49 protein-coding genes and 1 tRNA gene (1 of these 50 running past the window's edge) are annotated in these 56,768 nt (G+C 64.2%); 26 read left to right on the forward strand and 24 right to left on the reverse strand.

Annotated elements, in window-relative coordinates; genetic code table 11:
* Positions 1 to 27: 27 nt before the first annotated feature.
* Positions 28 to 1,461: a glutamine synthetase family protein gene (locus FJ425_RS04890; protein WP_140634970.1), complete on the reverse strand. Its 1,434-nt coding sequence runs from the start codon at positions 1,459 to 1,461 to the stop codon at positions 28 to 30.
* A 149-nt stretch (positions 1,462 to 1,610) separates the two neighbouring features.
* Between FJ425_RS04890 and FJ425_RS04895 the strand changes: the two genes are divergently transcribed.
* Positions 1,611 to 2,324: an HAD family hydrolase gene (locus tag FJ425_RS04895; RefSeq protein ID WP_140722138.1), complete on the forward strand. Its 714-nt coding sequence runs from the start codon at positions 1,611 to 1,613 to the stop codon at positions 2,322 to 2,324.
* A gap of 116 nt (positions 2,325 to 2,440) precedes the next feature.
* Here FJ425_RS04895 and FJ425_RS04900 read toward each other — a convergent pair whose 3' ends face one another.
* From FJ425_RS04900 to aceA, 3 genes are all read right to left on the reverse strand, one after another.
* Positions 2,441 to 2,824, reverse strand: coding sequence for a response regulator (locus FJ425_RS04900; RefSeq protein ID WP_140543484.1), 384 nt, complete (start codon positions 2,822 to 2,824; stop codon positions 2,441 to 2,443).
* A 291-nt stretch (positions 2,825 to 3,115) separates the two neighbouring features.
* Positions 3,116 to 3,358 (reverse strand): hypothetical protein, encoded by a 243-nt coding sequence (locus FJ425_RS04905; protein ID WP_027168360.1) that lies wholly within the window; start codon positions 3,356 to 3,358, stop codon positions 3,116 to 3,118.
* A 54-nt stretch (positions 3,359 to 3,412) separates the two neighbouring features.
* Positions 3,413 to 4,702, reverse strand: coding sequence for an isocitrate lyase (gene aceA, locus FJ425_RS04910; protein ID WP_140543476.1), 1,290 nt, complete (start codon positions 4,700 to 4,702; stop codon positions 3,413 to 3,415).
* Between the two features lie 251 nt (positions 4,703 to 4,953).
* On the opposite strand from aceA, the gene FJ425_RS04915 reads away from it, so the two are divergent.
* The 6 genes from FJ425_RS04915 to FJ425_RS04940 all read left to right on the forward strand — a co-directional run bounded on the left by FJ425_RS04915 (position 4,954) and on the right by FJ425_RS04940 (position 12,059).
* On the forward strand, positions 4,954 to 6,396 hold the full coding sequence (locus FJ425_RS04915) for an XRE family transcriptional regulator (RefSeq protein WP_140634974.1): 1,443 nt from the start codon (positions 4,954 to 4,956) through the stop codon (positions 6,394 to 6,396).
* A gap of 166 nt (positions 6,397 to 6,562) precedes the next feature.
* Positions 6,563 to 7,513, forward strand: a complete 951-nt coding sequence (locus FJ425_RS04920) for a DMT family transporter (RefSeq protein ID WP_140635139.1) — start codon at positions 6,563 to 6,565, stop codon at positions 7,511 to 7,513.
* Positions 7,514 to 7,954: 441 nt separating this feature from the next.
* Entirely contained in the window at positions 7,955 to 9,052 is a 1,098-nt protein-coding gene (locus tag FJ425_RS04925) for a polyamine ABC transporter substrate-binding protein (RefSeq protein WP_140634976.1), read from the forward strand.
* An 80-nt stretch (positions 9,053 to 9,132) separates the two neighbouring features.
* On the forward strand, positions 9,133 to 10,272 hold the full coding sequence (locus FJ425_RS04930) for an ABC transporter ATP-binding protein (protein ID WP_140634978.1): 1,140 nt from the start codon (positions 9,133 to 9,135) through the stop codon (positions 10,270 to 10,272).
* Positions 10,273 to 10,281: 9 nt separating this feature from the next.
* A complete protein-coding gene (locus tag FJ425_RS04935) occupies positions 10,282 to 11,244 on the forward strand; it encodes an ABC transporter permease subunit (protein ID WP_140634980.1) in 963 nt (320 codons plus the stop codon).
* Positions 11,241 to 12,059, forward strand: a complete 819-nt coding sequence (locus tag FJ425_RS04940; RefSeq protein ID WP_140634982.1) for an ABC transporter permease subunit — start codon at positions 11,241 to 11,243, stop codon at positions 12,057 to 12,059. The genes FJ425_RS04935 and FJ425_RS04940 overlap by 4 nt, the downstream gene beginning before the upstream one ends.
* A gap of 38 nt (positions 12,060 to 12,097) precedes the next feature.
* Here FJ425_RS04940 and FJ425_RS04945 read toward each other — a convergent pair whose 3' ends face one another.
* Positions 12,098 to 13,978, reverse strand: coding sequence for an AsmA family protein (locus tag FJ425_RS04945; protein WP_140634984.1), 1,881 nt, complete (start codon positions 13,976 to 13,978; stop codon positions 12,098 to 12,100).
* Positions 13,979 to 14,242: 264 nt separating this feature from the next.
* Between FJ425_RS04945 and FJ425_RS04950 the strand changes: the two genes are divergently transcribed.
* Positions 14,243 to 16,201: an acetoacetate--CoA ligase gene (locus tag FJ425_RS04950; RefSeq protein WP_140634986.1), complete on the forward strand. Its 1,959-nt coding sequence runs from the start codon at positions 14,243 to 14,245 to the stop codon at positions 16,199 to 16,201.
* A gap of 249 nt (positions 16,202 to 16,450) precedes the next feature.
* On the opposite strand, the gene FJ425_RS04955 is transcribed toward FJ425_RS04950, so the two are convergent.
* The gene (locus FJ425_RS04955) at positions 16,451 to 20,479 is read right to left on the reverse strand and encodes a PAS domain S-box protein (protein WP_140634988.1); all 4,029 of its coding nucleotides are present in this window, start codon (positions 20,477 to 20,479) and stop codon (positions 16,451 to 16,453) included.
* A 263-nt stretch (positions 20,480 to 20,742) separates the two neighbouring features.
* Here FJ425_RS04955 and FJ425_RS04960 point away from each other — a divergent pair, with 263 nt between their 5' ends.
* The 3 genes from FJ425_RS04960 to FJ425_RS04970 all read left to right on the forward strand — a co-directional run bounded on the left by FJ425_RS04960 (position 20,743) and on the right by FJ425_RS04970 (position 22,094).
* Positions 20,743 to 21,207, forward strand: a complete 465-nt coding sequence (locus tag FJ425_RS04960; RefSeq protein ID WP_140634990.1) for a phasin — start codon at positions 20,743 to 20,745, stop codon at positions 21,205 to 21,207.
* 341 nt (positions 21,208 to 21,548) lie between these two features.
* Positions 21,549 to 21,625: transfer RNA gene (locus tag FJ425_RS04965), tRNA-His, on the forward strand.
* 217 nt (positions 21,626 to 21,842) lie between these two features.
* Entirely contained in the window at positions 21,843 to 22,094 is a 252-nt protein-coding gene (locus FJ425_RS04970; protein ID WP_140543456.1) for a DUF768 domain-containing protein, read from the forward strand.
* Positions 22,095 to 22,128: 34 nt separating this feature from the next.
* Here FJ425_RS04970 and FJ425_RS04975 read toward each other — a convergent pair whose 3' ends face one another.
* Positions 22,129 to 23,247: a P1 family peptidase gene (locus FJ425_RS04975; protein ID WP_140722141.1), complete on the reverse strand. Its 1,119-nt coding sequence runs from the start codon at positions 23,245 to 23,247 to the stop codon at positions 22,129 to 22,131.
* 7 nt (positions 23,248 to 23,254) lie between these two features.
* Positions 23,255 to 24,820 carry an exodeoxyribonuclease VII large subunit gene (gene xseA, locus FJ425_RS04980; RefSeq protein ID WP_140722144.1) on the reverse strand — a complete coding sequence of 522 codons (1,566 nt, stop codon included), beginning with the start codon at positions 24,818 to 24,820 and terminating at the stop codon, positions 23,255 to 23,257.
* A 118-nt stretch (positions 24,821 to 24,938) separates the two neighbouring features.
* Between xseA and FJ425_RS04985 the strand changes: the two genes are divergently transcribed.
* Entirely contained in the window at positions 24,939 to 27,149 is a 2,211-nt protein-coding gene (locus FJ425_RS04985) for an EAL domain-containing protein (RefSeq protein WP_140722147.1), read from the forward strand.
* Positions 27,150 to 27,151: 2 nt separating this feature from the next.
* Here the strand turns inward: FJ425_RS04985 and FJ425_RS04990 are convergent, their stop codons facing one another.
* A complete protein-coding gene (locus FJ425_RS04990; protein ID WP_140543448.1) occupies positions 27,152 to 28,108 on the reverse strand; it encodes a LysR substrate-binding domain-containing protein in 957 nt (318 codons plus the stop codon).
* A gap of 236 nt (positions 28,109 to 28,344) precedes the next feature.
* Between FJ425_RS04990 and FJ425_RS04995 the strand changes: the two genes are divergently transcribed.
* Positions 28,345 to 28,635, forward strand: a complete 291-nt coding sequence (locus FJ425_RS04995; RefSeq protein ID WP_140543446.1) for a DUF1127 domain-containing protein — start codon at positions 28,345 to 28,347, stop codon at positions 28,633 to 28,635.
* A 183-nt stretch (positions 28,636 to 28,818) separates the two neighbouring features.
* Here FJ425_RS04995 and FJ425_RS05000 read toward each other — a convergent pair whose 3' ends face one another.
* From FJ425_RS05000 to FJ425_RS05025, 6 genes are all read right to left on the reverse strand, one after another.
* Positions 28,819 to 29,043, reverse strand: a complete 225-nt coding sequence (locus FJ425_RS05000) for a type II toxin-antitoxin system HicB family antitoxin (RefSeq protein ID WP_095819825.1) — start codon at positions 29,041 to 29,043, stop codon at positions 28,819 to 28,821.
* Complete coding sequence (locus FJ425_RS05005) at positions 29,027 to 29,278, reverse strand: hypothetical protein (RefSeq protein ID WP_095769959.1); 252 nt, start codon at positions 29,276 to 29,278, stop codon at positions 29,027 to 29,029. The genes FJ425_RS05000 and FJ425_RS05005 overlap by 17 nt, the downstream gene beginning before the upstream one ends.
* Positions 29,279 to 29,304: 26 nt before the next feature.
* Entirely contained in the window at positions 29,305 to 30,327 is a 1,023-nt protein-coding gene (locus tag FJ425_RS05010) for a DUF937 domain-containing protein (RefSeq protein WP_140722150.1), read from the reverse strand.
* Between the two features lie 102 nt (positions 30,328 to 30,429).
* Positions 30,430 to 31,803, reverse strand: a complete 1,374-nt coding sequence (locus FJ425_RS05015; RefSeq protein WP_140722153.1) for a glutamate--cysteine ligase — start codon at positions 31,801 to 31,803, stop codon at positions 30,430 to 30,432.
* Positions 31,804 to 32,044: 241 nt separating this feature from the next.
* The gene (locus FJ425_RS05020) at positions 32,045 to 32,779 is read right to left on the reverse strand and encodes a 16S rRNA (uracil(1498)-N(3))-methyltransferase (RefSeq protein WP_140635004.1); all 735 of its coding nucleotides are present in this window, start codon (positions 32,777 to 32,779) and stop codon (positions 32,045 to 32,047) included.
* Between the two features lie 132 nt (positions 32,780 to 32,911).
* Positions 32,912 to 33,559 (reverse strand): hypothetical protein, encoded by a 648-nt coding sequence (locus tag FJ425_RS05025; RefSeq protein WP_140722155.1) that lies wholly within the window; start codon positions 33,557 to 33,559, stop codon positions 32,912 to 32,914.
* Between the two features lie 85 nt (positions 33,560 to 33,644).
* Here FJ425_RS05025 and FJ425_RS05030 point away from each other — a divergent pair, with 85 nt between their 5' ends.
* Positions 33,645 to 34,343 (forward strand): type 1 glutamine amidotransferase, encoded by a 699-nt coding sequence (locus tag FJ425_RS05030; RefSeq protein WP_140722158.1) that lies wholly within the window; start codon positions 33,645 to 33,647, stop codon positions 34,341 to 34,343.
* A 162-nt stretch (positions 34,344 to 34,505) separates the two neighbouring features.
* Here the strand turns inward: FJ425_RS05030 and FJ425_RS31475 are convergent, their stop codons facing one another.
* Positions 34,506 to 34,784, reverse strand: coding sequence for a hypothetical protein (locus FJ425_RS31475; protein ID WP_181175803.1), 279 nt, complete (start codon positions 34,782 to 34,784; stop codon positions 34,506 to 34,508).
* A gap of 336 nt (positions 34,785 to 35,120) precedes the next feature.
* Between FJ425_RS31475 and FJ425_RS05040 the strand changes: the two genes are divergently transcribed.
* Both FJ425_RS05040 and FJ425_RS32305 read left to right on the forward strand, forming a co-directional pair.
* A complete protein-coding gene (locus FJ425_RS05040; protein ID WP_140722161.1) occupies positions 35,121 to 36,377 on the forward strand; it encodes an isoprenylcysteine carboxylmethyltransferase family protein in 1,257 nt (418 codons plus the stop codon).
* A gap of 277 nt (positions 36,378 to 36,654) precedes the next feature.
* Positions 36,655 to 36,786, forward strand: coding sequence for a hypothetical protein (locus tag FJ425_RS32305; protein ID WP_263481599.1), 132 nt, complete (start codon positions 36,655 to 36,657; stop codon positions 36,784 to 36,786).
* A gap of 146 nt (positions 36,787 to 36,932) precedes the next feature.
* Here the strand turns inward: FJ425_RS32305 and FJ425_RS05050 are convergent, their stop codons facing one another.
* From FJ425_RS05050 to FJ425_RS05065, 4 genes are all read right to left on the reverse strand, one after another.
* Positions 36,933 to 38,012 (reverse strand): helix-turn-helix transcriptional regulator, encoded by a 1,080-nt coding sequence (locus FJ425_RS05050; protein ID WP_140722164.1) that lies wholly within the window; start codon positions 38,010 to 38,012, stop codon positions 36,933 to 36,935.
* Positions 38,013 to 38,207: 195 nt separating this feature from the next.
* Positions 38,208 to 38,975 carry a metallophosphoesterase gene (locus FJ425_RS05055; RefSeq protein ID WP_140722167.1) on the reverse strand — a complete coding sequence of 256 codons (768 nt, stop codon included), beginning with the start codon at positions 38,973 to 38,975 and terminating at the stop codon, positions 38,208 to 38,210.
* 60 nt (positions 38,976 to 39,035) lie between these two features.
* The gene (locus FJ425_RS05060; protein WP_140722170.1) at positions 39,036 to 40,172 is read right to left on the reverse strand and encodes an alpha-hydroxy acid oxidase; all 1,137 of its coding nucleotides are present in this window, start codon (positions 40,170 to 40,172) and stop codon (positions 39,036 to 39,038) included.
* Between the two features lie 15 nt (positions 40,173 to 40,187).
* Complete coding sequence (locus FJ425_RS05065; RefSeq protein ID WP_140722173.1) at positions 40,188 to 40,991, reverse strand: FCD domain-containing protein; 804 nt, start codon at positions 40,989 to 40,991, stop codon at positions 40,188 to 40,190.
* A gap of 209 nt (positions 40,992 to 41,200) precedes the next feature.
* On the opposite strand from FJ425_RS05065, the gene FJ425_RS05070 reads away from it, so the two are divergent.
* From FJ425_RS05070 to glcF, 4 genes are all read left to right on the forward strand, one after another.
* Entirely contained in the window at positions 41,201 to 42,523 is a 1,323-nt protein-coding gene (locus FJ425_RS05070) for a DUF3422 family protein (protein WP_140722176.1), read from the forward strand.
* Between the two features lie 161 nt (positions 42,524 to 42,684).
* Positions 42,685 to 44,181, forward strand: coding sequence for an FAD-linked oxidase C-terminal domain-containing protein (locus tag FJ425_RS05075; RefSeq protein WP_140722179.1), 1,497 nt, complete (start codon positions 42,685 to 42,687; stop codon positions 44,179 to 44,181).
* 270 nt (positions 44,182 to 44,451) lie between these two features.
* Positions 44,452 to 45,669, forward strand: coding sequence for an FAD-binding protein (locus FJ425_RS05085; protein ID WP_140722182.1), 1,218 nt, complete (start codon positions 44,452 to 44,454; stop codon positions 45,667 to 45,669).
* Between the two features lie 64 nt (positions 45,670 to 45,733).
* A complete protein-coding gene (glcF, locus tag FJ425_RS05090; protein WP_140635026.1) occupies positions 45,734 to 47,059 on the forward strand; it encodes a glycolate oxidase subunit GlcF in 1,326 nt (441 codons plus the stop codon).
* A gap of 151 nt (positions 47,060 to 47,210) precedes the next feature.
* Here glcF and FJ425_RS05095 read toward each other — a convergent pair whose 3' ends face one another.
* The gene (locus FJ425_RS05095; RefSeq protein ID WP_140635028.1) at positions 47,211 to 48,131 is read right to left on the reverse strand and encodes a bifunctional 5,10-methylenetetrahydrofolate dehydrogenase/5,10-methenyltetrahydrofolate cyclohydrolase; all 921 of its coding nucleotides are present in this window, start codon (positions 48,129 to 48,131) and stop codon (positions 47,211 to 47,213) included.
* A 359-nt stretch (positions 48,132 to 48,490) separates the two neighbouring features.
* Positions 48,491 to 49,231, reverse strand: coding sequence for a L,D-transpeptidase (locus FJ425_RS05100; protein ID WP_140635030.1), 741 nt, complete (start codon positions 49,229 to 49,231; stop codon positions 48,491 to 48,493).
* 211 nt (positions 49,232 to 49,442) lie between these two features.
* On the opposite strand from FJ425_RS05100, the gene FJ425_RS05105 reads away from it, so the two are divergent.
* Positions 49,443 to 50,081, forward strand: coding sequence for a DNA-3-methyladenine glycosylase I (locus FJ425_RS05105; protein ID WP_140635032.1), 639 nt, complete (start codon positions 49,443 to 49,445; stop codon positions 50,079 to 50,081).
* Between the two features lie 202 nt (positions 50,082 to 50,283).
* Here FJ425_RS05105 and FJ425_RS05110 read toward each other — a convergent pair whose 3' ends face one another.
* Entirely contained in the window at positions 50,284 to 50,667 is a 384-nt protein-coding gene (locus FJ425_RS05110; RefSeq protein ID WP_140635034.1) for a hypothetical protein, read from the reverse strand.
* Positions 50,668 to 50,695: 28 nt separating this feature from the next.
* Positions 50,696 to 50,932 carry a hypothetical protein gene (locus tag FJ425_RS05115; protein WP_140635036.1) on the reverse strand — a complete coding sequence of 79 codons (237 nt, stop codon included), beginning with the start codon at positions 50,930 to 50,932 and terminating at the stop codon, positions 50,696 to 50,698.
* A gap of 324 nt (positions 50,933 to 51,256) precedes the next feature.
* On the opposite strand from FJ425_RS05115, the gene hisS reads away from it, so the two are divergent.
* From hisS to FJ425_RS05140, 5 genes are all read left to right on the forward strand, one after another.
* Complete coding sequence (hisS, locus tag FJ425_RS05120) at positions 51,257 to 52,786, forward strand: histidine--tRNA ligase (RefSeq protein WP_140635141.1); 1,530 nt, start codon at positions 51,257 to 51,259, stop codon at positions 52,784 to 52,786.
* Positions 52,787 to 52,957: 171 nt separating this feature from the next.
* On the forward strand, positions 52,958 to 54,076 hold the full coding sequence (locus tag FJ425_RS05125) for an ATP phosphoribosyltransferase regulatory subunit (RefSeq protein WP_140722185.1): 1,119 nt from the start codon (positions 52,958 to 52,960) through the stop codon (positions 54,074 to 54,076).
* A complete protein-coding gene (gene hisG / locus FJ425_RS05130; RefSeq protein ID WP_140722188.1) occupies positions 54,073 to 54,771 on the forward strand; it encodes an ATP phosphoribosyltransferase in 699 nt (232 codons plus the stop codon). The genes FJ425_RS05125 and hisG overlap by 4 nt, the downstream gene beginning before the upstream one ends.
* A 199-nt stretch (positions 54,772 to 54,970) precedes the next feature.
* Positions 54,971 to 56,731, forward strand: coding sequence for an AMP-binding protein (locus FJ425_RS05135; protein WP_140722191.1), 1,761 nt, complete (start codon positions 54,971 to 54,973; stop codon positions 56,729 to 56,731).
* Positions 56,732 to 56,741: 10 nt separating this feature from the next.
* Positions 56,742 to 56,768 carry the start of a poly-gamma-glutamate hydrolase family protein gene (locus FJ425_RS05140; protein WP_140635044.1) on the forward strand. 597 nt of this gene lie beyond the right edge of the window, so 27 of the gene's 624 nt are visible here — the first part of the coding sequence; its start codon is at positions 56,742 to 56,744; its stop codon lies off the right edge, out of view.

The raw sequence follows: 56,768 nt of genomic DNA on the forward strand, positions 1-56,768 counted from the left end.
CCCCTACTCCCCTACTCCCCTACTCCCCTAAACGTTCAGCAACAAATACTCCCGCTCCCACGGGCTGATCACTTCCATGAAGGTTTCGAACTCGGCCCGCTTGATCGCTGCGTAAGTGGCGGCGAAGGATGTGCCGAGGATAATGCCGAGCTCCTTGTCGGCCTCGAACAAATCGACCGCTTCCAGCAAGCTGCGCGGCAGGTCGATCTCGTCGGCATTGGCCGTGGTCAGAACCGGCGGTTCAGCTTTGATCTTTCTGGTCATGCCGATCAGCCCGCAGGCAAGCGACGCGGCAAGCGCCAGATAAGGGTTGGCGTCGGAAGACGGGATCCGGTTTTCGACGCGCCGCGCTGCTGGATCGGAGCGCGGCACGCGGAAGGCGGTGGTCCGGTTGTCGTAGCCCCATTTGTTGTTGACCGGAGCCGAGGCCTGCTGCGTCAGCCGGCGGTAGGAATTGACGTAGGGCGCGAACATCACCAGCGCGTTCGGCACGTGCTTCTGCATGCCGCCGATGAAATGGAAGAAGGCGTCCGTCTCGGAGCCGTCCTCGGCCGAGAAGATGTTCTTGCCGGTCTTCTTGTCGATGACCGACTGGTGGATATGCATGGCCGAGCCCGGCTGGCCCTGGATCGGCTTGGCCATGAAGGTGGCGTAGATCTCATGCTTCAGCGCCGCCTCGCGAATGGTGCGCTTGAACATGAAGACCTGGTCGGCAAGCTCGATCGGGTTGCCGTGTCGCAGATTGATCTCGAGCTGGCCGGCGCCTTCCTCATGGATCAGCGTGTCGATCTCCAGGCCCTGCCGTTCCGAGAAATGGTAGATGTCGTCGATCAGTTCGTCGAACTCGTTGACGCCGGCGATCGAATAGCCGGCGCCGCCGCCGATCGGCCGGCCCGAGCGCCCGACCGGCGGCGTCAGCGGATAGTCCGGGTCGGGGTTCTTGCGCACCAGATAGAATTCGATCTCGGGCGCCACCACCGGCTTCAGGCCGCGCTCGTCATAGGCGGCAAGCACGCGCTTCAGCACGTTGCGCGGCGTGAACTCGACCGAGCGGCCGTCCTGGTGGACGAGGTCGCAAATCACTGCTGCCGTCGGATCTTCTTCCCAGGGCACCGCCGTCAGCGTTGAAAGATCGGGCAAAAGCTTCAGGTCGCCATCGTCCTCGGGATAATGGAAGCCGTTGCCGTCCTCGGGATAGCCGCCCGAGATCGTCGTCATAAACACGGCCGAAGGCAGCGCCAACGAGGTGTTGGAGGTGAATTTCTTCGACGGCATCATCTTGCCGCGGGCGACGCCAGCCTGGTCGGGCGTGATGCACTCGATGTCCTCGATGCCGCGCCATTCGAGCCAGGCGCTGGCTTCCTTCCAGTTCTTCACGCCGCGTTCGTTTTTCAGGAATGCAGGCGTGCGGGCGCGTCCCCCCCGGCTTGACGGACGGACTTCCTTTTTTTCAGGCGGCATCATTCACCAGATTGTGTTGCGGATTTCGAACTATAGCCGGGCGCAACGGGGAAAGGGAAGGGGAGGCGCCGGGCGCACGTCCGTCTTCAGGCTGGCGGCAGGCCATAACAACGGCTAAACCGGCCGTTCATGAAGAACGGTGCCCGCATATGCCCGCCTCTCATCTTACCACGATAGGTTTCGATGCCGACGACACGCTGTGGCAGAACGAGCAGCTCTTCCGCATGACCGAACAGCGCTTCATCGCCATGCTTGCCGAGCACGGCGACGCAAGCCGGATTTCCGCGAACCTGCTTGAAGCCGCAAAGCGCAATCTCGGCGTCTATGGCTTCGGCATAAAGAGCTTCATGCTGTCGATGATCGAGACGGCGATCGAGGTTACCGAAAGCCGCGTTCCCGCCTCGACGATCGCGGAAATCCTGGCTGCCGGCCGCGACATGCTCAGCCACCCGATCGAGCCACTGCCGCACGCGCGTGAGACGATCGAGAAGCTGGCAGGCAGTTATCGCCTGGTGCTGATCACCAAGGGTGACCTCATGGATCAGGAGCGCAAGCTGGCGCAATCGGGACTGGGCGAGCTTTTCGACGCCGTCGAGATCGTCAGCGACAAGAGCGCCGCCACCTATGCCCGCATCTTCAGCCGCCATGGCGACGGACCGCAACGGAGCATGATGGTAGGCAACTCGTTGAAGTCGGACGTCATCCCGGCCATCGACGCCGGCGGCTGGGGCATCTATGTCCCGCACGATTTGACCTGGGCGGCCGAGCATGCCGAAACGCCGGTCGCGGCGCCGCGTTTCCGGCAGATCGCCGACCTGAGCGAACTGCCGGCAATGATCGAAAGCATCGCCACGGCGGGCTGACGAAGCGTTGGGATGCACCAGGGCAGTTCAGCGCCGGCAGAAACCGCTGGCCCGCTCCAACGCGTTGTTTCACGCAATCGCGGGCGGAAAGCCGCTGCGCACTTTTCTTGGAATGCTCAGCCGCGCCCGACCAGGCGATCGACCACCGGTTGCAGTCGCTCGGGCGTGATCGGCTTGGCAACCACCGCGTCGACCACGCTTGACAGGCCGAGGCTTTCCGGTGTGCCGTTCTTGGTTGAAAGCAGGATCACCGCGGGCAGCGGCTTGCCGGAGGCGCGCCGCAGCGCGTCGATGGCCGATATCAGCCGATCGCAATCCATGTTGTCCGGTCCGCCGTCCAAAATGACGGCGCCGGGCAGTTGGCCGGTCAGTGTCTTCTCGGCGATCTCGGGCGGCTCCGAGATCGGCTTCAGTCCCGATTTCTCGACGATTTTCGACACCACAACCCGGTTGATTGACGATTTTCCGACGACGAGCACCTTTGAAAAGTCAGCCGTGATCGCGCCGGTCCGGTCTGCCGGTTTCGAATGTTTTTTGGGGTGGTCGGCTGGGTCGGCGGGACACATCGGCGGGAAGGCACTCTGGTTCAATGCAGGGTTGAAACCTGAGGCACAATTGAGTGAGATCACGGCCGCTGTCAAGCTGAAACGATCGACGTCGAAAATATAGCAAGAAATTCTGGAATTCAGCGCAAGTCGTACCTCTCGGCGACGAATGCAAATCAAAAAAATGCGATAGTCTTCCGAGCGTATAGCGCGCGGGAGACTATCGCCGAGACTGTTGACGTTACGTCAAGTGTGACTCTGCTGGGTAACGATCACCGGGATCAAAAGGTCTCCCCAGTTGCCGTCGCCGCCATGGTGTCTGGCCGAACGCACCAGCTCCACCGAGACGCCGGCCTCGACTGCCTTCATGACCGATTGGTTGAGCCTGTGCAGATCGTTGGCGAGCATGCGGATCGTTGCCTGCTGGTCGACGCTCATCGCGCTCGATTGCTCTTCTGCCCTCTCCTTGACGCGGCTTATCGATGCCATTGGTCTTCTCCTCGGTGTAGATGCCCTGCGGGCGTTGCCTCTGGTTGTTGTCCGTTACTCGGCCGCCGGCCTGAATTGGGCGTGCTCGGTCGATTCATGCATGGCGGTGGTCGAAGACTGGCCGCCGGTGATCGCCATCGACACGGCGTCGAAATAGCCGGTGCCGACCTCTCGCTGGTGCTTGGTCGCGGTATAGCCGCGGGCCTCGGCCGCGAACTCGGCCTCCTGCAGTTCCGAATAGGCGGCCATCTGACGGTCCTTGTAGCCGCGCGCCAGCTCGAACATGCCGAAGTTCAACTGGTGGAAGCCGGCGAGCGTGATGAACTGGAACTTGTAGCCCATCGCGCCGAGCTCCTTCTGGAACTTCGCGATCGTCGCGTCGTCGAGGTTCTTCTTCCAGTTGAAGGACGGCGAACAATTGTAGGCGAGCAGCTTGCCCGGATGGTGCCTGCGCACGCCCTCGGCGAATTTCCTGGCCTGCGCCAGATCCGGCTTCGAGGTCTCGCACCAGATCAGGTCGGCGTGCGGCGCATAGGCCACGGCGCGCGCGATGCAAGGCTCGATGCCGTTCCTGACATTGTAGAAGCCCTCGACCGTGCGGCCGGCGTCGTAGTCGACGAAAGGTCTGTCGCGCTCGTCGATATCGGAGGTCAAAAGCTTCGCCGCCTCTGCGTCGGTGCGCGCCACGACCAGCGTCGGCGTGCCCATCACGTCGGCTGCAAGGCGCGCCGCGTTGAGGTTGCGGATATGCGCCGCGGTCGGGATCAGAACCTTGCCGCCGAGATGGCCGCACTTCTTTTCCGACGCCAGCTGGTCCTCATAGTGGACGCCCGCGGCGCCGGCCTCGATGAAGGCCTTCATGATCTCGAAGGCGTTGAGCGGGCCGCCGAAGCCGGCTTCCGCGTCGGCCACGATCGGCGCGAACCAGGTCTCGACCGACAGCCCGTTGCTTTCGGATGTCTCGATCTGGTCGGCGCGCTGCAAGGTGCGATTGATGCGCTTGACCAGTTCCGGCGCCGCATTGGCCGGGTAAAGCGACTGGTCCGGATACATCGCCGAGGCGGTGTTGGCATCGGCCGCCACCTGCCAGCCCGAGAGATAGATCGCCTTCAGCCCGGCACGAACCTGCTGCATGGCCTGGTTGCCCGACATCGCGCCCAGCGCATTGACGAAATCCTCCTCGTGGATGAGCTTCCACAACCGGTTCGCACCCATCTCGGCCAGCGTCTGGCGAATCTGCACGGAGCCGCGCAACCGCTTCACATCCTCCGGCGAGTAGGGCCGCTCGATGCCGTCGAAACGGCCTTCCGGCGCGGAGGGGACGAGGTTGTAAAAATCGGTCATTGGTCACTCCGGATCATTTGGGAACTGCGTCAGCGCTGCATCGCAAAGGCATATTCTGCGACGTCTTGCGTATGACATCGTTTACATTGCAGCGCGAAAGGCACCTAGAAAAACCGCAAGATATCTCAGAAAATAAAGGAAAAGCTGTGTTGCCATTGACAAGTCAGCTCTGTAAATTTGTCACGATTGTAAAAGCGGCGAACGAGCGCCGGGCTTGATAGTCATGTAAATTCTTGTCAAGGATGGCAGAAATGGCCGACCAGAAGATCTTCGCCGGGCCGCGGCTGCGCCGGCTGCGCAACGCCAGGAGCCTGACCCAGACGGCGATGGCCGAGGGGCTGGGCATCTCGCCATCCTACCTCAACCTGATCGAGCGCAACCAGCGACCGCTGACGGTGCAGCTCATTCTGAAGCTGGCCTCCGTCTACAAGGTCGATCCGCATGAATTGCAGGGCGAGACAAAAGGCTCGATCGCGGCCTTGCGGGAGGCCTTCAGCGATCCGCTTCTTGCCGGCGAGCTGCCCGGCGATCAGGAACTGATCGACCTCGCCGAGACGGCACCGAATGCTTCGGCGGCGATGGTGAAACTCTTTCGCGCCTATCGCGAGCAGGCCGAGCGCCTGTCCGACCTCAACCAGCTTCTGGCGAAGGAGGGCAGGGCAACCGCGCTGTCCGGCGCCCGCCTGCCTGCCGACGAAGTCCACGAAGTGTTCGAGCGCCGGCCGAACCACTTCGCTTCGCTGGAGGAGGAGGCGGAGGCTTTCACATCGGTCCTCGACCCTGGTGACGATCTGTTCGGCGCGCTCAAAGCCTGGCTGAGGCGCGAGCACGGCATCGTCGTCAAGGTGCTGCCGGTCGCCACCATGCCCAACTGGCGCCGCCGCTACGATCGCCATTCGCAGCGTCTCTTCCTGTCCGAGCGGCTGTCGCCTTTCGACCAATTGCGCGAAGTCGCGATGGAGGCGAGCCTCATACGCATGTCGGTAGCCGTCGCGGCTGAGATCCAGGCGCTGAAGCTCGGTACCGACGAGGCTCGCCGGCTCGCTCGCTTCGAGCTCGGCCGCTATGCTGCGCATGCGCTGATGATGCCCTATCAGGCTTTCCATGCCGCCGCCGTTCGCGGTCGTTACGACATCGACGTCCTGCGTTCTCGCTTCGGCGTCTCTTTCGAGCACGCGGCCAATCGACTGACGATGCTGCAGCGGCCGGGCGCAGCGGGCGTGCCGTTCTTCATGCTGGAAGTCGACAACGCCGGCAACCGCTTCCGCAAGGCCGGCAGCCAGGGCTATCCGCAGAGCCGCTTCGGCGGCGGCTGCCCCAAGCTTCCCGTCCATGCGGCGTTCTCGCAGCCCGGCCAGATCCTCGTCGATGCGGTCGAGATGCCGGACGGCGCCGAATTCCTCTGCATTGCCCGCACGCTGGAAGGTCCGCAGGGCGCGTTCTCCGAACGGCCGCGCCGCACCGCGCTCCTGCTAGGCTGCGATATCGGCTTTCGCGACGATATCGTCTATGGCGCGGCGCTGCCGGCCGCAGCCGCAGGCAAGCCCGGTCAAGGCTTCGCCACGCCGGTAGGCCCCGCCTGCAGGCTTTGCGAGCGCGTCGGCTGCCTGGCGCGCGCCGAGCCGCCGGTGACGCGCCCGCTCGGCCTCGACGAGATGGTGACGGGCCTCAGCGCCTTCGATTTTCAAGGATGACATCGGCGGATGTGTCCCAAGTCTCGCCGGGTGCTGGATCACGCCGGGCCGGCGTCTTTGCGCTACGCGATTGAGGCATAATTCTTTCTGGGGCACAGTTCTGTCGTCTAAGACACAAGTCTTGTTGTCCTTGCTGCATCGAACGCAACCGCCGACAGTCATGTCCATGACCGATACCGCCTCGCCCCGCGCCGCCTTGCCTGCCGTGTCGCCTCGCGAGGAGCGGATCGGCATGCTCCTGGTCTTCCTTTCGGCGCTTATGTGGAGCTTCGGTGGCGCCATCGCCCGTTTCATCCATGTCGGCGACAGCTGGATCGTGGTGTTTTGGCGTTCGTTGTGGGCCGTGGCCTTTCTGCTCGCCTTCATGCTGTGGCGCGACGGCTGGCGCGGCACCCTGAAGCTCTTTCGGCACATGGGACTGCCCGGCCTTGGCGTCGCCTTCTGCTTCGCCACCGCCTCGACCAGCTTCGTGGTGGCGCTTGCCTACACCACGGTCGCCAACATCCTCCTGATGCAGGCCGGCGTGCCGCTGCTTGCGGCGCTCCTTGCCTGGCTGCTGTTTCGCGAACGGGTCGCCCCGGCCACCTGGATCGCGATCGCCGCCGTCATCGCCGGCGTCGCCATCATGGTTTCCGAATCCCTGGGCGGCGCCGTCTCGCCGATCGGCGACGGCCTGGCGCTGCTGATCGCGGTGATGTTTTCGCTCGCGACCGTGATCACCCGGCGCTTTGCTCATGTGCGCATGGTGCCGGCCACCTGTCTCGGCGCGCTGCTCGCCGGTGCGTTCGCCGCTTCCCAGGCCTCGGCATTCGCGGTATCGGGGCGCGACATGGGCTTCCTCTTCGCCTTCGGCGTCATCAACCTCGGCGTCGGCCTCGCCTTTTTCGCCATGGGCGCGCGGCTGGTGCCGGCGGCGATCGCGGCGCTGCTCGGCACCTTCGAGCCGATCCTTGGGCCGATCTGGGTCTGGCTTGTCCATTCCGAAGTGCCGTCGGTGCGCACCATCATCGGCGGCGCGGTCGTCGTCACGGCACTGCTCGTCCATATCGGTCTGGAGTTTAAGCGACAGGCGCGGCCTGCACGTCCCGGCGTAACCGGCCTGCCGTCGCCAAATTGACGTTAATGCATGTCGCCCAAGAGTGCGCAGCGGTTTTGGGAGAACGACATGCATCAAAACAAAGACTTAAAGCGCTTCGCCTGAATCCCTTTCAGCGTGACGCGCTTTAGGCAGCCTCCCCCATTGACAACCCAGTTGCCGGGCGGGCAGGCTGCGATCACGGCAACAACAATACAGGCGTATCTTGCCAAGTGACTCCGCCGGCCTGCTCGGGACCGGACTGCATCGTCATAGCTCTGCTTACGCCACGGTGAATGCCGTTGACGCCGCCCGGGTGCCTCACCGGGGAGGTTGGAATGCCTCGAACCTCGATGCCTTGATCGACCCTGGCGTGGGCAGTTCACGCTTGTCGCTCTCTGGAAAGCTCAATAGTCTGAAACGAACGCCGCGCCGCCATATCGCGACGAGCCGGCGAGGGAACACTCACCAAAGGAGAACACCATGATCCGCAAAGCGCTTTGGCTTTCGGCGACGTCGGCATTTCTGACGCTTTTCACAACAAGCGGCCATGCCGAAGACCGCGTCGTCAACGTCTACAATTGGTCGGACTATATCGACAGCTCGATCATCGACGACTTCACCAAGAAGACCGGCATCAAGGTCGTCTACGACACCTTCGATTCCAACGAGATACTGGAGACGAAACTGCTTGCCGGCGGCAGCGGTTATGACGTCGTCGTGCCGAGCGCCAATTTCCTGGCGCGCCAGATCCAGGCGGGCGTGTTCCAGAAGCTCGACAAGTCGAAGCTGCCCAACATCTCCAACATGTGGGACGTCATCTCCGAGCGCACCGCCAAATACGATCCGGGCAACGAATATTCGGTCAACTATATGTGGGGCACGGTCGGCCTCGGCTATAATGTCAAGAAGGTTGAGGCCGCGCTCGGCACCGACAAGATCGACAGCTGGGACGTGTTCTTCAATCCGGACAAGCTGGCCAAGCTGAAGGATTGCGGCGTCTACGTGCTGGACTCTCCCGCCGACATCATTCCGGCGGCGCTGAAATATCTCGGACTCGACCCCAACAGCACCTCGCCCGATGACATTTCAAAGGCCGAGGAAGCGTTGCTGAAGGTCCGGCCCTATATCCGCAAGTTCCATTCGTCCGAATACATCAACGCTTTGGCCAACGGCGACATCTGCCTGGCGATCGGCTGGTCGGGCGACGTCTTCCAGGCGCGCAACCGCGCCGAGGAAGCCAAGCAGGGCGTCGAGATCGGCTATTCGGTGCCTAAGGAAGGCGCCCAGATGTGGTTCGACCAGATGGCGATCCCCGCGGACGCGCCGCATGTCGCCGAAGCGCTCGAGTTCATCAACTACATGATGACGCCCGAAGTCATCGCCAAATCGTCGAACTACGTGCTCTACGCCAACGGCAACAAGGCTTCGCAGCAATTCATCGACAAGGCGATCCTGGAAGATCCTTCGGTCTATCCGGACGAAGAGACGACGAAGAAGCTGTACACGGTTGCGCCATACGATCCCAAGACACAGCGCGTCATCACGCGCACCTGGACCAAGATCGTCACCGGCCAATAAGCATTGAGACGCGACCCCGGCAGCCAACTGCCGGGGTCGCTTTCTTTTGGGGAATTTTAAAAAGTAACGGAGTGGGGACCATGAAATCGCTTGGCAGCATCCGCAGGGATTTCTCGCCTTGGAATGATCCGAACGCCAAGCCGTATATCCAGTTCGACAAGGTGACCAAGAAGTTCGGCGACTTCACCGCCGTCAACAACCTGTCGCTGACCATCTTCGAGCGCGAATTCTTCGCCCTGCTCGGCGCTTCGGGCTGCGGCAAGTCGACCCTGCTCAGGATGCTCGCCGGCTTCGAGGAGCCGTCGGCGGGCCGCATCCTCCTCGACGGACAGGATTTGCGCGGCATCCCGCCCTACAAGCGGCCGGTCAACATGATGTTCCAGTCCTACGCGCTGTTCCCGCATATGACGGTGGAAAAAAACATCGCCTTCGGCCTCAAGCAGGAAGGCATGCCTGGACCCGACGTCGAAAAGCGCGTGGCCGAGATGCTGAAGCTCGTCAAGCTCGAGCAGTTCGCCAAGCGCAAGCCGCACCAGCTCTCGGGCGGCCAGCGCCAGCGCGTGGCGCTTGCCCGCTCGGTCGCCAAGCGCCCGAAGGTTCTGCTCCTCGACGAGCCGCTCGGCGCTTTGGACAAGAAGCTGCGCGAGGAAACGCAGTTCGAGCTGATGGACCTGCAGCAGGAGCTCGGCCTCACCTTCGTCGTCGTCACCCACGACCAGGAGGAGGCCATGACCATGGCCGACCGCATCGCCATCATGGACAAGGGCGAGGTGATGCAGGTCGCGACACCTGCCGAGATCTACGAGGCGCCGGCCTCGCGCTTCGTTGCGCATTTCGTGGGCAATGTGAACATGTTCGAAGGCAAGGTTGCCGAACATATGACAAGCACCACGCGCATCACCGGCGCGACAGGAGCGCAGATCGTCGTCGACAATGGCAGCAACGCCGCTGCCGGCTCCGACATCATCTTCGCGATCCGGCCGGAGAAGATCAAGGTCTCCTCGAAAAAGCCGGCCGATGCCGTCAACGCGCTCGAAGGCGAGGTCTACGACGTCGCCTATCTCGGCGACATGACCGTCTATCATATCAAGCTTGACGACGGCCAGATCGTGCGGGCAAGCGCGTTGAACGCTTCGCGCATCACCGAGGATCCGCTCACCTGGAACGATCGCGCCTGGGTCTCCTTCCGGCCCGATGCCGGCGTCGTGTTGACCAGGTAGGAGGCTGAGATGACGGATATCGCAGCGACCGCCGCCCCATCGACCGAAACCGCAACACTGCCGGCGAGGCTGGCAACAGGCTTCGTCAACCGCCTCGTCATCATCGTCCCTTATCTTTGGCTGCTGTTCTTCTTCCTTGTTCCCTTCATCATCGTGTTCAAGATCTCGCTGTCGCAAACGGCGATCTCGATGCCCCCCTATACGCCGGTGCTCGGCTTCAAGGACGGCGTTTCGGGATTTTTCGCCGGCGTCCGCGACCTCAACTTCGATAACTATACCTGGCTCACCCAGGACGCGCTCTATTTCAACGCCTATGTGACGAGCCTGGTCATCGCGGGAATCTCGACGATACTCACCCTGATCGTCGGCTATCCGATCGCCTATGGCATGGCGCGGGCGCCGGCCACGATCCGCCCGACCTTGCTGATGCTGGTGATCCTGCCCTTCTGGACCTCGTTCCTGATCCGCGTCTATGCCTGGATCGGCATCCTGAAACCCGAGGGCCTGCTCAATCAGGTTCTGCTCGCCACCGGCCTGATCAGCCAGCCGCTGGTGATCCTCAACACCTATACCGCTATCTTCATCGGCATCGTCTATTCCTACCTGCCCTTCATGGTGCTGCCGCTCTATTCCTCGCTGGAGAAGATGGACTATTCGCTGATCGAGGCCGCGCAGGACCTCGGCTGTCCGCCGACCGGCGCCTTCTGGAAGATCACCTTCCCGCTGTCGCTGCCAGGCGTCGTCGCCGGCTGCCTGCTGGTGTTCATCCCGGCCGTCGGCGAGTTCGTCATCCCCGACCTTCTCGGCGGCTCGCAGACGCTGATGATCGGCAAGACGCTCTGGAACGAGTTCTTCTCAAACCGCGACTGGCCGGTCTCATCGGCGGTGGCCGTCATCCTGCTCCTAGTGCTGACCATTCCGATCATGTTCTTCCAGCAGGCTCAGGCCAAGGCACAGGAGCAGGGCAGATGAACTCGACCTGGAGCCGCTTCAACATCACCTCGATCGTGCTGGGCTTTGCCTTTCTCTATTTGCCGATCGTGCTTCTGATCGTCTTCTCCTTCAACGAATCCAAGCTCGTCACCGTCTGGGGCGGCTTTTCGACCAAATGGTACGTGTCGCTGTTCCACAATCAGGGCCTGATGGATGCCACCTGGGTGACGGCGCGCGTCGGCGTCATCTCCGCAACCGTCGCGACCGTGCTCGGCACGCTCGCCGCCATCACGCTGACGCGCTACACGCGCTTCAAGGGACGTGTGCTCTTCTCGGGCATGGTCTTCGCGCCGCTGGTCATGCCGGAAGTCATAACGGGCCTCTCGCTGCTCTTGCTCTTCGTCGCCGTCGGGCTCGACCGCGGTTTCGTCACGGTGACGCTCGCCCACATCACCTTCACCATGTGCTTCGTCGCCGTCGTCGTGCAGTCGCGGCTGGTCACGTTCGACCGTTCGCTGGAGGAGGCGGCGATGGATCTCGGCGCGCCGCCGGTGAAGACCTTCTTCCAGATCACCTTGCCGGTCATCCTGCCGGCGATCATCTCCGGCTGGATGCTGGCGTTCACGCTCTCGCTGGACGATCTGGTCATCGCGAGCTTCACCTCGGGTCCCGGCGCCACCACGCTGCCGATGAAGATCTACAGCCAGGTGCGCCTCGGCGTGACGCCCGAGATCAACGCCGCCTGCACCATCCTGATCGCGGTGGTGGCGGTCGGCGTCATCATCGCCTCGATCGCCAACAAGCGGCGCGAGATCCAGCGCCAGCTCGACGAGCGGGCCGCGCAGCGCGGTTGAGCGTGACCAGAAGCGGGGACGCTTTGCGTCCCTCGCATTTACTGGCCTGAAACGCCGGGAGCGATCGGCGATATGAACGGCGCGCTCCAGTTGCCGCCGACGAAAAACAGCGGCTGGCTCGGCGGCGCGGAAGCCGGGCTGGCCGCCTGACTGTTGGCCTGCTGCGGCTGCTGCGCCGGCTGTCCGTTGGGCACCACTCCGCCCGAGAGCGCCAGCCCGCGTCCGACATAGGAGGCGATGCCGGACAGCCAGATCTTGTATTTCTGCGAATTGATCTCGGCCTTGTCCAGGCGCGCCACGCCCTTCGAAATGCTTGCCTTGATCTCGGCGCCGTCGATCGGCAGCGATCCATTGGCGACGTCGTCGAGCGCGAAGAAGCCGCCCTGCTGGTTGCGCTTGAGGAAGGCCGGCAGGTCGAGCCCGTTGATAGTGCCCGGACCCAACGTCGCCGAGAACGATCCGTCGGCATTCTCGAAGATGGAATTCCAGGCCTTGCCCGGTCCCTTGAGGATGACCGATACGGTCCCGGTGCTGGCCGGCACCAGCCGCGTCATTCCCGCCGCCGTGGCAAAGGCGCCCGTATCTACGTCCGATGCCAGGAGCCGCATCTCGACCTGCGTGCCTTCCGGCTTGCGGTCGAAGCGCAGGCTGCTCTGGATGTTGCCGTTGAAGGCCGAAGCGTCGGATATGTCGAAGACGGCAAGACCGTTCTTGACCTGCGCGGTTGCCGCGACGTCGGAGAGCTGGACCGGCCCCGCCATGGCATGCGCCGCCGACAGCCTGAGGTCGAGATTGATGCGGTCGGCGAAACTGGTGTCGACATCGCCGGGGCCGGCCTCGCCGGTCGGCGCGACAGGCGTGAAAGCCGACAGGAAAGATCTGAGATCCAGCGTGTCGAAGGCGAGCGTGCCGGCAATCACCGGGTTCCCCTCGGCGAAGGAGAAATCCAGCGCGCCCATGCCCGGGTTGTTGTTGAGCGTGACCGTGGTGTTCTCGAATTTCGCGCGCCCTGCCGAGGCGTTCACCTTGCTGGCGATCGAGACCGCGCCGATCGCAGCACCCGGCGCGATCCCTGCCTGCGACCACTCCAGCACGCGCCGCAGCGACGGGGCGGCAAACTTCGCCTGGCCGTCCAGATAGGCATTGTCCGACATCGAGGCCGTGCCGTCGAAGGAGAATGTCGCGGGAGCCGCCTTGAAGGAAAAGGTGACGGGTGCCGCCCCTCCGCCAAACAGCACCAGCGGTTTCGCCGAGGAGAAATCGAGCTGCATGCTTTCGCCGCGCCAGATTCCGCTCGCGGTCAGCGACGCCTCGCTGTTCATCGCTTCCCAGTTCACCTGACCGCTCAGGCTGCTCAGGATTTCGATGTCCTTGCCGTCAACCGAAGTCACCACGCGACCATCGCGGAATTCGACGGTGCCGAACGGATCGGACGGCAATTTGCCGAGATCCGGCTTCTGCGGGTTGGCGGTGACCACGCCGCGCGCGGTGTCGATCGAGCGCGTGATGCGCCCGCCGGTCGGAAGCGGCGGCAGATAGAAGCCGCTGGCGGTGCGCTGCACCCTGATAGTCGGGCGCACCAGCCTGGCGGTCGAGAAGGCGACGTTGCCCTGCAAGGCCGCCATGGCGGAGAGATCGACTTCCACGCGATCGGCCTCGACCACCGGCGGCGCTTCGGTCTCGGTCCATTGCGACAGCGTCACGTCGCTGAGGATGGCCCGGAATTTCGGCCACACCTCGATGCGCGGCGACCCGTCGATCGTGACCCTGAAGCCGCTCCAGGCGCTCAATTCCCAGGCGATGCGGTCGCGCACAATGCGCGTCGAGGCAATGAGCGGCAGCGCCGCGACCGCAAGCGCGATGACGAGCACGGCAACGCCGATCGCCCACACCCCGCGCCGGATCAGAGATGATGGCATTTCGCCCCGTATGCTTTCGTTGCCGACAAAATCGCCCGACGGGTGTAACCGAGCGCCGACGCTTTTCAAGTCTTTATGGCCTTGCGATGGCATTTGCACAGCGGCCGCCATGGGTCGCCCGAACAAAATCTTGCTCTGCTGCGCCGCAATATGCATAAGCGGTCTGCACGATCCCGATCCGCAATCGCACGCCGTTTCTGGGACGATGGCATATGCGACGTTGGGCTTAACTGGCTCGAACGCGACGCTTTGGGAGGAGCGATCATGGCCGCCGACACACCTTTGTGGACCCCGACGCAGGAGCGGATCGACGCAGCGCCGATGACCGCGTTCATGAAGGCCGCGGAGACAAAGGCTGCGCGTTCTTTCTCCGGCTATGCCGAACTGCATCGCTGGTCGATCGACAACCGCGAAGCCTTCTGGGATCTGGTCTGGGATTTCTGCGCGCTTGTCGGCGACAAGGGCGAGCGGCGCCTCGTCGACGGCGAGCGGATGCCCGGCGCCAGCTTCTTCCCGGATGCCAGGCTGAATTTCGCCGAGAACCTTTTGCAGAAGACCGGCGGCGGCCCGGCCATCGTCTTTCGCGGCGAGGATAAGGTCGAGCGGCGGCTCTCCTGGAACGAGCTCCACGCGCTGACCTCGCGCCTGCAGCAGCTCTTCCTGTCGCTCGGCGTCAAGGCCGGCGACCGCATCGCCGCCATGATGCCGAATATGCCCGAAACCATCGCCGCGATGCTGGCGGCAAGCTCGATCGGCGCGGTCTGGTCGTCATGCTCTCCCGATTTCGGCGAGCAGGGCGTGCTCGACCGCTTCGGCCAGATCGAGCCGGTCGTCTTCATCGCGCCGGACGGCTATTGGTACAACGGCAAGGCGATCGAGGTGGCCGACAAGATCCGCGCTGTCGCGGACAAGCTGGCAAGCCTGGGCAAGGTGCTGATCGTCAACTATCTCGGCACCTCGAGCGACGTTGCCGCCACCATCGGCAATGCAGCCGCGCTCGAAGACGCGCTCTCGCCCTTTGCCGCAAAGCCCGTGAGCTTCGAGCGGCTGCCCTTCGCGCATCCGCTCTACATCCTTTTTTCCTCGGGCACGACCGGCATTCCGAAATGCATCGTGCATTCGGCCGGCGGCACGCTGATCCAGCACGTCAAGGAGCACCGGCTGCATGCCGGCCTGCTCGACGGCGATCGCCTGTTCTATTTCACCACCTGCGGCTGGATGATGTGGAACTGGCTGGTCTCGGGCCTCGCCTCCGGCGCGACGCTGCTGCTTTATGACGGCTCGCCTTTCTACCCCGACGGCAACGCGCTGTTCGATTTCGCCGATGCCGAGAAGATGACCTATTTCGGCACCTCGGCCAAATTCATCGATTCGGTTCGCAAGGCCGGCCTGAAGCCGATCGCGAGCCACGATCTGTCGAGCGTGCGCACCATCTCCTCCACCGGCTCGCCGCTGTCGCCGGAGGATTTCCGCTTCGTCTATGACGGCATCAAGAAGGACGTGCATCTGGCCTCGATCTCGGGCGGCACCGACATCGTCTCCTGCTTCGTGCTCGGCGTGCCGACCGAGCCGGTCTGGACCGGCGAGATCCAGGGCCCCGGCCTAGGCCTGGCGGTCGACGTCTGGGACGACGACGGCAAGCCTGTCCGGCAGGAGAAGGGCGAGCTTGTCTGCACCAAGGCCTTCCCGTCGATGCCGATCGGCTTCTGGAACGACCCCGAAGGCATGAAATATCACGCCGCCTATTTCGAGCGCTTCGATAATGTCTGGTGCCATGGCGACTTCGCCGAATGGACGGAACATGGCGGCATGATCATCCACGGCCGCTCCGATGCCACGCTCAATCCGGGCGGCGTGAGGATCGGCACGGCCGAGATCTACAACCAGGTCGAGCAGATGCCGGAAATCCTCGAGGCGCTCTGCATTGGCCAGGATTTCGACAATGATGTCCGTGTCGTGCTGTTCGTGCGGCTCGCCCCCGGCGTGACCCTGGACGAGGATCTGGAAAAGCGCATTCGCGCCAGGATCCGCGCCGGCGCCAGCCCGCGCCACGTGCCGGCCAGGATCGTCGCCGTCGCCGACATCCCGCGCACCAAGTCCGGCAAGATCACCGAGCTCGCCGTGCGCGACGTGGTCCACGGCCGCGCCGTGAAGAACAAGGAAGCGCTCGCCAATCCCGAGGCGCTGGAGCTGTTCCGCGACCTGCCGCAGCTAGCAAGCTGACCGATGTGGTTAACGAAATCTGTCCGGCGAATTTACCTAGATTTCACGGGTGGTACACATTCGTAAATTTTTTCGCGGCCCGGTAAGGACTTGTTAAGAGACGACGCTGATAGTCGCGTGTAACTTGAGGGAGAAATCCCGTTCCTCGTCCCCTGAGGTTCAGCTCAAGCCCCCGTTGTGACAGCATCCCATTTCTCAAGGCGTCCTCTTGGACGCCTTTTTCTTTGGCCGCCGCCGTCGCGTGCAATGTTATTCGGCGAGCACGCGCGTCGAGGGGAAGCCGACTTCGACCAGCGTTCCTTCTCCTGGCGTCGAGGTGATGGCGAAACGGGCGCGGTTGGCCTCAACCATAGCCTTGGTGAGGGGCAGGCCGAGGCCGGTGCCGTCGCCGCGTCCGCGTTTCAACGCATTAATCTGCTTGAACGGCTTCAGCGCCTGCTCGATCTCCGCCTGGGTCATGCCGATGCCGGTGTCGCGCACGCGCATGACGACATCGCCCGAGGCCTCGTAGGCGGTCGAGACGATCACCTGGCCGCCGGCCTGGGTGTAGCGAATGGCGTTGGACAGGATGTTGAGGGCGATCTGGCGCACGCTTCTCAGATCCGCCACCACTTCCGGCAGCCGCGAGGCAAAGCTGGATCGGATGATGACCCGTTCGCGATTGGCCTGCGGCTGCATCATCGCCACCGTCTCGGCCAGCGTGTCGTTGAGCGACACCGCCTCGTAATCCATCTCCTGCTGGCCTGCCTCGATCTTGGAGATGTCGAGCAGGTCGTTGACGAGATCGAGCACATGGTTGCCCGAGCGGTTGATGTCGCGCAGGTAGTCGCGATAGCGGTCGTTGGTGATCGGACCGAATTTCTCGTCTACCATCAGCTCGGAAAAGCCGATGATGGCATTGAGCGGGGTGCGGATCTCGTGGCTGATGCGGGCCAGGAAATCGGTCTTCTGCGAGGAGGCGCGCTCGGCAACCGCGCGTGCCTGCGTCAGGTCTTCCTCGGCCCGCTTCCATTGCGTGATGTCGCGCACGACGGCGCAGAAGCCGCTGTCGTTGGGCAGCCTGCCGATGGTCATGAACAGCGGGATGAAACGCCCCTGCGCCTCGCGGCCGATGACCTCGCGCCCGTCATTGAGCACGCTCGCGACACCCGGCTCCGAAAGGCCGGCCAGATAGTCGCGCGCCGCGCGCTGGCTTTCTATGGCAAACAGCGAGGCAAAGGGCTTGCCCGCGACCTCGTCGCTGTCGAAACCGAACAGCGCTTCGGCCGGCCGGCTGATCGAGCGGATGTTGCCGTCACGGCCGATCAGCACGACGCCGTCGGTAGCGGTATCGATGATGGTGCGCATCTCCGCAATGCGCGATTTCAGTTCCGGCACGTCCGGCTGCAGTGCCGGCTCGTCATTCGCGGCGGTGAAATGCGCCGCATCGTCCTCGCCGGAGCGCCGCACCACCAGCATCAGCGCCTTGCCGCCGCGCCACGGCACCGAGCGCAGCAGCGCGTCGATCGGGAATTCCAGGCCCTGGCGGGCCCTGAGCTTCAGCGAGTGGTCGCTTTCGTCCGTAGCGGCGTCCTCGGCGTAAGGGTCGGCGAAGAGCGCGCCCAAGCCGCCTGCATCCGCGAGGTCGTCCAGCGCATCATAGCCGGTGAGTTCGAGGAAGGCGTCATTGGCATAATGCAGCATGTCGCCCGAATGGATGAGCAGCGGCACAGGCAGCCTGGCCAGGATGGACGTGTCGGGGGCCTTGGCTTCCTCTCCGGTCGAAAACGCGGACGGCACAAAACCGGAAAGTTTAAGCGGCGGCACGTCGAGGCGTCGCCGCGCCGCGGCCGTCGCGTCCGGTTCTTCCGGCTGTTCTTCCGCGGCCTTGGCGGCATCTGCATCCGAGCCTGCCCAATCCTCATTGTCCTGCGCATCGCGGAAGTCGTCGGCGGTCATGCTGTCGTGGGCCGTGGCATCGGAGGCGGGTTGCCCGGCCGCGACAGGCTGCGCCGCAGGCTCTTCGACGGGCCGCTGCGGCTTCGCGGCAGCAGGTTCGGCGTCCTCCCGGGCGCCCTCTGCTTGCTCGTTCTGGGAAACCGGCGCGATGCCGGCATCCTCCGTGGGTTTCTTGCCATCGGCAAAGTTGAGCAGCGAGCCGGAACCGGCCGAGGTCTCGGCCTGGCCGGCGTCGTCTATCTCGGCGGCGCCATCGATGCCGTCGAGCCGCGCCAGGTCTTCCTGGTCTTCCGCCTCGGTCTCCGCTTCCGCGGCCTTCGCGTCGTCGGCTTCCGAGGGCGTGGACAAGCTCGCGTCCTGGGCGGAACCGTCGTGCTCCGCCGCGTCGGGTGGAAGCGGCTGGTTTGCGTCGGCCCTTGTTTCGCTGGCCGCTTCCTTCGCCGTTGCCGCGTCCTCGCTGGCAACAGCGGCATCGGGCTGCTTGTCGGCTTCGGGGGCGCGTTCCTCGGCAGGGGCGGAACTGTCTTTGCGCAGCCGCTCGCCGATCTCGCGGAAGGCGCTGCGCTCGAGGATCGACAGCCCCTTTTGATTTGCCGGCGTGTCGCTTCCCGGTTGCTTGTCGTTGGCCGGCTGGCGATGCTCGGCCAGCCTTATCACCTTGTCGGCAAAGCGCCGCTCCGGCTTCGGCACTATGGTCAGCGCCGGCACTTCGCCCCGGAAGGGGTCTTCAGGCTTTGGCTTTTCCGGCGGCGTATGCTCTGCCGGCTGCTCGCCCGACGCGTCGGCTCCGGCGGAGGTGGCCTCAGCGGGGGCGGCGTTCGGCACCAGAGCCATGCCAAGCGCTTCGGGATCGACCACAGCGTCGCCGCTGCGCGCGACGCCAAAGCCGCGAAAACCCTCGAAGGCGCGGCTGCGGCCATAGACGGGCAGCGCCGCCAGATCGACGGGGATCTTCAGACCCGTTCCGGCCACCGGCCACAGCACCGAGCGGCCGGACCAGGTATCGCGCCGGTCGAGCAGGCCAGCGATCTCGCCCGAGGCGTCGAGACCGAAAGTGGCGGCGACATCCTTGAAGCGGCGGCCGATCACATCGGCGGCAGGCTGGCCGACGATGTCGGCGAATTCGGGCGACAGCGCGCTGAACCGACCTTCGGCGTCGGTGCGCCAGACGAAGCGCAGCGGTGGCGCCGAGCGGTCGATGTCGCGGGGCGAGGTCGACTGGACCGATTTGGCGGTTTCGTCTCCGGCTGCTTCGGCGCCATGCTGTCCTTGGCCTTCGGCTGCGACGGCACCTTCCGGCTCGCCCTTCGTCGGCGCTGTCGGTTGAGCATGCCCGGCGCCATCGTCGCCGGCATTGAAGTACCAATGGTCGTGCTGGCCGGCGCCGGCGGTGTCGGCCTGATGGTCAGTCCGGGTAGGCCGCTGGCCGGCCAAGGTCCGGCTCTCCGCGTCGGGCCGTGCGTCGCCGTCGGGAGCCTCTGGCGCCGGCTCGTCCTCTTTGCCAGCCGCCACGGTAGGCACTGGGTTGTCCTGGACAGGCTGAGACTCGGGCTCGATTGCAGCACTTTCACCTTGGGGCGGGGCGCTAACCGCCTCTGGCGCGGCAGTTCCCTGATCGCCGGTCCGATCGCCTTGGTCGGCGGCCGGCCGATCGTCCTGGCCGCTATCGGAGTCGTCGAGCTGCGCCTCGTCGATCACCACCAGCAGATGGCGCGTATCGGTGAGCCGCGCAAAACCGGCCGGGTAGGCGGTGTCGGTGCCCGGCACGAGGCGTTTGACGATGCGGTCGCCGCTGCTTGCCACATCCGCAACCAGGGCAGCCAACGTCCGCGGCTCGATGCCCAGCGCCGCAAAGCCGTCCGAGGCTGCCTCGACCTCGCCTTGCGCGTCGACAAAGGCAATGAAATGCCCGGCCTCGGTAAAGCCGCCGATGGCGCGGCTGGCGATCTCGCCGGCGCTGCGCGAAGTGGTCTGCGCCGCCGGCACCGCCAGCATGATTGCCGCCTCGCCGTCCGGCATCGTCACTGCGCTGGCCAGAAAGCCGACGGCGCGGCTTTCCATGCCGGTGGCCAGCCTCACCGTGACGGCGCGGTCGCTGCCGATGTCGGGAAAACCGCTGGTCGCCATGATCTGCCGGCGGGCGATCAGCGGCAGCCGCGCCGAGGCGCCGATGATGGCCTCGATATCCGGATAGCCGAAGGCCGACGCCCCCGGACCGTTCGCCCAGATCACCTGTTCGAGGTCGACCGACAAAATGGCCAAAGCATCGCCCGCGGCAAAGCGCTGGCGCACCGCGTCGAGCACGGCAACGTCGAGGAAGGAGTAGTTTTCAGGCGGCATGCGCTGGCCAACCCTCCGGAGCGGGCATTTTTCAGTTAACGCTTTGTTAATAAAAGCCCGCGGCCCGGAGGTCCACAAGCCTAAGCTTGCATCCGTCGAAATCTCTGGGCTCTTGGTTAACGGCTCTCGTGGCTGACGCTGGGGAAAGATTTTATGGTGCGGTGCAGCAAAGATATTGCAACGCACAAAAAGATCCTTTATATTGCCATCATACATGAACGAGACGGCTTTCTGTCAAAGCCGCTGCCCCGAAAGGTTGGAAAATGTCCAAGACCACTGCCAAGCCCTCCGAGACCATCGAAAACGTCGAATTCCCGAGCTTTGATGCTTCCAAGGCCACCGACCAGATCCGCGCTTTCGCCGAGAAGGGCGTCGAGCAGTCGAAGGAAGCCTATGCCAAGCTGAAGACCGGCGCCGAGGAGACCCAGAAGGTTCTGGAGTCGACCTACGAGACCGCCAAGACCGTTTCCAGCGACGTTTCGCTGAAGGCCATCGCCGCGCTGCGCGCCAACGCCGAGGCAAGCTTCTCGCACCTCGAAGCCCTGGTCGGCGCCAAGACCCTTTCGGAAGTCGTCGAGCTGCAGACCTCCTTCCTGCGCAAGCGCGTCGAAATGGCCGTCGAGCAGGCCAAGGAGTTCCAGACCGTTGCCACCAAGGCGGTCGAGGACGTCTCCAAGCCGGTCAAGAGCGCCTTCGAGAAGGCGATGAAGGACGTCAAGGCCGCCTGATTTCAGCGCACAACCCTGCGATGCATCAAAACGTCGCATTTCGTCAGACAAATAGTCGTGCGATAGGTTAGCAACCAGATACCCGGAAATGGAACCTCCTCCCTCCGTTTCCGGGGTGACCAGCCAGCACCTCCTCCCGCTGGCTCGTAACAGGAAAAGGCCGGCACCTCCTCCCGCCGGCCTTTTCTTTTGCCTTGACGACAGGCGGATGAGGAAACCAATCGTTTACCTTATCAAAGCCCTTGAATTAGAATCCGATAGCCCGTATTTGACGCATCGCCGAACGACAGAGCGGATCACGGAGAATGAAGCTTTCACCTCGATCCAGCTCAGGCAGGCAGGCCGTTGTAGCTCAGCTGGTTAGAGCGCCGGATTGTGGATCCGGAGGTCGCTGGTTCGATCCCAGCCAACGGTACCATCACTCTCGATGATCTGAACGTGCACCTTGAACCCTTCCATTCCTTCGGCTCCGCGGACCATGGGCAAGATCTCTTGTCCCATGGGCGGGATGTCTTATCCCACGGACAAGGTGTCTTGCCGGTCGAGGCCGACTCGGGTCGAATGGGGCATGCATCCTTGCAGGGGTGCGGACGTTCATGGCTACCAACCGGCTTTGCCGCTAGGGAAAAAGCAGTATGAGTGAACATGCGATCGAGTTCTTGCGCGGATGGATTGGCGAGAAAGTCCAATGCCAGGATTTGCCGATCAAGATCGACAAGCAAGCCGAGACCCTCGCCAGGGAGTGCTGCGCCAAGGCTGCCGAGGCAGGCATTCTGCTCGAGGACATCCAGGAAGAGGTCGGCGACATCCAGGAACTGATCGCCTCGCGCCTCGAGGAGGCCGCCGAAGAGGGCACCAGCGAAGTCAAGCCGGACAAACCGGAATAAACACCCGCCTGCCACAGGCCGGCGGCGCCGTTTCTCAGCCGAACTTTTCCTTCAGCCATTCCTTCGGCAGCGCCGGCACGAAATTGCCGTCGCGCCCCGTCATATCCGCATTGGCGACCAATGCGTTGAGGATCGCTTCCTCCACGCCTTGCACGACCGCGTCGAAGAACGGGTCGATGTCGACGTCCGGGATGAATTCCGCGCGGGCGATGCGGCCTGAAGGCGCCAGCGCGGCCTCGGCATTGGCGGTAGAGAAGGCGAGAAAAATGTCGCCAGAACTGTGATAGCCATAGCCGCCGGTCATGGCGATGCCGAGCGGCACGCGCCGGGCGAGCCGCTTCATCTGATGCGGCAGGAACGGCGCATCGGTGGCGACGACGGCGATGATCGAGCCCTTTTCGGCGCGGGGCGTGCCCTCGCGGATGGCCGGCTGGGCCAATTCTGGGCCGACACGCCGGCCGCGAATGGTGAAATTGTGCCTCTTGCCGAAATTCGCCTGCACGAAGACACCAAGCGTATAGCGTCTGTCCTGCCATGCGACGACGCGCGAGGCGGTGCCGGACCCGGCCTTGAAGCCGAAGCTTATCATGCCGGTGCCGCCGCCGACGCTGCCTTCCTCGATGGCGCCGCCGCTGGCGCTGTCGAGTGCCGCGGCCACATGGTCGACGCTCACATGATGGCCGTTGATGTCGTTGAGGAAGCCGTCATAGGTCTCTGCCGCCACGGGCAGGCCCCAGCCGCTATCGAGCGCGGCCGGCAACACCTTGTGCATCCAGCGCAAGGTGGCATCGCGGGTCACGCCGCAGGAATGCGTGTTGGTGATGGTGACCGGGAAGTTGAACGCGCCGGTTTCCTCGATGATATGCGTTCCGGTTAGCTCGCCATTGCCGTTCTGGCTGAACACGCCGGCGAACACCGGCGTCGCGAGTTCCTGAACCGGCCTGGGCAGGATGGCGGTCACGCCGGTGCGCACCGGACCGCTGCCGACCCGCAGCGGACCGTCGCCTGAAATCAGCATCGTGTAGCCCACCGACACGCCCGGCACGTCGGTGAGGGCGTTGAAAGGGCCCGGCGTGCCGTCGAGCGCGATGCCGAACGAGCGCAGGCGCGGCTTACCCGATGGCGTGCGAAGATGCGGGTCGTGGTTGCTCATTCAGACCTCAGAACAACGAACCCTGACTGCCCGGCTCCTTGGCCTTGGCGGACGACTTCGCGGCCAGTTTCGGCCGCGCGCCGCCGGAGGTTGCGATGGCTTCGGCATTGCCGTCGGCGAATTCCAGCTGCAGCGCCGCGCCCGGCGCCAGCTCCGCGACCCGCTTGATGACGGCGCCTTCGGCGTCCTTGACCAGCGCGAAGCCACGCGCCAGCACGGCTTTGTGCGACAATGTCGAAAGCAGCCGGTCCGCCTGGGTGAGAGCCGCGCGCAGCCGGTCGAGGCGCCGCGCCGTGGCCTGATCCTGCCTGCGCGACAGCGCGGCCAGCGTGTCGGCCTGTTGCTTCTGGCGCCGTACGATCGGCGCCGGCGACAGCCTTGCCGCCGTGCGTTTGAACCGCGCGCGCCTTTCGCGCACGATGGCGAAGAACGCGGCTCGCGCCCGGGCAATATCGCGACCGGTCAGCGTGCGCGCTTCATTGAGGCGCCGCGACAGGGTTGCCGGCGTCAGCCTTTGCCGCTCTAGCGTCGCCCGCTTGCGCTCGATATTCACCGTCAGCCCGCGGCCGAGGCGGCTGGTCGCATCGTCGAAACGGCGACGCGGCAGCGCCAGCAGCTGGTCGGGCGAGGGGAGCGCGCGCGCCGCGGCGCGCACCGCCTGGCGCTTGCGTTCCAGATGCCGCGAGGCGCAGGCGTTGAGGCGCGCGCCAAGGCTGGCCAGGGTAACCTCCAGATCCGCCCTGACCGGCACGGCGATCTCGGCCGCGCCCGTCGGTGTCGGCGCGCGCATGTCGGCAACAAAGTCGATCAGCGTCGTGTCGGTCTCATGGCCGACGGCCGAGATCACCGGGATGACGGACGCCGCAACGGCACGCGCCAGCCCTTCGTCGTTGAAGCCCCAGAGGTCCTCGAGGCTGCCGCCGCCGCGCGCCACGATCAACAGATCGGGTTGGCGGATGGGCCCGTCCCATGTCAACGCGTTGAAGCCGTTCACGGCCGCGGTCACCTCTCTGGCCGTCGTCTCCCCCTGGACCCTCACCGGCCAGACCAGCACATGGAGCGGAAACCGGTCCTTGATGCGGTGGATGATGTCGCGGATCACCGAGCCGGTCGGCGAGGTGACGACGCCGATGACTTTGGGCATGAAAGGCAGCCGCCGCTTGCGGCCTGCATCGAACAGGCCTTCGGCCTGCAGCCGGCGCTTGCGCTCTTCGAGCAGCGCCATCAGCGCGCCGGCGCCCGCCGGCTCCAGATTGTCGATGACGATCTGATAGTTGGATTTGCCGGGGTAGGTGGTCAGCTTGCCACTGGCGATCACCTCCATGCCTTCCTCGGGGCGGAACTTCAGCCGCGCCATGGTCGTCTTCCAGACCACCGCATCAATCCGCGCGCGGTCGTCCTTCAACGCGAAGTACGCGTGGCCGGACGAATGCGGGCCGCGATAGCCGGAAATCTCGCCACGCACCCGCACATTGCCGAAGGCGTCCTCGACAGTGCGCTTCAGCGCGCCGGAAATCTCGCTCACCGTATATTCGGTGGCGTTGCTGCGTGATTCGGTTGCTGTTTCACTCATTGCGCGATTGGGGAACGCTTATCGGCCCGCGTCAAGCGCGGAGAAACCGCGCTAATATTATAACGCGATGTTAAGCCCGATTTGCTTTGACAGGCCCGAAGAGCCGGCCGGGGACCTGATGAGCGTACGCCAAAACAGCAGCCCGTTGACCCGTCAGGTCACGCTGACCGTGCTGACGCTCGCCACTTTCGCTTTAGCCATCGTCGTGGGCTTCGGCTTCTACGCGGCCAGCCAGGCCGATGATGCCTCGCTCGTACGACAAAAGATGTTCATCGCCGATGGTTTGAAGGACCAGATTGCGTCTGTTCAGCGGGAGCAGGAAAGCGTTTCGGTCTGGGATGACGCGATCATCAATGTGAAGGCAGGCAACCAGACCTGGATCGAAGAGAATCTCAGTGTCTGGATGTTCACCTACTACGGTCACAACCGGGTCTATATTCTCGACGCCGCCAATCATGCGATCCACGCTATGCGCGAGGGCAAGGTGGTCGACGCTTCCGCCTATGGCGAGGACCAGCCCGCGCTTCTTCCCATCATCGAAAAACTGCGTCGCATGCTGGCTGGGCCGCCGCAGACCGATGCGTACGGCCAGCCTGCGAAGATGGTGGCCGAGGATTTGGTGTCGCTCGACGGCAAGCCGGCGATCCTGAGTGTGATGCCGCTGGTGCCGAGCTCGGACAGGATCACTCAGGCGCGCGGCACCGAGTGCCTGCATGTGTCGGTCGAATTCATCAATGACGCGGTGATCGGCAAGATCGCCGGAAAGTACCTGCTCGATGGCGCGCGGCTGGTGCCTTTGTCACAGCCGGCTGGCGCAGCCGCCGTGCCGCTGGTCGATTCGCGCGGCGTCATCCTCGGCTATATCGGCTGGGACCAGCTGCGGCCCGGCCTTGCCTTGGTGCGCGAGATCGCTCCTGCCTTGGCGATCGCGCTGCTGTTGGCGGGCGGCGTGCTGGTATTCCTGTTGCGCAGGTTGCGTCGCGCCTCGGCCGCGCTGCAGACCAGCCAGGACCAGGCGCAGTATCTCGCCTTCCACGACACGCTCACCGGCCTCCCCAATCGGGCGCTGTTCGAGGACCGCTTGCGGCGCACGCTGCTGTTCGCCAGCAGGGACAAGACGCGCATCGCGCTGCTTTACCTCGACCTCGACCGCTTCAAGCATATCAACGACACGCTCGGCCATCCGGCTGGTGACGAGCTCGTGCGCCAGACCGCGGCGCGGCTCAAGCATGCGATCCGCGAAGTCGATACCGTCGCGCGGCTCGGCGGTGACGAGTTCGCCGTCATCCTGCTTGACGTTCCCGACGTCGGAAGTGCCGAGGACATCGCCGAAAGGCTGCTCTTGAAGCTGCGTGAGCCGTTCCGGCTGATCGACGACCAGGTCTTCGTCAGCGCGAGCGTCGGCATCGCGCTGTCGTCCGGATCGGACACCGATGCGGACGAGCTGTTGCGCAAGGCCGACATCGCGCTTTACGAGGCCAAGAAGAACGGTCGTGGCCGCTACGAGCTGTTTGCCGGCGACATGGACGATCTCTTGTTGCGCAAGCGCAAAGTCGAATCGGAACTCCGCAAGGCGCTTGAGGGCGAAGGTGGCATCAAGCTCGCCTATCAGCCGGTTTTCGCGGCCGACGGCCGCGGGATACTGGGGGCTGAAGCGCTGATCCGCTGGAGCCATGAAGTGCACGGCGCTTTGCCGGCGGCGCAATTCATCGCCATCGCGGAAGAGCGCGGCCTCATCGGCGATTTGGGCAAATGGGCGCTGGGCGAAGCCTGCCGCTTTGCCGCCGGGACCGAATTGCCCTGGATCGCGGTCAACATCTCGCCGATGCAGTTGCGTGACATCGGCTTTGCCGGACAGGTCGCCGATATCCTGAGCGAAACCGGGCTCGATCCCTGTCGCCTGCAGCTTGAGACCACCGAAAGCGTGCTGCTCGAGCACAATGATACGATCGGCACGGTGATTGCCGCGCTGCGCCAATCCGGCATCTGCATCGTGCTCGACGATTTCGGCACCGGCTATTCCTCGCTGAGCTATCTGCGCCGCCAGGCGATCGACAAGTTGAAGATCGACCGCTCTTTCGTGCATCTGCTCGACGAGGACGAAAGCGCGCGCGCCATCGTCAAGACGCTGATCGAGCTGGCGCAGGCGCTCAAGGTCGAGGTGACCGCAGAAGGCGTCGAGACCGATGCGCAAAGGGCCTTGCTGGTCGGCATGGGCTGCCGCCAGTTGCAGGGCTATCTGCTGTCGCCGCCGCTGGAGCCCGGCCAATTGCTTGCGCTGCCGGGTGTTTCACTTGCCAACCGGGAACGTTCCGCCGCTCGCGCCTGATTCTACCAGCCAGGCATGATCTGGTTCGCCTTGACCCGCTTCATCTTGGCGAAGGCGAGGGCGGCGAAGTCGAAGCTTCCCGCCTCCTCGCTGAGCGGCACGGAAATGTTGTCGAGGCTTTCGGCGATGTGGCGGGCCAAAGCGTCGACGATCTCCGGCTGCGAGGTCTGGCCGCGCATGATGCCGATGCGGCAGTCCGGCAACTGGCCGAAGCCATCGGCCTCGCCGAGCACGCGCATGCCTGGCCGCAGCGCGCATTCCGGCAGCACCGAGACCGCCAGGCCGGAAAGCACGGCGGCGGTGATTACGGTGGCCGAGAAGCTTGAGAACAGCACGCGGTACTCGCGGTTCTGCCGGTCGAGCACGTCGACCGCCGCGCGCCGCCAGATGCAGTTCGGCCGGCCGAACGCCATCGGCAGGGTTTCCTGCTCATGTGTGGCATGGTTGGCGGACGTCACCCACAGAAGCGGCTCGCGCCGTACCACTTCCGACTGGCCGCGCGTGTCGTTATGCGTCACCAGCGCCAGGTCGAGATTGCCGCGCTTGATGTGCTCGACCAGCCCCGGCGTCGGCTCGCATACGACGGTCAGCTCGACGCGCGGATTGGAGCGCGAGAAACGCGCCATGATCTCGGGCAGGAAGCGATCGGCATAATCGTCCGGCGTGCCGATACGGATCGTGCCCTCGAGCCGCTGGTCGTCGAAGGCGGCCAAAGTCTCGCGGTTGAGATGGATCAGCCGCCGCGCGTAGGAAAGCAGCCTCTCGCCCTCCTCGGTCAGTTTGTTGGTGCGGCCGTCCTTTTCGAACAGCGGCTTGCCGATCCGCTCCTCCAGCCGCCGCATCTGCATCGACACTGCCGACTGTGTCCGGTGCACCTCCTCGGCCGCGCGGGTGAAGCTGCCAGTGTCGGCGATCGAGATGAAGGTTTGCAACTGATCGAGGTCGAGCGGCGCTTTCATCGGTCAAACCCATCATTGATGTTGATGCTACAGATTAAAAACATTCGTTGGATTAATCAATCTCGCGATGGCAAATTGGCATCGTTCACATGAAAGCAGTGCATGTCGCCCAGAAGTGGTTCCCAGTTCTGGGACGACGACATGCATCACGTCAATGAATGGAAACTGGAGCGGCGCTTCTCCCAAGGCGCCGCTTGCCTGGTTTCGTCCGCTCGACTCCTGAAGGAGAGACTGACATGACCACGATTGAACTCGCTTCCGAGACCCCGCGCATCACCACGCGTCCGGCCGTTGCGACGCGCGTGCTCAATGCTCTCGCCAACGCCTATGTCGCCTGGAAAAACCGCCGCGCCTTCTATCGCCTGGGCGAGATGTCGGACGCCGAACTTGCCGATATCGGCTTGACCCGCGCCGACCTCCATGTCGCCGTCGCCGTGCCCTTCGGCCGCGATCCGACGGTGAAGCTGCGCGCCATCGCCAGCGAGCGCGCCGACACGATCGAGGATCTTGCTCGTCAGGTAGCCTGAACGGCCGCATTGCCTGGTTTTCCGGTCGCGTTGAACCTTTTCACGGCCAAGCGCGACCAAGTTTCATGCAGGCTCCCACACTCCCTGCCGGTTCCCCGCCGGCCAGCCTGCACATTGCCCGGTTCCTCCTCCAGGACCGGGCATTTTTTTACCGCGCCTCTCTCTGGAAGGCGTCTCAGGGGATCAGGCGAACGCCAATTTTCTCGACGGTCTTGGCACTGACCGGCCAAGTTCATGCGCAGCTTCTATCCAAGCCGCGATGGCATCTTGAACATTCGCGATGGCCTCTTCGGGAGTTTCGCCATCGCTCATGCAACCGGGAAGATCCGGGACATAAGCGGAGAACCCGCCACCGTCCTCAATCGAGAGTGGTGCGATGACGACAGGATATTCAAGCTTGTCCGTCATGCTTTTTTGCCTCGTCGATAAACGACACGAGTTTTCGAATATATACGGGCTTGATCGGGCGTTTGAAAGGCACCGTCAAAATGTCAGCCATTGCCGTGTGGTAGATCTTGTAATGCGAACCGCCCGATCTCGGCGGCACGCATTGAATGCCGGCCTCGTCGCAAACTGCCTTAACATCTCGCATCGACCAGTCGCCGCGAGGATTGCGGCGCATTTGTTCGAGTCTCTTGCTCACGAAAGTCGTTCCGGGGCGTTCGATGCTCACCGCCGGTCCATGTCGCGCTTGAACTGATCGAAGATCGTCCCGACGCTCTTCTCATATTCGTCGCGCTGCTGGGCACCGGTCTCGAACATCTTGCCGAAGATATCGTCGAACGGGTTTCGTGGCCGGCCGCTCGGATTGTTTTGCGGCTGTTGCGGCGCGCTTGGCTGCGGTTGGCGCTGCTGCGGCTGCGGCGCCGGTTGTTCCCCAGGCATGCCGAAGCCGCCGCCGCCCTGGCGCAGCATCTCCTCGAAGATCTTGCCGAGCGGGTTATCGCCATAGGGACTTTGCGTCTGCTGCGGCTGCGGCTGCTGAGTCGTGCCGCCGCCGAACATATCCTGCAGCACCTTGCCGAGCGGGTTTTCGCCGTACGGACTGGGCGCCTGCTGGGGCTGGGTTTGCGGCTGCGGCGCGCCGCCGCCGAACATATCCTGCAGCACTTTGCCGAGCGGGTTCTCGCCATAGGGCGGCGGCTGCGGCGCCTGGCGTGTCTGCGGCGCTGGCGCGAGGCCGCCTTGGCGCATCATCTGCTCGATGATCTCGCCGAGCGGATTGCCGCTGCCGCCGAAGCCGGCAGCCTGCATCTGCCTCCCACTCAATTGATTGTTGGTCTGTTTGAACAGCCCGCCCATCATCATCGAGGCCATGGCCGGCAGCATCTGTTGCAGCACCTGCTGGCTCAATCCCGTCGCCTGCGCGGCTTGGGCTGCCACGGCGCGCGACAAATCCTTCGAGCCGAACAGATGGCCGAGAATGCCGTTGCCCTCATCGATGCCTTGCGGCGAAAAGGCCCTCGTGGCGTCCTCGAAATACTTGGCGTGCTGGCCGCTTGCCATCGCCGTCATGAACGCACCCATCCCGTAGGGATCGGCGGTGTTGCGCTGCAGCCCTTGCGAGAATGCCGGCAGCAGCGCCTGCACCGCGGCCTGCGTCTGCTGCATCGAAAGCCCATATTGCTGTGCCAGCGCCTGCATGCCGGCGCCGTTCTGGGCCTGGGCGAAAATGTCGAACAGGGAAGGCATTTGGGTTCTCCTCCGAGAATATCCTCATCGGAGAGCCTAGTTCGTTTCCATCACCGATTGAAGCGGCTTTTGGCGCCCAACCGCTCGGCGCATGCCGGACGGTTAATACGCATATTCCATGAACACCGGCTCGATCGAGCCGCCCCAACGCGTGTGGTAGGCCGACAGCATCTCCTCGGCGCTGGTGGTGCCGCGCGCGACCACTTCGTCGAGCGTGTTGAGGAACGACGTCTCGTCATAGCCGTCGCGATTCTTCTTGCCGCGATTCTTCAGGCCCGTGCGCGAGATGGCAAGCACGTCGCGGGCGACATCGCGCAAGGTGGCGTTGCGGAACGGCGCCGCGATGCCTTGCTCCGGCACGGCGTTGCGCATCGCCAGCGCTTCCTCGTAGGTCCAGCTCGCCGTCAACGTCTCGGCGGCGTCCAGCGCCTGCTCGTCGTAGAGCAACCCGACCCAGAAGGCGGGCAGGGCGCAGATGCGCCGCCACGGCCCGCCGTCGGCGCCGCGCATTTCGAGGAAACGCTTCAGGCGCACATCCGGGAATAGGGTCGAGAGATGATTTGCCCAGTCGCCCATGGTCGGCAGGCCGTCAGGGAGTTCATTGCGGGCGGCGCCCGCCATGAACTGTCGGAACGTATAGCGCGTCATATCGTGATAGTGGCCGTCGCGTATAACGAAATACATCGGCACGTCGAGCGCCCATTCGACATAGTCGGCGAAGCCGAAATCCGGCGAGAAGCAGAATTCGAGCATGCCGGAGCGCTGGTTGTCGGTGTCGCGCCAGATGTCGCCGCGCCAGCTCTGCAGCCCGTTCGGCTGGCTCTCGGTGAAGGGCGAGTTGGCAAACAGCGCCGTCGACAGCGGCTGCAGCTTCAGCGACACCTGCATCTTGCGACGCATGTCGGCTTCGCTCTCGAAGTCGAGATTCACCTGGATCGTGCAGGTGCGATACATCATGTCAAGGCCCTTGGTGCCGACCTTCGGCATGTAGCGCGTCATGATCTCGTAGCGCGACTTCGGCATTTTCGGCGTGTCGGCCAGCGACCATTTCGGGCTGCCGCCGAGGCCGAGGAAGCGGATGCCGAGCGGCTCGGCGATCTCGCGCACCTGCGCCAGATGAGCGTTGCCCTCGCGACAGGTCTGATGGATCGATTCCAACGGCGCGCCGGAAAGCTCGAACTGGCCGCCGGGCTCCAGCGAGATCGCACCCTGGCCGGTCGGCTCGACCAGGCCGATGATGCGGCCCGCATCCATGATCGGATCCCAGCCGAGTTTTTCCCGCATTCCCTCGAGGATGGCGCGGATGCCGCGCTCGCCGCCATAGGGCACCGGCGCGTTGCCGTCGACATAGAAGGGGAACTTCTCATGCTCGGTGCCGATGCGCCATTTGTCGCGCGGCTTGTTGCCGTCGGCCAGATAGCCGACAAGTTCGTCGACGCCTTCGATGAGCTGGGTATCGGTCGTGTCGCGCGCCATTTAGAAAGCCCTCCGCAGCCATCAGCTGGCCGCCGGGCGCTAGATGGACGAAATGTCAGTAGCCGATCAAGCGAAAAATCCTGAGCCACGGCTCAACTGGATTTGATCTGCATGGCTCGCCTTCCCTTTCCCCTCGGGGACATTCCGAACCCCCTCGCGCAAAACGCGCAAAACTGTTCGCGATGTCCTCGCACACCTGTTCGCGATATCCCCGTTCCAAACAAAGGGAGAAGGCAAGGTCCTACCAATCGCCGATCGTCGCCTGGATCACCGCCAATGCCGCCACCGCCGCGGTGTCGGCGCGCAGGATGCGCGGCCCGAGCGGGATGGCGGTGACGAATGACAAGGCCCTCAGCATCTTGCGCTCGTCCTCGGAAAATCCGCCTTCCGGACCGACCAGAAGCGCAAGTTTCTTCTCGTTTGCCGCTTGCAAGGCCGGCAGCGGATTGTTGGTCGAGGCATCCTCGTCGCAAAAGATCAGCCGTCGCTCCCGATCCCAACTGGCGAGCAGCCGTTCCAGCTTCTCCGCCTCGCGCACCTCAGGCACCGCCAGGATGCCGCATTGCTCGGCCGCCTCGACGACATTGGCGCGCAGCCGTTCGATGCCGGGCTTCGTCACCTGCGTGTGCTGGGTGATGACAGGCTGCAGTATGCCTGCTCCCATCTCGACCGCTTTCTGCACAAGGTAATCGAGCCGGCCCTGCTTCAGCGGCGCGAAGCAATAGACGAGATCGGGCAGCGGCGGCTGCGGCCGCTGCAGGTCCAGCACCTTCAGCCGGACCGCCTTCTTGGACTTCGCAGCGACCGACGCCGACCATTCGCCGTCGCGGCCGTTGAAAAGCAGCACCTCGGCGCCTTCGCCGAGCCGCAGCACATGGGCGAGATAATGGCTCTGCTGCTGTCCGGCGTCGAATTCGAGGCCGGGTCCGAGATCGTCAGGCACGAACAGCCGCTGCATTTTGTAGTTGGCGCGCATGGCCCAAGCAGGTTCCGCAAAAGTGTCTCGCGGTTTTGCGATCAGAACCTGCGAAAAACAAGGGAATCTAAGCAGATATTCGTGGGACATCCCACGATATCTGCTTAGGAACGAGCGAGGCCGGCTGCGGCATCAAATATCGGCGGTCGGATGCCAGACAGGCGCAAAGCCTTGCCGCAATACCGCAATGGTGGTCGCCGGCGTCAGCAGGCGCAGCGACCCGCCGGTGAGGCGATCGAAGGCGATGGGACTCGAATGACCCGCGAACGACCATTTGCGTGCCTTGCCGCCGCGCAGCGCATAGGCAGCGTCGCCCTGCGCTACCACCGTTCCATCCGGCAAGCCTCCGAGCTCCGGCGCGGTCACGGAAGGCGGCCGTCCGCCGGAAGCCAGCCGCTCCTTGTGCAGCCGTTTGTCGACCATCGGCGCGCGCGGTTCGTCGATCCCGAACGCCTTGCCGAAACGGCTGACGAAGTCGGTCGCCCGTTCACGCCGGCAGAAGAAGCAGGGCCGGTGGCCGGCGGCCAGCGCCGTCACCTCGTCGAGGAAGAACAGCTCCGTCCAACCTGCCTTTCCGCCAGGCCGGTTGCGACCCATCGGCTCGCGCCCCACATTGCCGAATTCGCAGGCACAGATGATCCAGGCCGGCAAGGCCCAGCGCTTCCTCAGCAGCGTCTTCGTCTCGGGGTCATGGATGATGCCGCGATTGCCGGTGAACAGGCCGCGTTCCGGCACGGCATGGATGGCGCCGAAGGGATCGACCCGGTTCTGCAGTGGCATAGCTTTCTCTCCGGCACGCATCTTGGCTGAAACACGGGCCGCATGATATCGCTCGCCCCAGCGTTTTCATGTCAGCAGGTTTTCGATGCGGGTTTTGGTCGTCCAGAATTTCGACAATGAGGGCCTTGGCCAGATCGGCGCTGCCCTTGTGGAAGCCGGCGCCGATATCGACCTGCGCAAGCCCTATCGCGGCGATACTCTGCCCGGCGACAGCACCGAGCACGATGCCATCGTGGTGCTTGGCGGCGCCCAGAACGCGCTCGATGACGAGATCTGCCCCTACTTCCCCGCATTGCTCGACCTGACCCGCGATTTCGCCGACAAGGACCGTTCGGTTCTCGGCATCTGTCTAGGCAGTCAGCTTCTGGCGCGGGCTTTCGGCGGCACCAACCAGATCGGCGGCGCCACCGAGTTCGGCTGGCATAAGGTGTCGCTGACGCCGGCCGCCAAATCGGATCCGGTCCTGGCGGCGATGCCCGAGAAATTCCCGATCTTCGAATGGCATGACGACACGTTCGGCCTGCCGGAAAACGCCGTGCGGCTCGCCTGCAGCGCGGTCGCCGAAAACCAGGCCTTCCGCCTCGGCCGCGCCGTCTACGGCTTCCAGTTCCACTTCGAGGCGGATACGCCGATGGTGCGCGACTGGAGCACCTCCTTCGCATCGCTGATCGGGGAACGCCATCCCGATTGGGCCGGCAAGCTTGATGACGAGATGGCCCGCAACGGGCCCGATGCCGACGCCGCGGGGCTCGCCATTGCCCGCGCCTGGGTGGCGACGATCTAAACGATCGAAATTGGCTGGAGTCATGCCAAAGCCGCAAATGACGTAACGCCGCACAATGGATCACGGGCCCTGTCGTAACAGGGGTGCCCTCCAGACTTGGCCGGTGTGAAAAAGTCCGGCGTAGTCGTCATATGACGACTGCGGAGTCTGTGATCCTGCCTTTCATTGGTTACCGGGTTCAAATCGAGCACGCGGAAGGCGTGCGCGAAGGCGCATGGAGGTATCCGGCTTGGGTGACAGGGCCGAGAGTCTTTTGATCGCCGCGGGCGGACCCTTGGGTAATTGCTTGGTGTCGCTCTTGAGGCAGGGGTTTTCATGCGGATTGTGGGGTTTGTCGTCGGATACGCGGTCGTTGCCGGTGGTGCTTGCGCGGCGGCCGCGCACGTCGCGAGCGATTTGCGGCAGTTGGTGAATTCGGCGGCGGGAGCGCCTGTGATCCATCTGGCCTCCTTCTGCGCGTCCCCCGGTCGCTGCGAATCCGGCGGCGGCAGTGGCGCTGAGCATCGTCCCGCGAGGACGAGCAGCGGCGGATCGAGCAGCAGCGGCACCTCCGGCGGGACGAGCGGCGGCACTTCCGGCGGGACGAGCAGCGGCACTTCCAGCGGGACGAGCGGCGTCACTTCCGGCGGGACGAGCGGCGGCACCTCGGGCGGGACGAGCGGGGGCACCTCCGGTGGGACGAGCGGAGGCACCTCGGGCGGGACGAGCGGCGGCACCTCGGGCGGCACCAGCGGCACCAGTGGCTGAGCCTTGCTGCACGATGCGAAAACGTTGCGATTGAGCGCCCTGGATGCGCCTCCGCGATCGGCAACCGGGGCGTGGAGCGGCATCGCCGGTCTTGCGGCCATGATCGCGACGGTCATCGCACTGCGTTCGTGGCAGCAGCCGGACTACATCAGGACGCTCGCCGTTCTTGCCGTCGTCGCGCTCGCCATGGTGGTGGTCGACCTGCAGGTCTATCGGGTCCAGCACAACGCCTCGTCGGGCCTGTCCGCCGCGCCGCAGCGACCGTCCGATATAAGGCGAATCCTCTACAAGCTGGCCGGGCTGTGGCTCACCGTCGGCGTTGTCGCCGCGATCTACTGGCTGCTGCCGGTCTATTCCGATAGCTTTTACGATCCTTTCAAACAGGCGGCGCTCTACGGCCTGCCTGCGCTGGTGCTGCTTTCACCCGTCTACATCGCCTTTGTCGACCGCCTGCAGCGCCAGCCTGAGGACGCTTATGCCCAGCTGGGTCGCCTTGTCGCGGGCAACCGGCCAAGGGACTGGTCGATGCTAGCTGCGCACGGTCGAGGCTGGATCATCAAGGGCTTCTTCCTGCCGCTGATGTTCATCTACACCAACAATGACCTCGCCGCGCTCTGGGCACGCTCACCACTGGTGTCGATCGACAATTTCGAGCACTTCTTCTCCTTCGGCATCGACTTTCTTTATCTTGTCGACGTTCTCTTCGCGACCGTCGCCTACACGCTCACCCTGCGCCTGACCGACAGCCATCTTCGCTCGGCCGAGCCAACCGTCAGCGGATGGGTGGTCTGCCTGTTCTGCTATCCGCCGTTCTGGAGCTCGGTCGGGGCCAAATATCTCGCCTTTGATCAGGACGACGCCTATTGGGGCCATTTCCTCGGATCTTACCCGCTGATCTACGGCCTCTGGGGCAGCATCATCCTAGCGCTGGTCCTGGTCTATACCTGGGCGACCGTCTCCTTCGGTCTGCGGTTCTCCAACCTTACCAATCGCGGCATCATCACCAACGGACCGTACCGCTGGGTCAAGCATCCCGCCTATCTCTGTAAGAACATCAGCTGGTGGATGATCTCGATGCCGTTCCTCAGCACCCAGGGCTGGACCGTAGCCGTGCAGTCGTGCCTGCTGCTTGCCAGCGTAAACGCCCTCTACTGGCTACGCGCCGTCACGGAAGGGCGGCATCTAGCGGCCGACCCAGCTTATCGAGAATACCAGGATTTCATCACCCGCCGCGGTCTGTGGGCAAGGATTCGGCGAGGCTTGCCCTGGGTTGAAAGGGTAGCCTGACCCGAAGCGTGGCATAATTGGCACGCGGCACCGGTTCCGCCTGGGGAAAACCTGCTTCATGCTTGGCTTGTGCTCGCCTGCCATCTTAGAAGGCGCCCGCCCTGTATCGTCCGTGCAACCGCGATGAACCTTCTGTGTGATCCAAGCGACACACCGGCGATACAGAATCTGCCTAGAAGCGCGAAATCGTCGAAACATTGAGACGCATTTTATCGTTTCAACGCATTGGTAACCGCCTCGTGCACAGATGCAGAAAGCTCAACCAGAGATGACGTCCGTGAAAGCAGCGCTTTTGTCCTTTGTCATGCTGTCTGCCATCGTGCTCTGCGGCCTCGGCATTTATGCCGCCGATGCAGCGACAAACCACCGGGCCGTCGACGGCTACGGCGTCACCGCCTCGCTCAACTAGACCTGACCTCTCGGTTGAGGGGTGGATCTCCGCGTCGGGATCTGGCTTTGAGCAATTCCAGGAAAGTGTGAAACGGTTCCGTCCTGAATTGCGTCAAGACAAAGCGCGGTTCTGCGTTCGTGAAACGATGAACCGGTGCAGGCCGCTCACTGGACCAGCGGCCGCATCGTTTTCAGCATGGCGACGAGTTGGCTCTGCCGATGAGTGCCGGTTTTCTGGAAGACACGCTCGAGATAGGTGCGGGCCGATTTGACGGTGACGCCGTTGCGGCTTGCCGATTGCGCCAGCGTGAGGCCGGCGGCGAGATCGATGGCGAGCCGCGCCTCCGCCGGGGTCAGATCGAACAAGGCGTTGAGCAGGCTCGCCGACGGCACGAGCGCGCTTGGCTTGACCGGTGTCGCGACCACGAGGATGTCGGCATTGCCGAAGATGTCGTGCGCGGCGCGCCGCAGCGGCAAAAGATGTACGACGAACGGCGCCTGGCCACTGATCCCCGGCACGGGGATGGATCCGATCGCACTGCCGCGCCGGCTCATGTCGGCCACGGCCTCCTGAAACAGCCGATTGGCATCGCGGTCGGCGATCGCCAGTCCGCCATGGGCCACCGGCAGGAACGCCGCGTCCAGCCGATCGAGATGCAGGTTCGTTGCCATCACCCGTCCATTTGACGAAAGCACGGCGGCCGGCAAGCCAAGCAGATTGAGCGCTGAAGCGGTCGCTTCGGCGCGCTCGACTCTCAACCGCCCGGCGACCAAGCTGGCTCGGGCAAGATGAGGTCGCAGCCCGTCGAGCCTGTCGACCTCGCCATGCTTATAGCCGCCGTCCTTGGTCCATTTCTGGAACACGAATGTCGCGAGCTCGCCGGTCGGCATGGGGATAGCCGCGCACAGATGAGCGCCGATGCCGAATTGCCTCAGCATGATGCGGGCCGGATCGCGCTCGATCTCCTCGGCGCTCATGAAGTCGTCGACGCGCACGAAGCTTGCCGGCTGCAAGCTGCACATCTTCTGGACGCTGTCGCAGAACTTCCAGAAATCACCCTTGACGAATTCGTCGAACAGCGGCCGCAGATTGTCGAGCGTCGTTCCGCGCGGCGGGCTGTCGTCGCTGAAGAAGAAGACCTGCGCGCTGGCCGAATTCGACTGCTCGCTCGCCTGCTGGAGCACCTGGTTCCACCGCTCCGGAACGAAGGCAGCCTCGTAGATGAGTTCAATCAGGTCGATCATGACTGCCGTGCAAAATCAATGCGAGCGTGACGGCTCAGGAAACGCGGAAAGAGCGGCTCAGTATCCGCCGCTGGTGTCTTGATCTCAAGCCGGCGCGTCCAATCTGTACGGGCGAGACCGATCTCGGCAATATGAAATTCATTGCCCGTATGGGCCAGTGGCGGCTTTCATTTGCCTGGCAATCCGTCGCAGCGCCTACAACGCTTTCCCCTGCATGGCGAGAATGCGTTTGTCGCCGCCATTGACGGCCAGCGCGCTTAGCGTTCCGGATTTCCAGGCGAGCGTGTCGACATTGACGCGGTTGGCCTTCACCTCGGCTTCCAGGACGGGCGTGTGCCCGTGCACGATCACCTTGGAAAAAAGCCCTGGATGGTCATGGAAGGCGTCACGGATCCAGATCAGGTCCTGCTGGTTCTGACGGTCGAGCGGCACACCCGGTCTTATCCCGGCATGGCAGAAGAAGAAGTCGCCGAAGGTCGCCGAAAACGTCAGCGATTGCAGGAAATCGACATGGCTGCGCGGCACCGCTTTCACCAGGGCCATATGTCCCCGGGCGATCGCTTGTCCCTTGCCGTACCAGTGGCCGTCGCGAAGAAGATCGACGCCATAGGACTGCGCCGTCTGCACGCCGCCGTAATTCATGAACAGGCCGTCCGGCTCTGCCTCGGCTAGGAATTCGAGCATGCCGATGTCGTGGTTGCCGGCGAGCATGATGTTGCGCGGATCGCGCTTGCGCGTCTCGATCAGTAAATCGATGACGCTTCTGGAATCCGGTCCGCGGTCGACATAGTCGCCGAGGTGGATGATGCGCCAGTCCGACCCGGGCGCATATTCCAGTTCGCTCTCGATGCGGCGATGCATGGCGGCGAGCAGGTCGTGGCGTCCGTGCACGTCGCCGATCGCATAGAGCCGCATGCCGTCCGGCCCGCGCGCGTCGAGATAATGGATGCCGGTCTCAGTCAAGGCGTACGTCTTTCCCGTGAGGTTCACCACGGGAAACTAGGGCGGATCGGTGAATAAGGCCTAGCGCCGCAACTGGTCCTTGCCCATGTCGGTTACCAAACGCTTACCGCACAGCGCCAGCGTGATGTCCATTTCCTTGCGGATGATTTCGAGCGCCTTGGTGACGCCGTCCTTGCCCATCGCACCGAGGCCGTAGAGGAAGGGTCGGCCGATATAGGTGCCCTTGGCGCCGAGGCAGAGCGCCTTGAGCACGTCCTGGCCGGAGCGGATGCCGCCATCCATATGGACTTCGATCCTGTCGCCGACCGCATCGGCGATTTCTTCCAGCACCGAGATCGAGGACGGCGCGCCGTCGAGCTGCCGCCCGCCGTGATTGGAGACCACGATCGCATCGGCGCCGGTCTCAGCCGCCATCAGCGCGTCCTCCTTGTCGAGGATGCCTTTCAGGATGAGCTTGCCGCCCCAACGCTCTTTGATCCAGGCGACATCCTTCCACGACAGATGCGGATCGAACTGCTCGTTCGTCCAGGACGACAGCGAAGAGACGTCGCCGACGCCCTTGGCGTGGCCGACGATGTTGCGGAAGGTGCGGCGCTTGGTGCGGGCGATCCCCAGGCACCAGCGCGGCTTCAGCGCGAGGTCGATGATGTTGGCGAGCGTCATCTTGGGTGGCGCCGAGAGACCGTTGCGCACATCCTTGTGGCGCTGTCCCAGGACCTGCAGATCGAGCGTCAGCACCAGCGCCGAGCATTTCGCCGCCTTGGCCCTGTCGATCAGATTGAGCACGAAGTCCTTGTCGCGCAGCACATAGAGCTGGAACCAGAACGGCTTTTTGGTCACCGAGGCGACGTCTTCGATCGAGCAGATGCTCATGGTGGACAGCGTGAACGGCACCCCGAACGCTTCCGCCGCCTGCGCCGCCAGCATCTCGCCGTCGGCATGCTGCATGCCGGTCAGCCCGGTCGGCGCGAGCGCCACCGGCATCGCCACCTTTTCACCGACCATGGTCGATTCCAGCGAACGGTTGCTCATGTCGACCAGCACGCGCTGGCGGAACTTTATCTTGCCGAAATCCTCTTCGTTGGCCCGGTAGGTGCTTTCCGTCCAGGCGCCGGAATCGGCATAGTCGAAGAACATCCTCGGCACTTTGCGGCGTGCCAGGTCCTTGAGGTCGGCGATGGTGAGGATTTCGCTCATGGTTGTCTCCGCTGCTTAGGAGCGTTTTCGTGTGGGTTCGATGTCGCCGGCGTCCGAGCGCTGTCTGAGGCGCAGCCTGGATACGCGCTGCCAGTCGCCACTGCGCTCGGCTTCAGCCATCGAGCGCTCGACATAGGTGATGTGGTCCATCGCCGCCTTGCGCGCCGCGATTGGGTCTGCCGCCTTGATCGCGGCGTGGATCGCCCTGTGCTGCTCGAGCAGCGCCTCGCGCACGCCGGGCACGCCGAACACCAGGAGCCTGTTCTGGAACACGCCTTCCGACAGCAGCCGGTAGCAGGAACGCAGCGTGTGCAAAAGGATGATGTTGTGCGCGCATTCGCACACCGCATGATGGAACTCGACGTCGATTTCCGCCTCGTCGTCGAAATCGCCGGTCCGGTGCGCCTCGTCCATGCGCGCCATGATGCGGTCGAGCAGGGCGAGATCCTCCGGCGTGGCGCGCCGCGCCGCGTATTCGGCCGCGACAGCCTCGATCTCGCGCCGGTATTCCAGATAATCGGTCACCGCCTTGCGGTGCGTGGAGATGAGATCGGTCACCGGCTTGGTGAAAAGCTGGCCGATGACGTCGGCGACATGCGTGCCGCCGCCGGCCTTGGTCGTCAGCAGCCCGCGGCCTTCCAGCGCCTTCAGCGCGTCGCGCAGGATCGGCCGCGACACGTCGAACTGGCGCGCCAGCTCGCGCTCGCCGGGCAACCGGTCGCCGGTGCGCAGCACGCCTTCGAGGATCAGGCTCTCGATCTGCTGCACTACCTCGTCGGCGGTGCGCGAATGCTCGATCCTGGAGAAGATGTCGCTCAACGGAAGGGTGCCTGGGAAACGGGACGGATGCGGCGCAGATTAAAGCCTCTGTCGCCAACTGGTCAAATTATTTATCCAATTCGTCCAGCCCGTCGCATAGCCGGCCGCGTGCCAACCGGCCTGGATGCAGATATTTGCTGTTTACGCGTCCCGCCGATTGCCGCAAGACGGCAGGGTTCGCACGAAGGTCGAAACCAGGGGGACCAACCGTGTCCGACGAGATGTCCAGTCTCGAATTCCAGCCGCGCGCCCAAGGCAGCGTGATGGGCTTTCCGGCGCATGAAGGACGGCCCGGCGCGCTGGGCGAGGTCCATGCCCGCCCGCATCCGCTGATCGAGAAACCGCGCGTGCTGGTCCAGCTCTCCTTCATGACCGAGGGCGGCACCGCGGTCGATCATGCCGTGCTCTCGGAACTGTCGCGGCGGCTGGGCATCGCCGCGCCCGAGCGCAATGCCCGCCACCATGCGATGAAATGGGGCAAGGGCACGCTGCGCTGGGAGCGCCATACGGAATTCTCGACCTATCTCTGGGAAGGGCCGCTGGCCGAGAACGGCCGGGGGCAGGAGGATTCGCCCTTCGGCAATGGCTTCTCGCCGCCCGGCACCGTGATTTCCGGCATCCGCCTGGAAATCCGCAAATGGACGCAGGCGAGCGAAAAGCTGATCGCCGGCTTCGACCCGACCAGCCTGTGCTATTCGCTGGTCGAGCGGGGCGCTGCCGCCATCATCACCGATTTCCGCCAGGACGGCGACGGCCTGACCCGCATGCTGGTGCTCGATCGCGGCCTGACGCCGGCCAGCACCGGCGCCCTGTCGCAGCGGCTGATCGACATCGAGACCTATCGGACGTTGGCCATGCTCGGCCTGCCTATGGCATTGACGCTGTCAGGCCGCGCCCGTCGCATCGAGGACCGCCTGGCGCAGACCACGCTGGAGATGAAGGCGGTCGAGACCCGCGACAGCCAGACCTTGCTCGCCGACCTCACCGAACTCGCCGCCGAGCTCGAGGCCGACGCCGCGTCCAGCCTCTATCGTTTCGGCGCCAGCCGCGCCTATGACGGCATCGTCACCGCGAGGCTGGAAGCGCTGGATGAGGAGCCGGTGCAGGGCTACGACACCTGGGCGGGCTTCCTCTTGCGGCGCATGGCGCCTGCCATGCGCACCTGCCGCTCGGTCGAGGAGCGCCAGGCCAACCTGTCGCGAAAACTCACCCGTGCCACCACGCTGCTGCGCACCTGGGTCGATGTCGATGTGGAGAAGCAGAACCGCGACCTGCTGGCCTCGATGAACAACCGCGCCCGGCTGCAACTGCGCCTGCAGCAGACCGTCGAAGGCCTGTCGGTCGCCGCCGTGTCCTATTATGTCGTCGGCCTCATCGGCTATCTCGCCAAGGGCGCCTCGGTCTTCGGTCACGCTTTCGCGCCCGAAGTGGTCACCGCGGCCTCCGTGCCGGTCGCCATCCTGCTCGTCTGGTGGGGCGTGCGCCGGGTGCGGAAGATGCATTCCGAGCCGGCGAAGCATCCGGGCGAGTAGCGGACAACCATCTTCATGCGCGGGTCTGTCCGCAGCGGCAGATTGCCGCTGCGGAAGCTTGGCGTTACGCTTGCAGCCGCGTGTGACCAAAGCAGCATTTGCAACAAAAACGTCGGGCTGGTAAAAGATTTTGACCAGTCAAAAGCGGATGAGGCTGCCCGATGTCCGGCCTAGCCATGCCCAAGCCAGATGCCGAAACGATGCGCCGGCGCGCCGAGATCGTCGCCGACATGCGCATCATCGTGCCGGGCGAGGGCGTCGTCGACGCGGCCAATGAAATGCGCGCCTTCGAGAGCGACGGCCTGACCGCCTACCGGCAGCTGCCGCTGGTCGTGGTGCTGCCGCAAACGGTCGCCCAGGTCTCGCGCGTGCTGAAATACTGCAACGAACGCAACATCCGCGTCGTGCCGCGCGGCTCCGGCACCTCGCTGTCGGGCGGCGCGCTGCCGCTCGAGGATGCGGTGCTGCTGGTGATGAGCCGCTTCAACCGCATTCTTCAAATCGACTATCCCAATCGCGTAGTCGTCGCCCAACCGGGCGTCACCAATCTCGGCATCACCACCGCCGTCGAGCAGGAGGGCTTCTATTACGCCCCCGATCCATCCTCCCAGATCGCTTGCTCGATCGGCGGCAATGTCGCCGAGAATTCCGGCGGCGTGCACTGCCTGAAATACGGGCTCACCGCCAACAATGTGCTGGGCATCGAGATGGTGCTGATGAACGGCGAGGTGGTGCGGCTCGGCGGCAGCCATCTCGACCAGGAAGGCTACGATCTGCTCGGCGTGATGACCGGCTCGGAAGGGTTGCTCGGCGTCGTCACCGAGGTCACCGTGCGCATATTGAAGAAGCCGGAGACGGCGCGCGCTCTCTTGATCGGCTTTCCGACCAGCGAACAGGGCGGTCAATGCGTCGCAGACATCATCGGCGCCGGCATCATTCCGGGCGGCATGGAGATGATGGACCGCCCGGCGATCCACGCGGCCGAGGATTTCGTCCATGCCGGCTATCCGCTCGACGTCGAGGCGCTGCTCATCGTCGAGCTCGACGGGCCGAGTGTCGAGGTCGACCACCTGATCGGCCTCGTCGAGGCGATCGCCTACAGGAACGGCTCGACCACCTGCCGCATCTCGCAATCGGAGCAGGAGCGGCTGAGCTTCTGGGCCGGCCGCAAGGCGGCCTTCCCGGCGGTCGGCCGCATTTCGCCCGACTACTACTGTATGGACGGCACCATCCCGCGCAAGGAACTGCCGAGGGTGCTTGCCGGCATGCGCGACCTTTCGCAGAAATACGGGTTGGGTGTCGCCAATGTTTTCCACGCCGGCGACGGCAACCTGCACCCGTTGATCCTCTACGACGCCAACGTGCCGGGCGAGCTGGACAAGGCCGAGAGCTTCGGCGCCGACATTTTGCGCCTTTGCGTCCAGGTCGGCGGCGTGTTGACCGGCGAGCATGGCGTCGGCGTCGAGAAGCGCGACCTGATGCCGGAAATGTTCAACCAGATCGACCTCGACCAGCAGATGCTGGTGAAATGCGCCTTCGACCCCAACCACCTGCTCAACCCCGGCAAGGTGTTTCCGCAGCTGCGCCGCTGCGCGGAGCTGGGAAGAATGCATGTGCATCGCGGGCAGGTGGCGTTTCCGGACATTCCGAGGTTTTGATGGGGACTAAGTTCGCATGACGGCGTTCCTTCGCCCCCCTCTCTGTCCTGCCGGACATCTCCCCCTCAAGGGGGGAGATCAGCTGTCATCGCGGCCTTCGCCAGCCTTCGACGTCGCAAGTGAGGCGCGGCCGCAGAAGCTGCCAATCTCCCCCCTAGAGGGGGAGATGTCCGGCAGGACAGAGGGGGGCGCGAAGGAACTCGGCTTGTCTCGGGCTGCGCCCAAGCCACCTCTCCCCCGCTTTGCGGGGGCGAGGAAAGGCGCCCGCTCATGACCACCTTCACCCCATCTTCTTCCGCCGAAACCCTCTCCACCGTCCAGTGGGCAGCCGCCGAGGAAACGCCGCTCGAAATCCTCGGCCATGGCTCGAAGCGCGGCATCGGCCGCCCATTGCAGACCGAACACACGCTCGACTTGTCGCACCTCACCGGCGTAACTCTCTACGAACCGGCCGAACTGGTGCTCTCGGCCCGCGCCGGCACATCGCTCGCCGAGATCGAAAAATTGCTTGCCGAGAACGGCCAGCAATTCGCGTTTGAGCCGATGGACTACGGCCCGTTGCTCGGCGGCGAGCCGGGCCAAGGGGGCAAGAACGGCACGATCGGCGGCGTGCTGGCTTCGAACTTGTCCGGCCCACGCCGCCTCAAGGCAGGTGCAGCGCGCGACCATATTCTTGGCGTCGCCGCGGTCTCAGGCCGCGGCGAAGCCTTCAAGTCCGGCGGCCGCGTGGTCAAGAACGTCACCGGCTACGACCTCTCCAAGCTGATGGCCAGCAGCTGGGGCACGCTCGCCGTGTTGACCGACGTCACCTTCAAGGTCCTGCCGGCCGCGGAAACGGAAGTCACCTTGGCCATACGCGGCCTGCTCGACGACGCGGCCGTCGCCGCCATGGCGCTGGCGCTCGGCTCCAGCGCCGAGGTTTCGAGCGCGGCGCATCTGCCGGAGCGGATCGCCGCGAAGGTTGCCGGCGGCAAGCATGGCAGCGACGCCGCCACGCTGTTGCGGGTCGAGGGATTTGGCCCGTCGGTCGTCTATCGCATCGAGGCGCTGAAGCAGCTGCTCGGCAAGGCCGGTCCGCTCGAAGAGATCGCCGGCGAGGCCTCGAAGGCGATCTGGCGCGACATTCGCGATTGCCGGCCCTTCGCCGATGGCGGCGCGCGGCCGGTTTGGCGCGTCTCGATGGCGCCGTCTCAGGCGCATCACATGGTGATGGCGCTGCGCATGCAGGCGGCGGTCGATGCCTTCTATGACTGGCAGGGCGGCCTGGTGTGGCTGTCGATGCGCGAGGAAGACCCGGAAGCCGATCTATTGCGCGGACTGATCCGCAAATATGGCGGCGGCCATGCGACGCTGGTGCGCGCATCCGCACCGCATCGCGCGGCGCTGCCGGTGTTCGAGCCGCAGCCGCCGCATCTGGCCGCGCTTTCGGCGCGGCTCAAGGCCGAGTTCGACCCGAAGCAGATTCTCAACCCCGGCCGCATGGCCTAAAGCAATTCCAGGAAAAGTGTGAAACGGTTTTCCGTCCGGAATTGCGTCTAACAGAGACGGCGATATGCAGACCAATTTCTCCGCCGCGCAGCTTGCCGACCCGCATGTCGCGGAATCGGAAAAGATCCTGCGCAAATGCGTGCATTGCGGTTTCTGCACCGCCACCTGTCCGACCTACGTGACGCTGGGCAACGAGCTCGATTCGCCGCGCGGCCGCATCTATCTCATCAAGGACATGCTGGAGAACGGCCGGCCGGCCGACAAGGAGATCGTCACCCATATCGACCGCTGCCTGTCCTGCCTTGCCTGCATGACGACCTGCCCCTCGGGCGTGAACTACATGCATCTAGTCGATCATGCCCGCGCCCATATCCAGCAGACCTACAAGCGTCCGCTGCTTGACCGGATGACGCGCGCCATGCTGGCCTTCGTGCTGCCTTACCCGAACCGCTTCCGCGCCGCGCTGAAGCTCGCCGGGCTTGGCCGGCCGTTCCTCGGCCTGTTCGAGAAATTGCCGGCGCTGAGACCGGTGGCGGCCATGCTGAAGCTCGCGCCCGCGTCGATCCCCCCGGCATCGCCGCTGGCTTCGCCCGGCACGCATGCCGGGAAAGGCGAGAGGCGTGGCCGCGTCGCCATCCTCACCGGCTGCGCGCAGTCAGTGCTCGATCCGGCGATCAACGAGACGACCATCTCGCTTCTGACGAAATTGGGCGTCGAGGTCGTGGTGCCGGAAGGCGAGGGCTGCTGCGGGGCGCTCGTCCATCATATGGGCCGCGAGGGTCAGGCCCTTGCCTCGGCCAGGCAGAATGTCGACGCCTGGACGCGCGCCATCGAGCAGGGCGGGCTCGATGCCATCATCATCACCGCCTCGGGCTGCGGCACCACGATCAAAGACTATGGTTTCATGCTGCGCCTCGATCCCGCCTATGCCGAAAAGGCGGCGCGCGTCTCGGCTCTGGCCAAGGACGTCACGGAATACCTCGCCGCTCTCGATTTGCCCGAGCCGGTGCGCAAGCCAGGCACGGTCGTCGCCTATCATTCCGCCTGTTCCATGCAACATGGACAGAAGATCACGCGCCAGCCGAAGGAGCTTCTGGCCAAGGCCGGCTTCGTTGTCCGCGAGCCGCACGAGGGGCATCTGTGCTGCGGCTCGGCCGGCACGTACAATATCCTGCAGCCCGAGATTTCGGCTAAATTGCGCGACCGCAAGGTCAAAAACATCGAAGCGACCGGCGCTTCAGTCGTCGCCACCGGCAACATCGGCTGCATCACGCAGATCGCATCCGCCGCGAAGTTGCCGGTGGTGCATACGATCAAGTTGCTCGACTGGGCCTATGGCGGCCCGAAGCCCGAGGGTGTTTCTGAGCGAGTGCTTGCGGCCGCAGAGTGATCCTCGTCGCCGGCGCCCCCTCATCCGGCCGCTTCGCGGCCACCTTCTCCCCGGCGGGGAGAAGAAGTTGGAGCCGCCGCCGACAGTCTCCTCTCCCCTTGGGGAGAGGTCGGCCGAGCGAAGCGGAGGCCGAGTGAGGGGGCGTGTCGGCCTACTCCGCCGCGAGCTGGTCCGGCACGCCGTAGGTCGCGCGGTAGAGCGCGCGCTGGCGGTTCAGCGCCACCATGGTGTTGCGCAACAGGATCGCGACCGTGAGCGGGCCGACGCCGCCCGGCACCGGCGTGATCCAGGACGCCACGTCCTTGACGCTGTCGGTGTCGACGTCGCCGACGATGCGGGTTTCGCCGTCAGGCCCGACCTCGGAATTGATGCCGATGTCGATGACGGCGGCTCCCGGCTTCACCATGTCGGCTTTGATCAGCCGCGGCTTGCCGACCGCGACGAACAGCGCATCGGCGCGCCGCGCATGCGCCGCCAGCGATCGCGTCATGTGATGGCACACCGTCACCGTCGCGCCCTCGCTCATCAACAGGAAGGCGATCGGCTTGCCGACGATCTCCGAATGGCCGACGACGACCACTTCCAGCCCCTTGAGCTCGAGGCCGGTCTCCTTCAGCAGTTCGACCGAGGCCGCCGCCGTGCAGGGGGCCAGGTCGAGCTGGTTGTAGACGATGTTGCCGATCGAGGCCGGGTGCATGCCCTCGACGTCCTTCAGCGGATGCACCGCCGCCTGCAGCGTCTTGATCGGGATATGCGCAGGCACCGGCCGCTGGATGATGATGCCGGTGACGCGCGGATCAGCGTTGAGGCCGTGGATCGCCGCTTCCAGCTCGCCTGCGGTGATGTCGGCGGCAAAGCGCCGCTCCTCGAAGGAGATGCCGGCAAGGGCGGCCTTGGCGCGCTGGTTGCGCACATAGACGTCGACCGCTGCGGTATCGCCCACGGTGATCGAGACAAGCTTCGGCGGAAAACCTTCGGCCGTGGCGATCGCTGCGTCCTCGCGCACTGAAGCGATGATGCGCTGGGCGACCGGGCCGCCTTTCAGGTAGCGGCTGTCGTCGGTCCGGGTCATGGCTGGCACCTCTGCCTTCTGGAGCAATTCAAGGAAAGGCGCACTACCGCCCGAAATTGCGTGACTATCAGGATTTGTGCACTGCAATAGCAGAGGAGCGCCGGGAAATCAGCCCCGGAAACGAAATGCCCTGCTTTCGGGGCGACTTGCCGCCTCATGCATCAAAAGAAAGGCTCAAAAACGAAAAGGCAGCGCGGTTTCCCTGCGCTGCCTTTTCGCGACTGGCCGTATCCCCACACAGCCCGTCCCCCGTAAACCTTTCACCGGTTAAAGCACATCCCGCGGGATAGCACTATGACTTGGCTGCAACAGCATCAGACAAAAAGTGCTGCGCCGTCTAACCGGCTGATTCGCTGTGACTATATCACCTCGACCGTGGTTCCGACATTCACGCGCTCGTAGAGGTCGACGACATCCTCGTTGCGCATGCGGATGCAGCCGGAAGATACCGCGCCGCCGATCGTCCAGGGCTGGTTGGTGCCGTGGATGCGGTATTCGGTGGTGCCGAGATAGAGCGCGCGCGCGCCGAGCGGGTTCTCGATGCCGCCGGCGAGATAGGTCGGCAGGTAACGGCCCTTGGCCGCCTCGCGCTTGATCATCTCCGCCGGCGGGCGCCATTCCGGCCAGACCTTCTTGTCGGTGATCTTGTGGGTGCCCGACCATTCGAAGCCGGGCTTGCCGGTGCCGACGCCGTAGCGCCGCGCCTTGCCGTTCTTCTCGACCAGGAAAAGGAAGTTCTGGTGCGTGTCGATGACGATGGTGCCCGGCTTCGCCGGCCCGTCATAGGCGACTTCCTGCGGCAGGTAGACCGGATTGATCTGCGGCCGCATCACCATGCGCTTGGCCGGCTGCTGCACGGCCGCCGTGCGCTGCTGGTCGGGCTGCGCCTGGAAGATGCGTCGCAGCGGCGGCTGCGCTGCCTGCCGCGCCGGGCGCACGATTCCCGGTGCCTGGCCGAGCTGCAGCACCCAGGGCGCCGAAAGGTCGGGGCTCACCATCACCGGCGGCCGGTCGGCATAACGGTCATTGGCAAGGGAGGTCGTGGCGCCGGCGGCAAGAATGGCCACCGCGCCGAGCAGGGAACGAAACGCTGCCTTCATGGGAACGCACCTTGATCGAACATCCGGGGCGGCGAGCGCGCCCTCGGTTTCGCGATCCTTGGCGTGGAGCGGCAAGCAAAACGTGAATCGGAATGCGTAAAATGCCGCTTTGTCAGTAAACCTTTTGGTGTGGTTACCGGCCGGTTCAGGAATCTGGTAAAGCCACGGTAAAAGCAGCGCTGAAGCGCATTAACAAATGGATCTGCTGACGATGGCGACTGGAAATGCCGGCATTCTCGATGGCCCCGACGGCAGGGCGCGCTGCTTCTGGCACGGCAATTTGCCGGACTATCTCCACTACCACGATCACGAATGGGGCAGGCCGGTAACGGACGATCGCCGGCTGTTCGAGAAGATCTGCCTCGAAGGCTTCCAATCGGGCTTGTCGTGGCTGACCATCCTGCGCAAGCGTGAGAATTTCCGCGAGGCCTTCGCCGGTTTCGACTTCGACAAGGTGGCGACGTTCACAGACGCTGATGTCGAGCGCCTGCTCGGCAATGCCGGCATCATCCGCCACCGCGGCAAGATCGTTTCGACCATCAACAACGCCAAACGCGCCCGCGAGATGGTCAACGAGTTCGGCTCGCTTGCCGCCTGGTTCTGGAAGTTCGAGCCGGGTCCGGGCGAGCGGCCCGAAATCGTCGACCTGGCGCATCTGCGCGCCAATCCGACGACGGCGGTGTCGGTCAGGATATCCAAGGAATTGAAGAAGCGCGGCTGGAGCTTTGTCGGCCCGACCACGGTCTATGCCTTCATGCAGGCGATGGGCCTGGTCAACGATCATCTCGAAGGCTGCTACTGCCGGGCAGAGGTGGAGAAAGAGCGCAAGACGCTCAAGCGGCCGAAGTAGGGGCGCCTTCTTCCTTCTCCCCTTGTGGGAGAAGGTGGCCGCGAAGCGGCCGGATGAGGGGTGTTCCAGGGAAAGCCAGCATCTCACATCGCCGGAGGAGACGGCAAGTTTGCCAGCGTCTCACTTCGCTGGAGCACCCCTCATCCGTCTCGGCGCTACGCGCCGATCCACCTTCTCCCCCAGGGGGGAGAAGGAGAAGAGGCTACTTCTCGAACCTGCCCTTATGGCCGCTGCCGTTGATGTCCCAGACCAGGCTGGAGCCGGACACCGTCAGCACCAGTCCGCTGAAGCCGCTGTCGTCGGGCGTATGATGCGTGGAGGCGGAGCTGTGGCCTGCCGGGATGACCTCGACAGTCGAGCCCTTCCTCACCCAGCAGCCCTTGCCGTACTGGTCGTTCGCGCCATAGGCGAGTGCGAATTCGAAGCTTCCGTCGTTCTTCAGCAGCAGTTCTGAACCGACCTCCATGACGCCGTTCAGGTAATAATGGCCGGCAAGACGGGCATCGCCCGGCTGGCGGGCGTTGGCCGCGACGGGCATGCAAAGGACAAGCGCGCCGGCAAGCGCGCACGCAAATCGCAAGTACATGATGATCCCCCGATCGTTGAGTGAAAAGTCAGACGCTGCCGGCGCCGGCCAGGAACAGCCCGGCAATGATTGCCGCCACCGCTGCGAAGGCCGGGTAGATCACCAGCAGAACGGTCACCAGCGCGTCGCCTAGCGTAGGCTTATGTGTCTGCGTCGGAATTTCGAATGGCCCGGCCGGCTGCTGGGCCGGCCTGAGCATAAAGCCGCCGGCAGGCCGCAGCCTGGCCGATGTGCCGCTCTCGATAATCTCGTTAGCCGTCGTCATGCCCCCGAACCCCTTGTTTCGACGCGCTTTATGGTTGCGGATTGTGTCGGCAGCATGCCGCGCCGATGGCAGAATTGTTTCATTTTGGCGCGGTTTTATTTCAGTTTTTCTTTCTCCCCTTGTGGGAGAAGGTGGCCGCGAAGCGGCCGGATGATAGGTGTTCCAGGGAAAGCCAGCGCCTCACTCCGCTGGAACACCCCATCCGTCTCGGCGCTGCGCGCCGATCCACCTTCTCCCGCAAGGGGAAGGAGAGGCGCTAACCCTTGCCGCTCCAAGCGGCATCGTTTAGGAAACGCGCGCCCATTGACCAGAAAGACCGATCCCATGGCCGACAAATCGGAAAAGACGAAAGCGCGGCTGCCGCGCGGGTTTGCCGACCGCAGCGCCGAGGATATTCGCGCCGTCGAAAAGATGATGGCGACCATCCGCTCGGTCTATGAGCTCTATGGTTTCGAGCCGGCCGACCAGCCGATGATCGAATATACCGATGCTTTGGGAAAATTCCTGCCCGATCAGGACCGGCCGAACGAAGGCGTGTTCTCCTTCCAGGATGATGACGACCAGTGGCTGTCGCTGCGCTACGACCTGACCGCGCCGACGGCCCGCTTCGTCGCCGAAAATTTTGACAAGCTGCCAAAACCCTATCGCAGCTACCGCTCCGGCTGGGTGTTCCGCAACGAGAAGCCCGGCCCCGGCCGCTTCCGCCAGTTCATGCAGTTCGACGCCGACACGATCGGCACGCCGGGCGTCGCAGCCGACGCCGAGATGGCGATGATGATGGCCGACGTCATGGAAGCGCTCGGGATTCCTCGCGGGCAGTATGTTGTTCGCGTCAATAATCGCAAAGTGCTGGACGGCGTGCTCGAGGCTATTGACCTTGGTGGCGACCAGAATGCTGGCCGCCGGCTGACGGTGCTGCGGGCCATCGACAAGCTGGACAAGCTTGGGCCGGAAGGCGTGAGGCTCCTGCTTGGCCCGGGACGATGGGACGGCGGTAAGGAAGGTGAAGGGGATTTCACAAAGGGCGCTGGCCTTGACGAGATTCAGGCCGAATTCGTTGTCGCCGTCATTCTTCACAATCAATATCTTGAGGCAGGGCAGAAGAATGATGTGGCGTCATGGAACGCCGCACTTGAGGCCAACGCCACCGCTAACGCTGGGTTTGCTGAACTTAAGGAGATTGAGGCTCTGATCCGGGCTGCCGGCTACAGCGCTGAGCGCATACGCATCGATCCCTCCGTCGTGCGCGGGCTCGAATACTACACCGGCCCCGTCTTCGAGGCCGAGCTTCTGGCTGAGATCCCCAATGACGAAGGCCAGATCGTGCGCTTCGGCTCGGTCGGCGGCGGCGGCCGCTATGACGGGCTGGTTTCGCGCTTCCGCGGCGAGCCGGTGCCGGCGACCGGTTTCTCCATCGGCGTCTCCCGGCTGATGACGGCGCTCAAGAACCTCGGCAAGCTCGACGCCTCCGATGTCATCGCGCCGGTCGTGGTGCTGGTTATGGACAAGGACACCGAAAGCCTCGGCCGCTACCAGAAGATGGTCGCCGACCTGCGCGCCGCCGGCATCCGCTCCGAAATGTATCTCGGCGGCGCCGGCATGAAGGCGCAGCTCAAATATGCCGACCGCCGCGGCAGCCCAGTCGCCATCATCCAGGGCGGCGACGAGCGCGCCAAAGGCGAGGTGCAGATCAAGGACCTGATCGAAGGCGCGCGCCTGTCGGCCGAGATCGCCGACAATGCCGAATGGCGGGCGGCAAGGCCGGCGCAGGTGACAGTGGCGGAGGGCGAGCTGGTTGCCGAGGTGAAGAAGATTCTCGCGGCGCAGGCCGAGGAGCGGGCACGTGGAAGGTAGAGCGCCGACTTCCCCTTCTCCCCTTGTGGGAGAAGGTGGATCGGCGCGAAGCGCCGAGACGGATGAGGGGTGTTCCAGGGAACGCCGACGTCTCATTCCGCTGGAGCACCCCTCATCCGTCGCCTTCGGCGACACCTTCTCCCACAAGGGGAGAAGGGAAGGGCGTGCCGCATGACCTCCCGTCCCGCCATCGCCGCCGACATCGTCGAACTTTTCGCCACCCGCGACACCCATGCCGTGGAAGTCGCCGTGCTGCAGCCGGCCGACCCGTTCCTCGATATGGCGGGCGAAGACCTGCGCCGCCGCATCTTCCTGACTGAAAGCGAGACCGGCAAGACGCTGTGCCTGCGGCCCGAATTCACCATTCCGGTCTGCCTCGACCACATCGCCAGCCAGGCCGGCACGCCGCGCCGCTATTCCTATCTGGGCGAGGTGTTCCGCCAGCGCCGCGACGGCGGCAACGAGTTCTTCCAGGCCGGCATCGAGGATCTCGGCGACCGAAATACGGCCGCCGCCGATGCTCGTTCGCTGGCCGACGCGCATGCGCTGCTGTCGCTGGTGCTGCCCGGCCGGAAGCTCGCCATCACGCTTGGCGACCAGACCCTGTTCGAGGCTGTGCTGGCGGCGCTCGGCCTGCCGCGCGGCTGGCGCATGCGGCTCGCGCGCGCGTTTGGCTCGGCGCCGATGCTGGAGGCAGCCCTTGCCGATCTCGCCAACCCGCCGCGCAACAGCCAGCTCTCCGGTCCGGTCGCCCTGCTGGCGCTCGACGGCGATGCGGAAGGCCTTGCCGCGCATATTGCCGACGGCATGGAGGAAGCCGGGCTTTCGGCATCGTCCGGCCGCGCCCCGGCCGACATTGCGCGCCGACTGATCGAGAAGGCGCAGCTGCGCAGCGTGCGGCTGTCCGACGAGGCGTTTTCGGCGTTGAAGGGTTTTCTCGAGATCGACGTCGCGCTCAGCGACGCGACCGCGGCGCTGGAAAAATTCGCCGCCGATGCCGGCCTGTCGCTGGGACCGGCGCTGGAGAATTTCGCCGCCCGCGCCAAGGCGATCGAGGCGCATGGCCTGTCGGCGGCGCAAATCCGCTATGACGCCGCCTTCGGCCGTCCGCTCGACTACTACACCGGCCTCGTCTTCGAGATTGCCGTGGGCGACGGCGATCGCCCGCTGGCCGGCGGCGGCCGCTACGACCGTCTGCTGACGCTGCTGGGAGCAAAAAAGCCGATTCCCGGCGTCGGTTTCTCGGTCTGGCTCGATCGCATCGAAGCCTTGCGGGAGAACGCCAAATGATCACGCTGGCGATCCCCTCGAAAGGCCGTCTCAAGGAGCAGTCGCTCGAAGTGCTGGCCAAGGCCGGCCTGGCCGTCACTCTGCCTGAGGACGACCGTAAATACCGCGCCCGCATCGACGGCCTCGACAATGTCGAGGTGGCCTTCCTGTCCGCGTCCGAGATCGCCGGCGAGATCGGCCAGGGCGCGGTCGATCTCGGCATCACCGGCGAGGATCTGCTGCGCGAGAACCTCGCCGGCTGGGAAGCGCGCGCCGAGGTCGTCGCGTGCCTTGGCTTCGGCCATGCCGATGTCGTGGTCGCGGTGCCCGACATCTGGCTCGATGTCGACAGCATGGCCGATCTCGACGATGTCGCCGCCGATTTCCGGCAGCGCCATGGCCGGCGCTTGCGCATCGCCACCAAATACTGGCGGCTGACGCAGCAGTTCTTTTCGCTCAAGCACGGCATCCAGGTCTATCGCATCGTCGAAAGCCTCGGCGCCACCGAAGGCGCGCCGGCCGCCGGGCTGGCGGATGTCATCGTCGACATCACCACCACCGGCTCGACGCTGCGCGCCAACCACCTCAAGGTGCTGGGCGACGGTACGATCCTGAAGTCGCAGGCCTGTCTGGTCGCTTCGAAGAAGCAGCGCGATGCGGCCGACGAGGCGGTCTTGCGCGACATCGCCGCGAAGATGTCAGCAATAGCGGGATAGCGTCGGCGCTGCCCCTCATCCGGCCGCTTCGCGGCCACCTTCTCCCCGGTGGGGAGAAGAGATTGGCGCCGACGCCGACAATCTCCTCTCCCCGCCGGGGAGAGGCCAACCGAGCGAAGCGGAAGCTGGGGCAGTACCTTCGGCGGGTTTCCTCTGCCCCGACAGGCTGATAGGCTGGCCTATCCGGGAGGAGACGGCGATGGCGATCAAACTCGACGAGCTCATGAACGCCACCAATCTGCGCAAGACGCGCAACAGCTTCGTTGCTCCGGTTGGCGGCAAGGCGCATGTGTCGGGCGATCGCTCGCTGCCCCTGCTCGACAAGACCATTCCGGAATTGTTTTCCGATACGGTGAGCAGATACGCCACGCTCGACGCCGCCGTCTTCGTCGGCCAGGACAAGCGTTTCACCTGGAGCGAGCTGTCGGACGCGGTCGACGCGTTGGCCGCCGGTTTCCTGGCGCTCGGCCTCGAAAAAGGCGACCGCGTCGGCATCTGGTCGCCGAACCGCTGGGAATGGCTGGTGACGCAGTTTGCCACCGCGCGCATCGGCCTGATCCTGGTTAACATCAACCCGGCCTACCGGCTGACTGAGCTCGAATATGCATTGAACAAAGTCAGCTGCAAGGCATTGGTCACCGCCGCGCAGTTCAAGACCTCCGACTATCTCGGCATGATCGAGACATTGGCGCCGGAGATCGCCAAGGCCGAGCCCGGCAAGCTCAAGGCCAAGAAACTGCCGGCGCTGGAAATAGTCATCCGGATGGGCGATGACAACTCGCCCGGCATGTTCAATTTCGGCGACGTGCTCGCGATGGCCGGTCGCGACGAGCATGACAGCCTCGACCGCATCTCCGAAGGGCTGAAGCCCGGCGAGGCCATCAACATCCAGTTCACCTCAGGCACGACCGGCGCGCCGAAAGGCGCGACGCTGACGCATTCCAACATCGTCAACAACGGCAATTTCGTCACCTCGGCAATAAAACTCACCACCGAAGACCGGCTCTGTATTCCGGTGCCGCTCTATCACTGCTTCGGCATGTCGATGGGCACGATGGGCTGCGTGTCGAAAGGCGCGACCATGGTCTTCCCGGGCGAAGGTTTTGACGCCGGCGCGACGCTGAAGGCGGTGGCGCAGGAGCGCTGCACCGGTCTCTATGGCGTGCCGACCATGTTCGTCGCCATGCTCGACCATGCGGATTTTTCGGGCTTCGATCTCTCTAGCCTGCGCACCGGCATCATGGCCGGCTCGCCATGCCCAATCGAGGTGATGAAGAAGGTGGTGTCGCTGATGCATATGAGCCAGGTGACCATCGCCTATGGCATGACGGAGACCAGTCCCGTCTCCTTCCAGAGCAGCGTCGACGATCCGCTGGAAAAGCGCGTCTCAACCGTCGGCCGCATCCACCCGCATGTCGAGGTCAAGGCGATCGGCGCCGACGGCGGCACCGTCGCGGTCGGCGAGCCGGGCGAGCTCTGCACGCGCGGCTATTCGGTGATGAAGGGCTATTGGGACGACGCCGAAAAGACCCGCGAGGCGATCGACGTCGACGGCTGGATGCACACCGGCGACCTCGCCACGATCGACGCCGAGGGCTACTGCAACATCGTCGGCCGGGTGAAGGACATGGTCATCCGCGGCGGCGAGAACGTCTATCCGCGCGAGGTCGAGGAATTCCTCTATCGCCATCCCAAGATCAAGGAAGTGCAGGTCTTCGGTATCCCGGATGACAAATACGGCGAGGAGCTCTGTGCCTGGATCGTGCTGAAGCCCGATCAGATCGCCACCGCCGAGGAGATCAAGGCCTTCTGCGCCGGCCAGATCGCGCATTACAAGGTGCCGCGCTACATTCGCTTCCGCACGGAGCTGCCGATGACGGTGACCGGCAAGCCGCAGAAGTTCCTGATGCGCGAGGCGATGGTGGAGGAACTCGGGCTGGTGGCGCAGAAGACGGCGTGAAACGGCATTTATGGACAACGAGTTTCCAAACTTCGCG

Origin of the sequence: Mesorhizobium sp. B2-7-2 (assembly GCF_006440775.1) — a bacterium.
In the GTDB taxonomy this organism is placed as follows: domain Bacteria; phylum Pseudomonadota; class Alphaproteobacteria; order Rhizobiales; family Rhizobiaceae; genus Mesorhizobium.

What these genes read in the sequence shown, in the direction of transcription:
- FJ425_RS05125 (WP_140722185.1), top strand. Translation starts at nt 52,958, where the DNA reads ATGACCTCCCGTCCCGCCATCGCCGCCGACATCGTCGAACTTTTCGCC.
- FJ425_RS05025 (WP_140722155.1), bottom strand. Translation starts at nt 33,559, where the DNA reads ATGCCACTGCAGAACCGGGTCGATCCCTTCGGCGCCATCCATGCCGTG.
- FJ425_RS04975 (WP_140722141.1), bottom strand. Translation starts at nt 23,247, where the DNA reads ATGAGCAACCACGACCCGCATCTTCGCACGCCATCGGGTAAGCCGCGC.
- FJ425_RS05050 (WP_140722164.1), bottom strand. Translation starts at nt 38,012, where the DNA reads ATGATCGACCTGATTGAACTCATCTACGAGGCTGCCTTCGTTCCGGAG.
- FJ425_RS05060 (WP_140722170.1), bottom strand. Translation starts at nt 40,172, where the DNA reads ATGAGCGAAATCCTCACCATCGCCGACCTCAAGGACCTGGCACGCCGC.
- FJ425_RS04930 (WP_140634978.1), top strand. Translation starts at nt 9,133, where the DNA reads ATGAAATCGCTTGGCAGCATCCGCAGGGATTTCTCGCCTTGGAATGAT.
- FJ425_RS05015 (WP_140722153.1), bottom strand. Translation starts at nt 31,803, where the DNA reads ATGGCGCGCGACACGACCGATACCCAGCTCATCGAAGGCGTCGACGAA.
- hisS (WP_140635141.1), top strand. Translation starts at nt 51,257, where the DNA reads ATGGCCGACAAATCGGAAAAGACGAAAGCGCGGCTGCCGCGCGGGTTT.
- aceA (WP_140543476.1), bottom strand. Translation starts at nt 4,702, where the DNA reads ATGACCGATTTTTACAACCTCGTCCCCTCCGCGCCGGAAGGCCGTTTC.
- FJ425_RS05030 (WP_140722158.1), top strand. Translation starts at nt 33,645, where the DNA reads ATGCGGGTTTTGGTCGTCCAGAATTTCGACAATGAGGGCCTTGGCCAG.
- FJ425_RS05085 (WP_140722182.1), top strand. Translation starts at nt 44,452, where the DNA reads ATGACCACCTTCACCCCATCTTCTTCCGCCGAAACCCTCTCCACCGTC.
- FJ425_RS05075 (WP_140722179.1), top strand. Translation starts at nt 42,685, where the DNA reads ATGTCCGGCCTAGCCATGCCCAAGCCAGATGCCGAAACGATGCGCCGG.
- FJ425_RS04920 (WP_140635139.1), top strand. Translation starts at nt 6,563, where the DNA reads ATGACCGATACCGCCTCGCCCCGCGCCGCCTTGCCTGCCGTGTCGCCT.
- FJ425_RS05000 (WP_095819825.1), bottom strand. Translation starts at nt 29,043, where the DNA reads ATGACGGACAAGCTTGAATATCCTGTCGTCATCGCACCACTCTCGATT.
- FJ425_RS05135 (WP_140722191.1), top strand. Translation starts at nt 54,971, where the DNA reads ATGGCGATCAAACTCGACGAGCTCATGAACGCCACCAATCTGCGCAAG.
- FJ425_RS04905 (WP_027168360.1), bottom strand. Translation starts at nt 3,358, where the DNA reads ATGGCATCGATAAGCCGCGTCAAGGAGAGGGCAGAAGAGCAATCGAGC.
- glcF (WP_140635026.1), top strand. Translation starts at nt 45,734, where the DNA reads ATGCAGACCAATTTCTCCGCCGCGCAGCTTGCCGACCCGCATGTCGCG.
- FJ425_RS05115 (WP_140635036.1), bottom strand. Translation starts at nt 50,932, where the DNA reads ATGACGACGGCTAACGAGATTATCGAGAGCGGCACATCGGCCAGGCTG.
- FJ425_RS04985 (WP_140722147.1), top strand. Translation starts at nt 24,939, where the DNA reads ATGAGCGTACGCCAAAACAGCAGCCCGTTGACCCGTCAGGTCACGCTG.
- FJ425_RS04945 (WP_140634984.1), bottom strand. Translation starts at nt 13,978, where the DNA reads ATGCCATCATCTCTGATCCGGCGCGGGGTGTGGGCGATCGGCGTTGCC.
- FJ425_RS04960 (WP_140634990.1), top strand. Translation starts at nt 20,743, where the DNA reads ATGTCCAAGACCACTGCCAAGCCCTCCGAGACCATCGAAAACGTCGAA.
- FJ425_RS05105 (WP_140635032.1), top strand. Translation starts at nt 49,443, where the DNA reads ATGGCGACTGGAAATGCCGGCATTCTCGATGGCCCCGACGGCAGGGCG.
- FJ425_RS05010 (WP_140722150.1), bottom strand. Translation starts at nt 30,327, where the DNA reads ATGCCTTCCCTGTTCGACATTTTCGCCCAGGCCCAGAACGGCGCCGGC.
- FJ425_RS04895 (WP_140722138.1), top strand. Translation starts at nt 1,611, where the DNA reads ATGCCCGCCTCTCATCTTACCACGATAGGTTTCGATGCCGACGACACG.
- hisG (WP_140722188.1), top strand. Translation starts at nt 54,073, where the DNA reads ATGATCACGCTGGCGATCCCCTCGAAAGGCCGTCTCAAGGAGCAGTCG.
- FJ425_RS04995 (WP_140543446.1), top strand. Translation starts at nt 28,345, where the DNA reads ATGACCACGATTGAACTCGCTTCCGAGACCCCGCGCATCACCACGCGT.
- FJ425_RS04925 (WP_140634976.1), top strand. Translation starts at nt 7,955, where the DNA reads ATGATCCGCAAAGCGCTTTGGCTTTCGGCGACGTCGGCATTTCTGACG.
- FJ425_RS05020 (WP_140635004.1), bottom strand. Translation starts at nt 32,779, where the DNA reads ATGCGCGCCAACTACAAAATGCAGCGGCTGTTCGTGCCTGACGATCTC.
- FJ425_RS05110 (WP_140635034.1), bottom strand. Translation starts at nt 50,667, where the DNA reads ATGTACTTGCGATTTGCGTGCGCGCTTGCCGGCGCGCTTGTCCTTTGC.
- FJ425_RS04970 (WP_140543456.1), top strand. Translation starts at nt 21,843, where the DNA reads ATGAGTGAACATGCGATCGAGTTCTTGCGCGGATGGATTGGCGAGAAA.
- FJ425_RS04940 (WP_140634982.1), top strand. Translation starts at nt 11,241, where the DNA reads ATGAACTCGACCTGGAGCCGCTTCAACATCACCTCGATCGTGCTGGGC.
- FJ425_RS04990 (WP_140543448.1), bottom strand. Translation starts at nt 28,108, where the DNA reads ATGAAAGCGCCGCTCGACCTCGATCAGTTGCAAACCTTCATCTCGATC.
- FJ425_RS04890 (WP_140634970.1), bottom strand. Translation starts at nt 1,461, where the DNA reads ATGCCGCCTGAAAAAAAGGAAGTCCGTCCGTCAAGCCGGGGGGGACGC.
- xseA (WP_140722144.1), bottom strand. Translation starts at nt 24,820, where the DNA reads ATGAGTGAAACAGCAACCGAATCACGCAGCAACGCCACCGAATATACG.
- FJ425_RS04955 (WP_140634988.1), bottom strand. Translation starts at nt 20,479, where the DNA reads ATGCCGCCTGAAAACTACTCCTTCCTCGACGTTGCCGTGCTCGACGCG.
- FJ425_RS04950 (WP_140634986.1), top strand. Translation starts at nt 14,243, where the DNA reads ATGGCCGCCGACACACCTTTGTGGACCCCGACGCAGGAGCGGATCGAC.
- FJ425_RS31475 (WP_181175803.1), bottom strand. Translation starts at nt 34,784, where the DNA reads ATGGATCACAGGCGCTCCCGCCGCCGAATTCACCAACTGCCGCAAATC.
- FJ425_RS04915 (WP_140634974.1), top strand. Translation starts at nt 4,954, where the DNA reads ATGGCCGACCAGAAGATCTTCGCCGGGCCGCGGCTGCGCCGGCTGCGC.
- FJ425_RS05100 (WP_140635030.1), bottom strand. Translation starts at nt 49,231, where the DNA reads ATGAAGGCAGCGTTTCGTTCCCTGCTCGGCGCGGTGGCCATTCTTGCC.
- FJ425_RS04935 (WP_140634980.1), top strand. Translation starts at nt 10,282, where the DNA reads ATGACGGATATCGCAGCGACCGCCGCCCCATCGACCGAAACCGCAACA.
- FJ425_RS05095 (WP_140635028.1), bottom strand. Translation starts at nt 48,131, where the DNA reads ATGACCCGGACCGACGACAGCCGCTACCTGAAAGGCGGCCCGGTCGCC.